This is a genomic window from Shewanella sp. MF05913, from assembly GCF_059758095.1.
In genome coordinates this window covers 1-57,671 of the sequence record NZ_JCAYNT010000021.1, presented here as the reverse complement: position 1 = coordinate 57,671, position 57,671 = coordinate 1, and the positions used below count along the sequence as shown (strand labels likewise).

Below are 57,671 nucleotides of genomic sequence, written 5' to 3'. Positions count from 1 at the left end.
GCTGACTTTCGGTTTCGACGCCTTCTGCGACAATATGCAACCCCAAACGTTGAGCCATGGCAATAACAGCGCTACATAAAGTGAAGTCATCGTTATTATCTGCAATTCCATTGACAAAGCTTCGGTCTATTTTAAGGCCATCGATATTAAATTTTCGCAACAAACTGAGTGAGGCAAAGCCTGTACCAAAATCATCAAGCCATATTTGTACATCTTCTTGTTTAAAGGCATTAAACACTTTACAAATGGTTTGAGGATCGTGAATTAGCGCAGTTTCTGTGAGTTCCAATTTAATGGCTGAGGGTGGGATGTTGAGTTCGATAATGAGTGACATAAGCTGTTCGTAGACATTGGTATGTAATAACTGCACTGGTGATACATTTAATGATAAACAAATATTCTCCATGCCTTGATTGCGCATGCGTTTTAAATCCAATAATGCTTGTTGAAATATCCAGCTACCCAATTCTAAGATTTGACCACTTTGTTCTGCACAAGGAATAAAATCACAGGGAGAAATAACCCCAAAGGTGGGCGACTCACAACGGACTAGCGATTCAAACCCTACCACTTTACCACTTTGTACTGATATGAGAGGTTGATATACCATACTAAAACAATGCTGCTTGAGTGCCTCCTCAATTACATCTGTGAGCTCATTCCAATTTGAGTTACTTGCATCTTCGTTGACTACTGTGTGTTTTTTGGCATACATACCTTGCTCCAAAACAATGATTCTAAGTGTATTAGAGAAATTGCAAGACCTGAGCCAAAAACGCCAGCAACAAACAAAAACTAAGCTATTGATTTTAATTAATTTAAAGGTATATTATTTCACGTTGGTGATGTGGGAAAATCATGTTTCGCAAGTTGCCATTCTGTTTGCATTTTGCCAATCAAAATACAAAGCAAACAGAGGGCAACTATACAAATTTAGACAGGATGTTAAGCAGAGTGATTTTATTGACAGGCTTAGAGATGTAGTCGTCCATGCCAGCTTCTAAAAATCGCTGTTTATCGCCTTCCATCGCATTGGCCGTAAACGCAATAATGGGTGTCGCAGATGATAACGAATTAGCTCGAATGTGCTTTGATGCACTCATTCCGTCCATGTTTGGCATGTAAATATCCATTAAAATGATGTCATATTGCTTTTGTTGCGCCGCACTTACGGCTTCTACGCCATCATTGACGATATCAATAGTGTAATTTAGGTGGGCAAACAGAGCCTTCATTACCAACTGGTTGGTCTTGTCATCATCGGCCAGTAAAATGCTTAAATCTTTCGCTTTTACATGTAAATTGTCGATTAATGCCTGTGAGCTCAATTTGATGGGCTTAGCCAACGGAAATGGCAAAGTGATGCATATTTGAGTACCCAATTGTTCTTCACTGTCGATATTAAGTGTTCCATGCATTAATTTAACTAGATTGTTACTGATGGCGAGACCGAGTCCTGTACCTGCATGCTGCTTTCTTGCCGAAGTATCGACTTGAGTAAAAGGCTCTAAAACATGATTTAGCATCGATTTAGGAATACCTATTCCAGTGTCGGTAATGCGGATAATCACGTTAACTTCAAGATCTGAAATCATTTCATAGCTCGCGGTTAAGCTCACTTTGCCTTGATTGGTGAACTTAATCGCATTAGAGAGTATATTCAGCACCAATTGACGAAGTCGTCCCTTATCACCAAGTAAACTTAACTCTGAGTTTGGTAATGCGATATCAAGTGTTAAGCCACTTGATTTGGCATTGGTCGACATAAGACGACCAGCGGACTCTAAAGTAGCGTTTAATTCAAAAGGTTCTGAGATAAGAATTAATTTACCCGCTTCAATTTTACTGACATCGAGTATGTCATTTAAAATCTTCAACAAACTGTTAGACGATTCGAGCATCGTTGAAAGGTAGAATTGTTGCTCAGAGCTAAGAGATTCATCATCTAACATCACATCGAGCAACCCCATAATGCCATTAAGTGGAGTGCGCACTTCGTGACTGACATTGGCCAGAAATTTAGACTTGACCAAATTGGCGGTTTCCGCTTTTTGACGCGCTTCGATTAATGCAATTTCATTGCGTTTTATGTCGGTGATGTCAATATGGAATCCAACGATTCCACCATCACGCATGGGACGTTCGACTATTTTAATCCAGCGGCCATCGGTCAGCTCAATAATCCGCTCAGGTTCGTTATGGCGAATATCGTCAACATCTAAAAACTGTGGGTCTTTAACCAGTCCTCTTACCGTATCATTGAGCCTTAATTCTTTATAACTGCTACCCTCACGCAAAATATTACTCAGCTTGGGATACATAGACATAAACTTTTCATTGTATACCGCGACGTTTTGTTGCTTATCAAAAATAATAAAACCATCGCCGAGTGCTTCAATAGCATCCCTAAATCGTCTCTCATTACGAATTTGATTAACTGATAAAATATGCAGCATTTTGCTGAGATTGGCAGGTAACCGAAGTAAGAAATACATCAATAGTGCTAAGCCCCCACCAGCCAATACAAATACGGCATAATGCCAACGAGAGTCGATTGTCGCTTCACGTTGGCTAAGCTCAGCAATTACATCAGCTTGTGCAACAATTTGCTGATTGTCTGTGTAGTACGCTAATAGCAAACTGATGACAAACACGGCACAACTGAGTGTTAACGCAACGGTTTTACGTCCCCAACGGGGTGCTTTATTAGTGATTAAACTAATCAGTCCTTGCATCAATGAGTTTTGTTTGTCGATTTCAATCTCAGCACTTTGTTGCGCAATTAATCCTTCTACAATTTTGCCAAAGTCTTGTAAATGTTGTTTATCTCGGTAACTGAAGGTTCTGGGCGTGGAATCGATAATACATAAGGTGCCAATACGGTGGCCCCCCGCAGTTTGTAATGGATAGCCGGCATAAAATCGAATGTTCGGTTTATCGGTCACCAACGGATTATCCGCAAAGCGAGGATCGCTTAAGGTGTCTTCCACCACAAAAACGTCGCTTGAATGAATAGCATGGCCGCAAAATGATTCATCTCGGCCCGTTTCGCACACATCTAGCCCTTGCTTAGATTTAAACCATTGGCGATCATCATCAATCAAACTCACTAAACAAATCGACACATTGAAATAGGCCTGTACAAACCGCGTCATGTGATCAAATTGTTCTTCTGGGGCGCTATCAAGCAAGTGTAACTGCTGTAGCGCTTTTAGCCTGTTGGCTTCATCAACCGTGTGCGTTGCCGGTTCCATATTTGCCCCTAGGAATACTTTGAATGGGTAAACTGTTTTAAGACAGTTGCTGTAAAGTGTGTTGAATTCGGTCTAATTTGCTGCGCTTAATTGTATGATTGGGATTCAAATAACGTTCGAGCAATTGATAAAGTTTGTCACGATTGATTGGCTTAGCGAGATAGTCGTTCATGCCGGCTTGAATAAAGCGTTTTTTGTCGCCATGAATGGCATTCGCCGTGACGGCAATAATCGGAGTTTGACTATATCGTTGACGACTAGAACGAATTGTTTCTGTTGCAGTGACACCGTCCATCACTGGCATTTGAATATCCATGAGTATTAAATCTGTGTTGTGTGTTGTTAAATACTCAATTGCCGCTTGCCCATGTGCTGCACAATGAGTTTGACAGCCCACTTCTGCAAGTAATTGGCTAAGCACCACTTGATTATTCATATTGTCTTCAACGATCAAGACATGTTTATCTCGGTATTGTTCAAACAACGTTGTCGTTAACCCACCATGACATGGGCTAATGAGCTCTTGGTTAACTAACGGATCATCGATTAATTCTAGCGCCCAATTAAGGTGCGACAGTTTAAAAGGCCCGCTCAATAAAATCTCATTTTGATTCTCATGGCTAAACCCACGTTCTTTCCCTTTTAAGTCAATTGTAAACAAACACACTTTTCTTTGAAGTTGCTGGTTCGAAACAGATAAGTATTCGCGACAATGACTTAATAGGTTTGGGTCGGTGAGTAAAATAATGTCGACGTTATTGGCAACTTGATCAGGTAAATCGGTACGATGTTCAAACCATGAATAAGTCAGATCATAATGTTGCAACATATTATAAACGGCAGGATTTAAACTCTGATGTTGCCCGACAACCCAACAGTGTGAGTGTTGACGATGTTGAATGATCCTCGCTTTTGAGTCACACACCTTGGGTTCAACACGTAAAGGAATTTCAACGGTAAATTGGCTGCCAACATCAAGCGTCGATTCAACGCTTATCTCTCCGTCCATCGCCTCACATATTTGGCGACAAATAGCTAAACCTAAACCACTGCCACCGTATTCACGGGTTGAAGAGGTGTCTGACTGCATAAAAGCTTCAAACATATTATCGATTTTATCTTCCGCGATACCAATACCGGTATCTTGCACCACTAGTTGCAAGGTCAATTGATCGTGATGTGTAAAGTAATCAACTTTAACCACCACTTCACCTTGATGCGTAAATTTAACGGCATTCGCTAATAGATTAATCAATATTTGCCTAATACGCGCCTTATCACCAATAATTGACAATGGTACTTTGGGCATAATATTTAGTATCACAGATAAGCTCTTTTCTAACGCGGTACCTGACACAATATCGATGGCTTCCTCTAAACATCGGTCTAATTTAAAGGGCTCATTGGCAATATTAATTTTACCCGCTTCGAAACGTGAATACGTTAGTACATCATCTAAAATGCTTAATAGCGCATCACTACTCGTACTGATCATTTCGGTAAAACGAGTTTGCTCACGCGTGAGACCGCTATCAAGTAGTATGTCTGCCGACCCTATCACCGCATTTAACGGCGTACGAATTTCATGACTGATGTTTGCCATAAAACGACTTTTTGCTTCTGACAATTGCTCTGCTTGATACTTCGCGTCTTTAAGTGCCGTTAATGCCGCGCGACTCTCAGTAATATCGGTTTGTACTGCAATAAAATGGCTAATATTACCCGTACTATCAACCACTGGGCTGGTATTGATGTTTACCCAGTATGGCTGTTTATCGCAGGTGTAATTCACAATATCAATTTGAAAGCTTTTACCCTGTTTTAGTGCTTCAGACATAGCATCGATTGATGTTTGATCGCTTTGTTCACCTTGTAATAGCAGTCCAGGTTTTTGACCCATAATATTTTTAAGTAAATATCCGGTTCGCTCCTCAAAGCTTTTATTCACCCATTCTATACAACCCGTTCTGTCGGTAATCACCACTAAGTTACGCGTGTGACTGGCAACAAGGGATAACCTTTTGACATAGTTTTGCTGATGAAGTAACTGAGCTTGAATGTCTTTATGTTGTTGAATTTCGAATAACGAGCCTATGTATCCGCTGTCACCATCTTGAACAATCCTTAACTCAAACCAATGATGTTGGCCATTTTTTAACGCTAACTGAACTTCAATAATTGCCGGTTTGGCATTATTTCTGTCTGCAAGTTTGTTTAGGCACACATCAAGCAACGCTTGCTGAGTGAATGAACTAATGAGTGTTAACAAGTTCATGTTCGCTAATGCTTCACTGCTGTAGCCTAAGCGCGTTTGCCAGGCAGGATTAGTGAAGGTAAATTCGAGCTGTTCATTGCATTCAAAAATACATTCATCTAATAATTCGAGTAACTTCTTTTGGCGTTTTTGTGTATGCGACAGTTTCTCTACAAGCGCATATTGTATTTGTACTTGCAGTTCATCATTGGATTCGTCGGCCATGGGAGTTCTCCTGGTTGATTAACGTAAGTCAGTTGAATGGCATACGGTTGCGTACAAAGGGAAAACGTCCTGGCAATAAAATGATTGTTCAAATGGCGTTCGACTAGAAGTGCAATCGTCTAAAATAGTGGTACTAAACCCCAAATCAATGGCTGAGCGACCCGTTGAATCGATGCAAATTGAGGTAACAGTGCCAGCAAGGACAACCTCTTCAACGCCAGCTTGGCGCAAGGTTTGAGCTAATTGAGTATTAGAAAACGCATTAAGACCTCGCTTACCTGGCATGACTTTAATAAAGTCGGCAAACTCTTCCAATTCTGGGATCACCTGTGCGCCATAAGAGCCTTCTTTAAATGCCCCCACTTCACTGATGATTTTTAAAATACCAACTGGATTCTTTAATTCGCTGTAATCACGAGTAAATAAAATGGGTGTATTAACGACAATGGCAAAGTCTTTTCCGTGGTTACGCAGCAGCGTTAAGGTGTTTTGCAGTACCCCTGTAATTTTTGATGACTCTTCTATGACGCTATGTAATATACCTTCTTTAGCAAAGTAATCATTTTGGTAACCAATTAGCACTAGAGCCTTTTTTGCTAGCTGTGTCATGTTGTTATCTCCATTTATTCCAGGTTCATCCATAAAAGTAGACTTAACTCTGCCATTGAATAAGAAACTGCTCTAACGCAAGTTTTGTCACTGGTTTTTCAAGGTAATGAGTAATGCCTTTATTAAATAGCTGTTGAATTTCATCGGGTTCGGTTAAGCCTGTTAATGACACTTTTGGGGTTAATCGATTAGTCCCATCTTGCGCTATAAGTTTTTCAGCAACTTGGCTGCCATATAATCCTGGCATTCTTTCATCCAGTAAAAGCAAATCAAATGGGTGTTGCTCAGCCAGTGCTAGCGCAATATTGCCATCGCTGGCTGTCGTAACTTTACAGCCCAGTTTCTCTAACATCGCTTTAGTGGCTACCAGACTTGGCATGCTGTCATCAGCCACTAAAATGCTTAATGGCTCTGGTGCGGTTTGATTATTTATCATGTTAATTATATCCGTATCATAAAAGGGCCAAAATAATGCAACATGGTTATTGTCTTGAGTCGATGCCGTTGTCATGTTGACACAACTGAGTCGGGACGTATTAGCGTCAACCGATACATAATTCACTATTTCAGGCGTCTCATCAGTTAAATCAACTAGCTCGACCTGCATAGCTTCACTGTGCGATGGGGTTTGCTGCTTTTGTGTAAAATGAAGTGGCGAGTGGCACCTAAATGCATTGAGTAAGGTGTCCATTTTGACCGATGACGTCTCCACAACCAGCAACGCTTCAGGGATGTTGATGGCTTGTGAATAGATGGCTTTTTCAGGTGTTGTGCACTTTGAAACAATCTGGGTACTGTCGTCTGCATACAGGGCTAACTCTAGGTGTTTATTGTGCTCACTGACAATCACAACAAGCTGATGTTGAGTCACAATCAACGCTTGCTGAATCAGCTCTGTGAGTTGTTGGTTAATGAGTGCTGGTTCAGCCTGATACACCACACTATAAAACCCTGTTTTATTGATTAAACAAGGTTGGATAGGTTTGTCACATTGCCCCAGCATCTTGGCCAGTACGCACTGAATAAACTCTAGTAATTCAATTCTGACGCTCATTTACACCTCCGCGGCAAACTCTCCACCACTAAAATACCATTTGTTGCTATTTGCCTTAATCGTTTACCACTAATATAAAAGCAATTAATACGCCACCCCAAAGAATGAGTGTAATACCTTAATTTAAATGCAATTTAGTTGAGAATAGAGATTTGGATGCATACTAGCACTAGTGCTTTTGCATACTGAAACGCAATATGCTTTGCATTATGCAAATCATATTGCCAATATCGCTTAACGATTTAGAAGGCTAACGAAAGGATTGTTTATCTAGGCGACTAGAGGGCAAGAAGCGATATTGGCAACGTTGACCATTGCACCAAAAATCAAATTAATTGAGTGCAGACTCTGGAGGAATCACTTTTTTAACGACACAAATAAGGCTAAAATGGCTGGTTCAGAAATATGAGGAACGGCTACCTCTTCTTTGTTGGCTGGTAACGGTTCTTGTTGACTCGTATCAGTATTAAAACAGGTCAAGTGCGATTGGTTTTCCGTATAAGTATCCTTGTAAATCATTGCATCCCATCGCTTTTAATAATTCATACTGTTCTTCGTGCTCTACCCCTTCAGCGATTGTGCCTAACCCCAGGTTGAGTGCGAGTTGGACGATGGTGCGTGCGATGGCGGCATCTTTTTGATTATTAACGATGCCATCGACAAATGACTTATCAATTTTTAAGGTGTCGATTGGAAAGTTCTTTAAATAGTTGAGTGACGAGTAACCCGTGCCAAAGTCATCAATAGCCAAAAGAACGCCGAGTTCTTTGAGTTTAAACAATAATGCAATGGCATCGTCTACGTTACTGATAATGGCGGATTCAGTAATTTCAAGTTCAAGTAAATGAGCCGGTAGCGATGTTAACAACAATGCATTGTTAACGTGGTCAACAATGTTGGCGTGATTAAATTGTAGCGCAGATAAATTAACGGCCATTCGAGTAAAATTACTGTCGGCAGCGTGGATTTTTTGGGCTTTTTTACAGGCTTCAATTAACGCCCACTCACCTATCGGAATGATTAATCCACTGCTCTCTGCCATGGCCATAAAATCAACAGGCGACAACATGCCTTTGGTGGGATGATTCCAGCGCAGTAATGCTTCGTAACCGATAACTTTACCGTTTAATGAGCTCACTTGAGGTTGGTAATGTAATTCGAGTTGATCGCCGAAGCTAATCGCTTCTCTGAGTTCGGCCTCCAGTTGCAATCTGTCCATTAATGACTTGTGCATGTCATGAGAAAAAAGCTGATAACCATTTTTACCATTATTTTTAACTTCATACATTGCTGTATCGGCGTGTTGTAGCAGTATATCGCCAGTGAGTCCGTCATCTGGATAAAACGAAATACCAATACTGGCAGAGATAAAAGTCTTTTTACCCATAATAAAATAGGGTTTAGACAACTCGTCGATAATGCGTTGAGCAATAATGGCAACACTGTCAAATGTGGTTAGTTCGGTTAATAACAGGGTAAACTCATCGCCACCTAAGCGTGCAATATGTTCATTGTCAAAGTCGACATGATTATTACCAATGCTCAGTTCATCACTGTTACGTATTGACATTTTAATGCGTTTAGCCGCTTCACAGAGTAATTCATCACCCGCTTTGTGCCCTAATGTGTCATTAATGCGTTTAAAATGATCTAAATCGATAAAGAGTAAGGCTAATTTTGTTCCATGGCGCTTTGCTAATGCGATAGCTGATTCTAATTGAACCAAAAACTTCCGTCGATTAGGCAGGTCAGTTAATGTGTCGAAATAAGCATAATAGGCAATTTCTTGTTCCGATTTTTTACGGTTAGAAATATCGTGTAACGTGCCGTTTAAACGCTGCCCGGTAAAATCATCGGTGATATCGGTTCTGTCATGTAACGTTATCACTTCACCACTACCATTTAATATTCGATATTCAATATCGTAGGACACTTTGTTTTTTAAAGCATTTTTAAGTGTTTTAGTCAAAAACTCACGATCGTCTGGATGAATAATTTCAATTAAATTAGCAAAGTCGAGTTCGCGTTCTTGCGGCTGCATTCCAATCATGCGATACACTTCGTCAGAACAATCCAATGTTTGATGCTTAAAATCCCATTCCCAAGAGCCTAAGTGGGCGATGCTTTGTGCCCTTGCCAATCGATTTTTACTTTTAGTCAGTTCTTTAATGGTTTTGTTGGCTTTTAGGACATAGTGGATCCGATGATTCAACAAAGGCCATTTTACCGGTTTAGTCATAAAATCAGTGGCACCGACATCGAAAGCTTTTTTAATGTCTTCTGGCTGGTCTAAAGCTGTCACCATAATAATGGCAACATTATCACCTTCTGGCATAGCCCGAATAGCAGAACAGCATTCAAAACCATCCATTTTATCCATAGAGACATCAAGTAAAATAAGGTCGGGCAAGTGCAAACAGAATAATTCTATAGCCTCTTCACCACTGCTGGCTTCAAGAATATGTGTCATCGACGGATTCAATGCACGGCGCATTAGCATGCGAATGACGGGATCATCATCCACAATTAAAATGACATCATGTATTACATTGTGCGTCATTGACTCAACTCCTCAATCTTTTGCATTAGCGCCTGTTGAGTTTGTTCAAATACAGTGTGAAGCGATGCTGCTAGCGGGTTAGCCTCATCTAATTGGGTATTGCGAGCCAATAACTCAATTTGACTGGCTAAACATTGTATTTTACTCGCGCCTAAATTAGCAGAACTAGACTTTAACGAATGCGCCGCTTTAAACACCTTATCGGCATTTTGCTCTGCGAGCCCCAGTGTAATATCGCTGATCAATGTCGGGGTACTGTTAATATAAATATCAATAATGGTTTTCAACAGTTCCACTGAATCATCTGGCGATATTTGCATAATGTCATTGAGAGGACCTTCGACAAAAATCTGTGGCTCATCATCGGTTGGTTTATCGTTTTGGACTAATGTCTCGACAGAGTCAAATACCCATTTTTTTAAGCAGTCACTGAGGGTTTGTCTGGTAAACGGTTTAAGTAAGGTATCTTTTGCCCCTGCAGCTCGAAACTGACGTTTTACATTAGGCTGTATATCAGCGGTTAGCGCAATAATGGGCGTGGTAAAGTTTACACCCTCAGGGCCTTGATTGGTGATGGCTTCTGTTGCCGCTATCCCATCAGCTACGGGCATATGATAATCCATAAAAATCACATCAAACTTTTTCTCACTAGCCCGCTTAATCGCCTCTTCGCCGTTATCTACGATTTCACATTCATGGCCTAAAGAGGCTAACAAGCTCTTGACCACTAATTGATTGACGACGTTATCTTCAGCGACTAGGACATGCGTTTTACGGTAAATAGCTTCGCTAATCGCATTGTTAAACAGTTCGCTCACGGGCTCAGATGAACTATCAACAGCGACAAGCGGAAGGCTAAACCAAAATACACTGCCTTTGTTAACGGTGCTTTCAACGCCATAGCGACCATTCATTAATACAATCAGTTGCTGGCAAATGGCTAAGCCTAGACCTGTGCCCCCAAACTCGCGGGTAATGGAGTTATCGGCTTGAGTAAACGGAGTAAAAATTGATTCTAGTTTAGTGTCAGAAATCCCAATACCCGTGTCATTAACAGTGAATTTGATTACGGTATCTGAGCCCTCAATATGTTCACTAACCTTAATCGTTATTCCCCCCTGGCGAGTAAACTTAATCGCATTAGAAATGAAGTTATTAATAATCTGACGGATCCGAACAGAGTCACCTAAATAGCTCAATTGCGTTAATGGTTCGATATCAACTGTAAATGTGAGGTTTTTATTGTGTGCGACAACTTGATGCGATTGACAGGTTGAATGGACTAAATCAGGAAGATTGAATTCACGTATGTCTAAATCCATTTTATTGGCATCGATTTTAGAAAAGTCTAATACCTCATTCAACAATACCAATAACGTTTGCGCTGAATCGTTAATCATATCTACAGTCTTAGTGACATCTTTATTCAAATCATAGGATTTAAGTAAATCTGAAAAACCAATAATGCCATTAAGTGGTGTTCTTATTTCATGACTCATTACTGCCAAAAATTCAGATTTAGCCAGATTGGCATTTTTGGCGATTTCTAACATTTGTTGTAACTCAAAGGTACGTTCGCTTACACGATGTTCTAATTCACGGTTAATGGTTTCTAATTGTTGGCCACGCGTGTCAACCTCAGCAATCATAACGTTAAAACTATCAGCAAGTTGTGAAAATTCATCATGAGATTTTATGCTGACTCGCTGGCTATAATCTTTGTTGTTTGAAATTTGTTCAATCACAGCTAAAAGTGTGTTCATCGGCTTAGTAAATAACGACTGCAACCAAAACATCACCAATAAACTGGCAAAAAAAGCCGACACACTGGCTGAAGCCACTAACAATAAGTAATCATCAAGCTGTTTTGATAAAGTATTCATATTGTCGGTAATGCGAAGCATGCCGACAAACTCACCTTCGGAGAGTATTGGTGTATACGAATGTACAGCACCATGGCTAAACGTAATGTGTTTTTTCTTACTCGACACTACATCTAAGAATTGCTCTGTTTGTATGTTCGATTCATGTTGTGTATTGTTAGAGTACACCGCAAAAATGTGCCCCAGTGGATCATAAATTACCGCATTGATAATGTCAGGTTGAGCAACTAAAGCAGACAAGGTTTTCTCGGCCGAACTGGGGTCGTTAAATATCACCGCAGATAAACTGTTGCTCGCAACAATATCACTGAGCACGGTTAAGTTTTGCTCCGCTTTTTGTTTGGTAATGGCAAATTGCTGGCGAATTAACGCGGTAGAAATTATCACAATGACGATGACGGCAATCGCAAGCATTGAACAAATAAGCTTGGTTCGAATAGAAGAAAAATTGATTATGCTCATCGTTTTACCTCAAGCGCTAACTTTAAGACCTGTGAGCTCATATTTAAGCCAGATTGCTCTAACGCTTGCATGTTCACTTTGAAAAATAGTCGTTTATCTTGTTCTACAATTTCAATCATGCCGCCCTGTGCAGCAAAACCAGAAATATCCGACACGGTTAAAATTGCTTTACTGTCTACAGCCAAAAATAACCGTCGTGTTAGCTCTCGTGAGCCTGAGTCGATAAATACCACATCACATTGATCTATTTGGCTGGTTTCTGATAATTGAATAGCCGAAATGGCATGTGTCGCTATCTTTTTATTCTCAAGCCCCTTAAAGCTGTCTTTATATTGATTACCATAAAAACAAATTTTCCATGCAGAATCTTGTTCAAGACGTGTTTGAGGCCATTGAGTAAACTTAGCAAAGTTATAGGTAAATGCCGCTTTTAAGGCAAACGAGTCCTCGGCAATTGTTGGACCAGAAAACAGCACCAGTATCGCCATCAATGAATAAAGTAGCTGTCGATAAACGTTATCTTTTTTCATAAATAATGCTTAAAAGCTCAAGCTTGCTTTAACAAAATAACTTGGCCCTACTTGATAAGGCAGCAAAATACTTTCGGCTTCATATTCAAGGTGTGATGAATAAAATAAATCTTTACCGTATGCAGATAGCATCAGCTTAGGCGTTACCGCCCAGCTAACACCAATATCGACGCCTGTGTAGCCATCAATGGTTTTAAAGCTCGTTCCGTTACCGGTGAGTAACTGGGTATTGTCAACGAAACGCCATACCATATTAAAATCAATGTTTTCGGTTATGTTCCAATCAATCATGGTTGACACCATATTTTGCGGCGCCTGAGTATTTTGACCTAAGATGTCACCAAATTCGTTTTGAATATAGCTGTAGTTAATGCGTAATTGCAGCAAATCGGTCACAGCCCACATTGATGACAATTCGGCACCATAGTTGTAGCCATCATATTGATTTTCAAAGACAGTGTATTGTGAAAGGTAATTCGGAAAAGCACTAAAATCAGTTGTGCCATCAGAGGTGCTGCGTAATTTATCGTAAGTATTATAGAAAAATGTGGTGTCAAAAGACCATTTTTTAGCGGGTACAAAGCGGTAACCAACTTCATAAGAGACTATCTCTTCTGATTGATAATCATCACTGCCCACAACAAACACTTTAACAGGGGGTGATACATCCGATGGCGGAATATTAAGTGCATTAACTGATAAGTTATTTTCAACACGAGACGGCGTTCTTACTGCACGGGAAATTGAAGTCCATACACTGTTTTTAGTATCGACTTGCCACATTAATCGGATATTGGGCTGAACTTCAAATCCAGTATAATCATTGTGCTCAAAGCGTGACGCTAACGTTAACCAAAGTGCATCATCCACTAAAGCAATTTCGTCGCTTACAAATGCACTCCATAAATGCGTTGTTGTTGAATCGGGTTCAGTACTAGTTAAAATAGGCATTGAACTAAAATCATCGCTTATATATCGGTAACCTAAGCCCCAAACGATATTATTATCTTCACCAACGATGAGCTGATGTTGAAAATCAACATCTACAGTATTGGTGCGTAAATGATAAAGTTCTTCGTCTCTGTCGGCAAAATCGTAATAGGTTTGCAGTGTGTATTCTGAGGTAGCCGATAACGCTTTAGTGTAACGAGATAATAAATTAAACCCTTCGCTCTCAACTTCTTCTGAATAAAATTCACGGTATACCGGCGGATCCATCGAGGCGACATTTGATGCTTGTTGCATTTTGGTTGTGTAATAATCACTGCTTAACGTCAGGCTAGTGTCGTTTTCAAGCTGAATATCAACCCGACCACCTAATTGTAAATGGCGCCAATCATTATTTTTATCGACGGTCGCAGCAGCATCAATCAGTGAACTGTCGAGATCATTTGGGTTATGGCCTAAAGAGTCACGACTATTGCCTTTTATATACATTCTCGAGGTCGTATTGTCTGATAGCTTAGTGCCGTATCGTGCACCGATAAAACCTTGTTCATAATCACCCGCACCAAGCTCAGCATATCCTCCTAACGTATCTGCACTGTGTTTAGTGATAATGTTAATAACACCATTAACCGCATTGGCACCCCACAATGCAGCACTAGGGCCGCGAATCACTTCAATACGTTCAATATCGCCCATTAAGGTATCTTGTACTTCCCAATACACCCCTGAAAACGCAGGGGAATAAAGCGTTCGACCGTCCATCATCACTAGGAGTTTGTTGTTATACCGGCCATTAAAGCCACGGCTGCTGACAGCCCACTTTTGAGCGTCAATTTGGGCAACATGTAAGCCAGGTACATCACGCAGAGCTTGAGGGATGGATGTCGCGCCAGACTGGCGGATAGCATCGTTAGTAAGAACATAAATAGCAGCGGGAGAATTGGATAAAGACTGTTTTTGTTTTGAAACCGATGTGACTTCTACGTTCATCAATTCTTGCAAACTGAGGTCTAATGAATTTGATTCTTGCGCCATAACAGTGGAACTTGCACATAAAACCGCTAACGCAGAGTAAGGAAACACATTCAATTTCAACATTTCAATAATGCCCTCGAAAAATTAACTAGTATGTGAAAGTTTATGAATAAACTTATACATTTATACAATTAATTTACACTAACAAACCATAAATGTATGTCTTAGGGTATGATTTTTATTAATTTAAAGGGAGTTTTCAGTTAAACATGCTGTAAAAATGCCAAAACTGTGAACTCAGCAATAATCAACCCAAGTCACGATAGTCATTCGCGACTTAGATTGTCACTTTAATTACAGGCGCATTTGCTGGTTGTTATGGTTTACCGGATGATAAAATTTGAGGGTTTTACCTACTGTGAGCTTGTCTCTATCTGTCATGTTATTCCAACTGATAATTTGCTCTACACTCACTTTATAAACTCTTGCAATACTCCATAAGGTATCGCCGTATTGAACCGTGTGCCCCGCTTGGAGAGCTGTACTAGATGATACTGAGGTTAACAGCGATTGTGCTGGCGTATTGTCGGTCTGTTTTTGATGTATTTTTTTTGCCGCTGATTTCGATGCGGCTAATTCAACATCTAAAATGACTTGCGATGCCGTGTGTGGCATGTATAAAAATTTTCCGGCAACAATAATATCGCCATTAATGTCATTCATGGCTTTAATTTTATCAACACTGGTTTGATGACGTTGTGCGATAACCGTAATATTGTCACCGTTTTGGATTTGATATTTGTACCATTTCACCCGTTCATTAACATCGGTATTGGCTAACGCCTGCTTAAACTTATGCGCTTTACTCACCGGCACCACCAATTGATGCGGCCCTTGTGGTGATGTTGCCCAACGGTTGAAACCGGGATTTAATTTCTGTAATCGTGTCACGGGTATTTTAGCCAACTTAGCCGCGACGGCTAAATCAATTTGACTGCCAACATCAATCACTTCTACCAAGGGTTTATTAGGAATTGAGTTGAGGCTTATGCCGTAGCTTTCAGCATTTTTAACCACATCGGCAATGGCTAAGAGTTGCGGCACATATTGTCTGGTTTCAGTGGGTAATTTTAATGACCAAAAGTCAGTATCAAGTCCCCTTGCCTCATTATATCTTATGGCTTCTCTCAACCGGCCTTCACCTGCATTATACGCCGCGAGTGCATACAACCAGTTATCGGTTTTTTTATACAAATATTCCAACATATCTAGCGCTGCAGTGGTTGCGGCAGGCACATCTTTGCGCCCGTCGTACCACCAGTTCATGTCTAAACCAAAGTGACTTGCCATCGGCGAGGTAAATTGCCACAAACCTGAAGCATCTGCACTTGAATACGCTAAAGGATTAAAAGAGCTTTCAACGATGGGTAATAATGCCAGTTCAATCGGCAAATCACGGTGTTCAAACTCTTGCACGATTAAATATAAGAAAGGCCGAGCGCGCTGCGAAATTCGCTCTAAGTGCTTTGGATTATCAATGTACCATTGGCGATATCGATTGACTAAGTACTGATCAGGTATGGGCATATCCATTGAAAAGCGAATACGTTCCCATACATCACCAGACTCTTTATATTGTCGACGAACCAAAGATTTGGGGATGTTATATTCAGTCGACTTTTTAGATTTATTATCGCTTTTTTGTGCTTCTACTTTGGTGACAGTTGCTGTTTGGCAACCGCTTAACAGCATAAATCCCGCGGAGATAAGGAAGAGAGATGTTTTCAATTAAAGGTATTCCTCAGATATTACGCGGTGTTTTTATTGATTAAAGCGTAAGCAAAATTGAGCAAAAGTCGGGCATTATAATTCAGATTTAAAAACCTTGCTATTGAAATCACAGCGTCCTATTTTACCTGCTTAACTCCAACGAAATTGCCTATATCAGCCTTTGTGCTTGGTTATGGTCAAATTCTGTTAAGGTTTTTCTTGCCAGGTATCTAAAGGGAAAAGCTTTCACTGCTTCTTCAAATGGCATCACGGCGAAAGCCCAAAAAATGGATGCGTCAAAATACAAAATTAATAGCGCACACAGCGGAATTGAGATTAACCATTGACCGGTAAAATTGATTTTAAATACCGCCGTCGTCTTACCCAACGCACGCAATATATGACCATGCACCGTATTGTATCCACGGATAAACGGCAACAGTATGTATAAAGGGGCTATAGATGCTAACGCTAAGTAGGTATCAGGGTTTAACCCTGGATAAATATCACCAATTACAAAACTTAATCCAAAAAATAAGCCGCAAGACAATACCGACAAGACGACCGCCATCTTGATACTTATATCAACATCTGCGGTTAAGTTTTCTAGTTTTGCTGACCCAATCGCTTGGCTAATTGTAATAGCGGATGCGTGCGCCCATGAGGTGATAAATTGAGTACCCCCTCTTATCCAGGGCATTAATACGGTAATGGCGGCATAAGCATTGATAGAGAGCTGCGAATACAATAGTTGGTAAATTGTAGCCCCAATAGACAACATGGTGACATTGGCAGCTACAGGAAAAATCTCAACGAAATGCAATTTAATATTGTTTAAAAATAATGCCTTCTTGCTGCTAAAAGACAAATCCAACTCTTGCTGGTACTTTAAACAGACGGTTAAAAATATCATTCTTAAGCTTATTGCGATGACACTGCCTATTGCTGCGCCAACAACCCCCAAGCCCTGCCAATCACTCACGCCATGGATTAAAAAATATGATGCGAAGGCATTAATGGGTAACTCAATCAAATAGCTCTTAAACGGAATTTTACTGTGGCCTAGCGCGTTAAACATTGCCGTTATAACTTGCGTAATGGCAGTAAATAAGACTAAGTATTTTGCATAATCAAGGTACGCACCAATTTCAACATATAAGGTGTTATTGTCAGTTAGCCAATGAATCAAATCTTGATCTAACCATGAAAGTAATAGCCAAAAAATGATAGCCACAAATAAGTTAATCAACATCCCAGACCAATATGCATTAGCCAGTTTGGTCTGGCTTCCCGAGCCTACAGCCCGGCTCATCACCAGTTGAGTCCCATTGGCCAGCGCCATTTGAATACCCAAAATAAATGACACAATAGTCGTGGCAATCCCCATTGCCGCTAATGATACTTCGCCTAAAGGACTGACTAATAAGGTATCAATCATCAACATTGACTGCATTAACAGCGCATTTAATGCTAATGGCCAGCCTAAAGAGATATTACGTTTGATGTAGGCATGAGATGCCGTTGATAAAAACACAGTACGTCCTCTAACAAAATATGTTAAATAAATCATGTTGTTTATCAATCACATTGACCACCCTAAAACATTATTCCAGTATTGATGAACTGACTATAATCTGCCACTGTGATTGACACTTAAGTTAGTCAACAACAGATGGCTAACAATGCTAAGCATTAAGTAATACAATTACATTAAGCTAATCAACATAAATTAACAGATCTTTTTTTATTTTATGATCAAATTTAGATGAAATTAAAACAGTAGTCACTAAGAAACACATCAATAAACGTGAGCCTTAATGATTTACTCATCAATTTGGTGTTTGCTTAAACCTCTACCCAGCCTTGACTTTTGGCTATAAAGGCTTGTAATAGCGATAACTCAGATCCGTACTGCATCACTATTTCATATGGTTAAATTAAACAAAAGCATATATGTCACATTTAAAAAGATTGCTCGTTTGTATAGTGATTTTTTAGGTGTATAGTTGTACTTAAATAGTATATTTCAATAAGTAGAGATGAATATGATCGGTGATTTTGATTCAATTGCTGGCTCAAAGCGCAGTTTGCATGTACAAGTCGCTCGCGAAATAGCGAGAAAGATATTGTCTGGAGAACTCGCGCAAAATTCAATTATTCCAAGCGAATTAGATCTCTGCGAACAATTTGGTGTTAGTCGAACCGCACTGCGAGAAGCAATTAAACTACTAACGTCAAAAGGCTTATTAAAGTCGAGACCGAAAGTAGGTACCAAAGTGGTTGAACGAGCATATTGGAACTTTCTTGATTCTCAATTACTTGAATGGATGGATGGTATTTCTGATAATGACGAATTCTGTTCGCAATTCTTGGGTTTACGCAGTGCAATAGAGCCAGAAGCGTGCGCCCTTGCAGCTCGCCATGCCACCATTGAACAACGTATGAAGCTGTCAGAAATATTCGACAAAATGTGCGATATCGCTAAAGCTGATGTATTTGACCAAGCACAATGGACCAACGTTGACACACAATTTCACAGCTTAATCTTTAATGCTACGGGTAACGTATTTTACCTGCCATTTGGCAATATTTTAACGACCATGTTTGCAAACTTTATCCACCATACCTCTGAAGATGGCAGCACCTGTATTGAAGAGCACAGAAAAATATACAGTGCCATTATGGCGGGTAACAGTGACAAAGCTCGCGCTGCATCAGCGGCTCATTTATTAACGGTTAAAGACAAATACCCTGTTTAATTCATTTCGTATTGAACGGCTGTATCACTGAATCAACAATGCATACTGAATCAAGAATGCACATCGATCATCAATCAATCGATGTGTGTTATTGAGTGGAATACCAAATCACATAGCCTAATGAAAAACTAGACCTCATCACGATTTAGGTCATACACAGCGAGCCAATACTCTTTCAAAAAACACTAAAACGGTGATATTTACTGATGCTTGTATCAGCTTTTATCATGGCAGTTGTATCTATATTAAAATAATAAAGCGCTAGAGGTCTTTATCATGCCACAATCTTTACTGCCGAATATCATGACTTTTATCAGTCAGATCGATCCTTTCGACAAAATTGATAAAGCCGAATTAAGAGAATTATGCGCTCATGTTAAAATAAGCTACTTGGGCAAAGGCGAAAAAGTCGACCTCAATGATGATGACAAAGAAAAATCACTCTATATCGTTCGCACGGGTTCAATGGAACAACGCAAAACTGATGGTGTACTTAGAGCGAGATTAGGACCTGAAGATCTGTTCGGCTTTACTTTTCTAAATTCGAATGTCAACGATAACGAAGGTTATTACGCTACCGCAATTGAAAATACCCTGCTCTACTTAATTCCTCATTCTGCACTGCAAACCTTATTTAAACATTCTCCACATGTTGCAGAACATTTTGCCTCACAAGCACAGGTTCGATTAAAGTCAGCTTTAGATGTTGTGTGGTCTAACAAAGAGAAAGGGTTATTTTTACGTCGGGTTGGTGATATTGCCACAGGACGCATTGCTATTGTTACTGCGGACATGAGTATTAAAAAAGTGGCTCATGAAATGCGTAACGTACTGCGAACCTCATGTGCCGTCATTTATAAAGACAGTCAGATTGTCGGTTTAATTACTGACCGCGATATGACCAAGCGCGTAATTGCAGATGGCGTATCTGTTGAGCGCCCGATTGAAGATGTGATGACGTTATCGCCACACATCATCAAACCAGACGATTTAGTGCTGCATGCTGCATCATTAATGATGCAGTATAATATTCGTAACTTACCTGTTGTAAAAGATAATAAAGTCATCGGCTTATTAACCACTAGCCATCTGGTACAAAATCACCGTATGCAGGCAATATTCTTAATTGATAAGATCAAATATGCCGGAAGCACTACGGTATTAGCCAGCTTTACGCCTGAACGTCAGGCAATATTTGAAGCCCTGGTTGAAGGTAAAGTCGCCCCAGAAACCATTGGTAAAGTGATGACCATGATTATGGACGCTTATAATCGTCGGTTAATTCAAATTGCTATCGACAAGTTAGGCCCACCACCTTGTGAATTCTCATGGATAGTAGCCGGCTCACATGCACGAAATGAAGTGCATATGCTTTCAGACCAAGACAACGCGATAGTCTTAGCCGACAATGCTACCGACAATGACAAGATCTACTTTAAACATTTGGCCAATCTTGTCACTCATGGCTTAGCCAGTTGTCATTACTCACTGTGTTCAGGCAACTATATGGCATCGACACCCAAATGGTGCCAATCTTTATCTATCTGGAAAGCATATTATAAAAAATGGGTCGCTAATCCTGAATATGAATGCTTACTCAATATCAGTGTTTTTCTTGAAATCCGCACCATTTATGGCAATGCTGATTACGAAACAGAGTTACGCAGCGAACTCCACAGCAATATTAAAAATAACCGCGAATTTTTAAGCAGTTTAGTTAAGGATGCGGTAAACACGAATCCGCCATTAGGTATTTTTAATAAACTCGTGCTAGAAAAATCAGGTGAAAACAAGAAAACGCTCGACGTTAAAAAATACGCCATAAACTTAATTATTGACCTCGCCCGTATCTATGGTCTCGCCGTTGAATGTGACTCATCGGCAACGGATGAACGCTTTAAAGCCGCCAATGAAAAAGGTGTACTCAGCGATGATTCATTCAAAAATATATTGGGTGCGTATAAATTTATTTTATCGTTTCGGTTTAACCATCAATTAGTGGCATTAAAACAAGGTGAAGAACCTAATAACAACATCAACCCAGATCATTTCGGTAGCTTTGAACGCAAACATTTAAAAGATGCTTTTAGAATTATCGCCGACTTACAAGAAGCGGCAAAAGTCAGGTTTGGGAGCCGTTAATGAAATCACTTATTCATTATTTCCATCCCTTAATGCGAATAATGCGTGAACGCGAACAGTTTTTATCTAATAAAAATGTTCCCGACTTTATTCACGACAATTTACTTCAAACGGTCCCAGCCCTTAACGATACCGCTGAGTCGTTTGATTATTTAGTACTCGATTTTGAAACAACTGGGCTAAATGTTGATAATGACCTCATTCTATCCATTGGTTGGGTAGAGATTATTCACTCACAAATTGATCTGGCATCATGTAAACATCACTACATTAATTCAAAGTCGCAAATTAAGCCTGTTACCGCAGTCATCAATCACATTACCCCACAAATGCTCAATGAAGGTGAATCGATTCACGATGCCATTAAAGCCCTGTTTAATGCCTCGAAAGGCAAAATCCTTGTTGCCCACGGTTGCATTGTTGAAGCACAATTTCTACAAAAATACATGGAACGCAATTTTCAATTAGCAGTATTGCCATTGCTGTGGATTGATACCTTAAGTATTGAGAAACACATGGCAATGTCTGTCAATAATCCAGACATAGACCTGACACTCGCCAGTACTCGTGAACGTTACAACTTACCCGAATACAATAGCCATAATGCATTGGCCGATGCGGTATCTACTGCGGAGCTGTTTTTAGCACAGCAAAAAAAGCTGCAACCACACAATAAAATGCGTTTTGGGCAGCTGTACAAAATGAGCCAATAATGTCTGCTTTAGAAAAACTAGGACAATGGTGCAGCGTATGACTCGTACATTGTCCGGTATATTAAGGGTGCGTTACCATTATTTGACTAAAGCCGACTTCAAATACCTGGTTACTGTATGCAGTGTTAACATTGATTTGTGGATATATTCCAGCTTTAAAATAATAGGTCTCATTTAACCAATTTTTTGACAACGTATAATAATGACCGTCATTAGCTAAAACAGGTTCACCCCATTTGAGCGTTTTAATGGTCTCTACACCGTTAACAGTTGTTTGTAATTCGATGCCTTTTAAGTTGACGCTAATAGTGTACTGCCAAGGTTGGTATGCTTTTGCAAAACCTAAATCAATACTAAAAGGCTGGCAATCGGTACAAGTTTGATTGTCATCTGCAAATGAGTCATTCAATATGACTCTTACCGGTTTGTCATCACCTTCCCATAATAGCTTCACTAAAGCCTGTTTAATATCATAACCATGGACTTGGCCTAGCACCACTTTAGGACTGACTCCCGTGATAATAGGATATTGATCAATTTGCAGGGTTGATGTCAATTTGTGCTCGCCAGTGATGGGCCAATTTTGATGACTGGAATTACAACGATCTTCAGTATCAAAATGGAACAATTCACGTAACTCAGATCGAACATAACTCGAATTCGCTGTTGTCGCGCCAACTTCATCTAAATTAACTTTAAAATACAATAAATCTGGTGCGGTTTCACGCCAGTAATATGTCAATGACGTGTCATTAGTCAGGGTTTCTTTACCACTACAATCTGCAGGTATCAGTTCGGCAGCACCACTCCCCCCCGAACCATAGTAATCATCTCTGCTTATTGGCAAAGTTAACTTCCATTGATTTATATTCCAATCACAGTCGCCGCAATTATCAACAGTGTTATTGTCTCCATTAATAGGTATCCCCGTATCCAGTTCTTGTTTATCTGAACTAGATCCACCGCATGCAGACAATACCAATATCGTTGAAACGGTTAACAGCTTTCCTTTAATCCCATTCATAAAACGCCCCTTATTAGTATTACAATACCATAAGGCAAAACCATTTTTCGTCAAACCACAATCTCTGTGACAATAGTCAAAATATTGAAAAAATAGGGTTGCAGATGGAGTAAATTTATATTCATAGAGCGCCTAAAGCCATGTTTACTAGTGGGTTATGTAAATAATGTTATCTTTTAGTGTATATTTGAGATCAATTACGTAAAAGTTTGTTTCCCATCACAGAAATATATTATACAAAAAGAGAGAATGCTTTTAGAGATTATTATAATACAAATAGGGGTAAAGCATGAAAAAGACATTATTAGCAGGAGCAATCGCCTTAAGCTTGTTAGGTGGTTGTGTTTCGACTGATACGTCAAATGAGGTACCTAACAATCCAATTGTTAATACCGCAGCATTAGAAACCAACTCTAAACCACTTGTTAGCAGTAATACGCTGACGACTGCTGATGCTCAAGCATTAAAAAACCAACTGCTCAACTTAAAAGACGGTGACACATTAGACATCGCACCTGGCAAATTTGCCAATCTGGGTAAAGTAGATATTACTGCAAACAACGTTACCATTAAGGCCACTGAACCCGGAAAAACATGGTTTACCGGTTCTGTGCAAATAAACTTACGTGGCAATAACATTACACTAGATGGTGTGGTCTTTACCGAAGGCGGCCCCGCTGAGCGAATGGGCGGCATTGTATTTCGTGGTAACGACAACCTTGTGACTAACAGTACTTTCTTCTTCTTTAATGACGGTTATGAATATGAGCCTATGGGCGACCGTGACGAATACCCTAAATATCTTTGGGTTTCTTTATACGGCAAGAATAACCAACTTATTAACAACACGTTTGAAGGTAAACACAAACGTGGCACACTGATTGGTGTGCAAAAAGCCAAAGGTGATAAAACACCTGACAACCATGTCATTAAAGGCAATTTATTTTTTAATCAAAAAAGTAACCAACACTACGAATTCGATTTCAAAGCCGCAGAACGTTACAACTCAAACAGTTGGGAAGCCATTCGTGTTGGCGACTCAAAAAGTTCTATCTACCCTTCAAACACACTCGTAGAAGGCAATCTATTCCTTCAATGCGATGGTGAGACAGAATTGATCACCTTTAAATCTGGCGAAAACGTCCTCAGGGGCAACACCATTGTTGACTCAGCATCAATGATTTCATTACGCCACGGAAAAAATAATACCGTTGAAAATAATGTGATTATTGGTAATGCCAAACGTTATACCGGTGGTATTCGTTTTTATGATGAAGGTCATGTCATTCGTAACAATTACATTGAACGTGTCATGGGTACAGGAAATGTTCGTGGTGGTATTGCGGTGAACACAGGTATTACTGACGTTAAAAAGGGTGAAAAACTCGGTGGCGGTGTTAAAGGCAAAGGCCTTAATAAACAAGCCACGCCATACAAAGTATTAGTTGAAAATAATTCGATTATCGATTCTCGTCAAAATATATTGTACTCATCAAAAGTACACAGTGTAAGCCAATACGATAACTCAAAAGTATCAACAGTTTATGCAGGTACTGATATTACTTTCCGTAACAATCTTTCATTCGCTGAGCAAAAGAAAACCTTAGCCGTTAAAGGTGATGACGGTAACGCGCCTTTAGTTAATCCAACCTACGAAAATGAACTGTATTACGGCGAAGTAGCTGAAACAACCTTGCCTAAAACGCCAGGGATTATTACCGACGTAAAACCTGAACTGGTTCGTGGATCAAATGGATTACTCGAAGCCACCAATTATTCAGGTGGCGCCCGAGGCTTAACCGTTCTTACGGTTAACGACACCGGTGCACCCTACCGCATTCAGCCATAACCGATCATTTTTGATGACCATATTATAAAGTTTAGCCCCTGAAATGGGGCTATTAAAAGAGAGATGTCACTATGAAAAAAAGTACACTTGCTAGCCTAATATGCATTGCATTATCTGCTGGCGCACTCACAGGCTGCGATTTTTATGATGCACCGAAAAGTACCGAATCTACAACTGAACCAACTCCAGAGCCAACGCCAGAAGTTGCCAATACATTTGTGTCTACCACCGCAGAATTACTTGCGGCAATCGACAGCGCACAAATAGGTGATTTTATAGGCCTTAGCACAGCAGGCGACTTTTCAAATCCCGGCACTATCGTATTAAATAAAGCGATTACCCTGCTCTCTGCTGATACCCAGGGCAACATTATTGTTGCTGACGCTGACACCATTACAGATCAAGCTGAGTTTACAGGGGCAGTATGTATCGACATTCCCAGCGAAGCCGTTGAATCGTTGAATGATGGAAACCAACTGCGGATCTCAAATATTGCATTTAAAAACATCACCATGGATGCATGTGGTAGTGGCGAAAGCACGTCTAACTCTATCATCAACATTGGTAAAGTTGGCAAAGGCAAAACCGCAGTGTTGCTTGATAACTTAACCTTTGACGGCAGCTCATTTACAGAACCAACAGGTTCAAGTGACGCCTGGGTTTATTCACGTGGTTTAGTGGATCTATCTGACAGTACTTTTACAAACAAATCAGAAAATGCGCAAAGTATTTTATATTTAAACTGCGGAAGTTCTACCTCTCGTGGTGGCAGTAATGATGATCCAAGAGGCTCAACATTTACGGGGAATACATTCTCTTTGGCGGCATTAAATTCAGCAAGTGTAGTGAAAGCGGCCACCATTGGTGTACCAAGTAATTTAGGCCAAGATAATAAAAACTGTGCTACCACATTTACCGATAATACCTTCGAGAACTTTACATATTTAATCAGTGAGACTAATGATGCATCAACTGCATTATATGATGTATTTGGTGACACGGTTCAAACTGAAAATACCTTAATTAATGATATTGATGATACTACAACGCCACCTGATACCGGCGTCAGCAACCCTAAGAATATTGCAGAACTGAATGCAGCAATATTAGCGGCAACCGCAGGTAGCACGATTACATTGGGTGCTGGAGATGAATTCGATTTCTCAGCAGGCACCATCACCATCGATAAAGCGATTAAATTAGTCGGTGAAGATGGCGCATTAATCACAGGTACTTCATGTATTGATGTGTTGGATGCAGCTGTTGGTACCGAGATATCTAATATTTCATTTAAAGACATCACAGTCGATATATGTGGTGATACTTCAGGTAGTGCATCGAACTCCATTATCAACATCGGTAAAGTCGGTAAAGATAAACTGGGTGTTACCTTAGATAAGCTTAATTTTGATGGCGCTGCATTTGTTGAACCTACAGGTTCAAGCGATGCATGGGTGTATTCTCGCGGCTTGGTTGATATTTCAAACAGCACGTTTGTTAATAAATCTGCTGATGCACAAAACATTTTATACTTAAACTGTGGCAGTTCAGCAGCGCGCGGAGGGAGCAACACCGATCCACGCGGTTCAATTTTCTCAAGCAATACCTTTGCACTGGCTGAAATGAGTGCCTCAGGCATGACTAAAGCGGCCACCATTGGTGTACCAGGTAACCTGGGCCAAGAAAACAAAAACTGTGCGACCACATTTACAGGCAACACATTCACCAACTTTGGTTCATTAATCAGCGTATTAGAAGAGAACTCAACTGCACTTTATGATGTCTTTGGTGACACCACTGAATCAGACAATATCCTTGAAAGTACAGTAACAGAAGCCCCTGTATTGCCTCTAACAGTCGCAGAAGTTAATGCGGCTATTGTTGCAGCTGAAGCTGGCGCAACCATCACATTAGGTGCCGGTGATGCTTACGATTATTCATCAGGTGTTATCACTCTCGATAAAGCCATCAAGCTTGTTGGTCAAGACGGTGCAACCATTACAGGTAGCACCTGTATTGATGTATTAGATGGCGCTGCAGGTAGCGAAATAGCTAACATTACATTTGCAAACGACGCTATCGCATTATGTGGCAGCACAGAAGATGCCAAAGAAGCCGTCATAAACATTCAAAAAGTCGGCGAGGATGCTGCGCCAATAGTATTAACAAACCTGGTATTTAATACTACCAACATCACTTCTCAGGACCAAATCGCTAACAAAGGCTCTTGGATCCGCTCATATGGGTTTATGAACCTAACCAATAGCAGTTTCTTAACTCAAGACTCTGGTCTGCAAAACGATTTAGTCAAACTGACATGCAGCTCTTCAAAAGGCAGAATGGGCACGTTAATCGACGCTAACCAATTCTCAATTGCTGGTGCAGCCTCTAAAGAAACCAGTGCAATTAAGATTGGTGACTCAAGCAGTGGCGCCATTAAAAATGCTGACAATGAAAACACCTGTAATGTCACGGTCAGTAACAACACCTTTAGCGGTTATACCTTTGAAATTGTCAACAGTGTCGGAACCAGTGGCGCTAGAGATGCCGCCATCTTTGCTCGCTTAGAAAGCGAAAGCACAAACCAGTTCCCTGGTAACACTTTCAACTAAACACATTCAGTTAACTCCTCTTTGTCACTCAAAAGTATTGAGTTTGCAAAGAGGCGTTTTAGACAAAATTGGGATAAAAATATGAATAAATATATTGCTGTGGGTGCTGGTGTTTTGGGGTTACTCGCGTTTAATGCTGTAGCAGATGATTCTGATGATGTGAGACCAGGTTCAAGTACGATAGCGGTTAAATGGGAACATAAGTTATTAGACGGTCGTACCGACAAACCCAAAGTCGAATTTGCACACCGTATGCGCAATGGTTTGCAATTAGGTATTGAGCAAGTGTGGGTATATGACCGTAGCGAAAAAGAAGTAGATGAGGGTTACGCGCCAACACAATACGAAATGAACTTCAAAAGTGACTACAAATGGACCTGGGGTAATAAAAGACATCAGGCTGGTCCGGTGCTTGATTACCAATTAAAAGAAGATTCTAAAAACATTCGTGCGGGTGTTTACTATGGCTATAAAATAAGTAAAAACCTGAGTACCAAAGTGCGTGCACGCTTCTCAACCAACCTTGACCGAATTAAAATTGGTGAAGGCGATAGAGACGACATCAATAAAGAAATGCGTTATGACTTTTGGTTAACGTATCGTTGGGATGCATTTACTTTTGTGTGGGATGCCATCTTATTGCAAAAGTTGTCTTCAAATCTTAATAGCTCTGGTGTTGAACAGCATATTTATGACAACAACAAGCAAACCGCTTGGGAACATGAATTTAGTGCTGAATACCGTATGCCACAAGCTCGCGAACATGCTTTTTACGGTAAATTTAAACTTAAACAGGCACTGAGAAAAGCCAGCCACACAATAGAGAAAAATGGCGGTTACGACTGGTACGGTAAACATGATAATGCCATCGAAGTTGGTTATAAATACCGCTTCTAAACAATAACAGCAGCCTGCACCGATAAAAATCGTCAGTGTAGGCTGTTGTTTATCTTTATAAAAATATAATTAACACAACAAGACAACCTGCCTCGTTTGAATATCACCATTTAGACTCTTGGCATAAAGGAATCATTATGACTCTACAATTATCGACAACCATGTTAGTGGTGTCTGGTGTATTGCTAACCGGCTGCATGAGCACTTACGAACCTATCAAGGTAATGCCAAGTAACGGCCAGCAAGGTATGCCAGCAGATTATGCCAAATTCGATTCAATTTTAAGTGCCTCTAAGTTACAAATCTCAACGCCTAACGCCAAAGAAGGCAGCAAAAATGAAGTGGCTACCAACAGTAATTTTGCTGGCGTCATGGATGAAAACTTTTACGTTGATAAAGGTTCTGAAGCATTAGTGTTTAAAATGGAAGGCTACAAGCTGAGAAATGAGCTGCGTATTCTTGAAAATTTTAAAACTGACAATCCAGATAAAATATACAAGTTAAGTGCAGACTTGATGTTAATCGACCCTATGAACGCCATTAAAAATAGCGATCCTGAACGTGACGAGATGACCTTTTTACAGGTACACAACAAAGGCACCCATGACGACGGTAAACATGGTGCAGGTTATATCCCTCATCCACTTGTTCGTATTGTTTGGGAAGGTGAACGTCGTGGTATAACCAATCATTACTGGGCCATCGTTAAAAGCAACGCAGTAAATTGCTCAAAAGAAATGGGCAACCGTGAAAAACAAGTGTGTAAAAAAGCATATATTCGCTATGACCTCGGTGAGCACGATCCGGTCAATCCCGTACACTTTGACATTACTGTCGGCGACAGAAGACTGCAAATTGATTTTAATGGCGACAACGTTGTCGACCATAATCTCGATTATTGGACACACATGCGCAGTTATTTTAAAGCCGGTGTGTATAACCAGTTTGAAAAAGGTCAAAGTGAAGCGCATTTTTACAACTTAAAATACTCAGTTGAAGAAATAAAGTTTTAAGTGATAACTTATTAATTAACATAACGTTAAGTATTACCCCCGATAGTTGTAATAACAAAACCGCCATTAATTCGTTAATGGCGGTTTTTTATATGAGTTTAGGATGTTGGAAATTCATTAACGCTATATCCAAAAAAAGAATACAACTTAACTGACAGGTATTGAGCTTGGTCACTAAACATTTTGCTTTGATGTACTGACTTTACGCGGCAATAATAAATACCTAAGACGGCTTGTTATGTCGCCTGTCAGCACATTTTGCGACAGAAGGCTCTCTATTGGGAAGACTTTAGTAGAAGGTTAAATGATTCACTAAAGGCGCTGTTACAGCCAAGTGTTATTGCTAAATTATTGCTATACAAACTTATTTACGATGGTAATTCTGATAGTAACTAAAAGCCTAATCAGAATGTTCACTGATGTTAACGGTCAACTAGATGATGTCATCAATACCCTATTTAATTATGGATAAAATCAGTAGCACGCCAATAAAAAAGGGTTAATGTTTTAACACTGTAGTGTATGAAACATTAACCCAACCGACTCAATATGACTATGGACAGATTACCGTAAGCTACTGCTTTAAATATAATAACTCAATGTCACGTTGCGCCCACACTTCTGATAAATCGTGTTTTACATTAAACTCACTAAAATCAGTTGCACTAGCTAATGTTATCCACTCAGGTTTATCGAGCGCCATTCCAGCTTTAAGGTAAAGTGGCGTCATGCGTTCCACACGCCTACGTTTATCTTTTTGGCTATAAGGCCATTTTACGGCAGGATCATGATAACGAGACATAAATTCAATGCCTTTTATTAATGAACCACCTTTTTGATTTTGGTACTGCCATAAATCAATCCCTAGCTTGTCGCCCAACTGTGCAATACCCACTAAAGGATCTAGGCTAAAATAATGGTAATGATAAGCTCGAGTTCTTTCAATTTCATGAGGTTGTGAGCCATCCGCTTCAAATTGGCTATCAACACGCATTTTGCCTTTTTGTACCATTTGCTTAGCTAATGGCATGTTACCCAAAAAGTACGAAATACCCGCTAATTGATAGTCATACCAAGTTCCGTGGTTGTTTTCTGAATATGCTTCGCCTTTAGGGCCGCCACTGAGATCATCTGTTATCATCCAATCAAGGTACTCACTGTACCATTGATTAATGGCTAACTCGTCTGCGGCTGTCCATTGAGAAGACGTTGATAAGATTGCAATCGCATCAAGCAAGCGTTCAACGAGAGTTCTGGTATCAATAATCCCGCTACGACGGCCATCAGCAACGCCAGGCACGCCTTGGCCAAATTTTACATTGGGGTTCATTTTAGTTGATTCATTGATAAACCAAGTCCGAATGTAGTGAATACCCTGCTGTGCATATTTCTCATCTTGACTAAAGAAATACGCTAAAGAAATAGCTCTAACACTGCGAGTAAAATTGCCAATCCGTGTTGAATCTGTTTCATCTGTTTTTGAAGCCGGATTGGTTTTTCCATCATGGCGAATCCAAGGTAAAACATCAGCGTTATTGTTATCCGGCCACCAATAAGGACTGATGCTCATATAGTCATGCTTATCGCCACTTGGCGGTATCATGCCCTTCTCGGTTACGCTAAACGGGCCCGACTTTATTGCGATATCAGCTTCTTCAAGCAGTAATTGATAACTGCGCTTCATTGATGCGGTGGCATCGACTGAGTGCAACAATGTTCGATTTGACGTTAACGTTTGTGGATCTAAAAAAACAAAATCACTTGCCATTAGGGGGGAGCTAAATATTGCTAGAATACATGCTGCCAATGGGAGTCGTTTAAATACTGTCATGTTACGCACCTTATTGTTATTCATAAGCATCAAACTGCTTTAGCTTCAATGTTGTCATCAACCGCTTTAACTAATAATAAGCCGACAGCCAATACAATGACGCCGCACAATACAAATGTCATTCGGCCCCAAAATGGATTAGGTAAAGCAAACATTGCCATGATCGCGATGCCCACTGACGCAATTAATGTTCCCAACATTTTACGTTGTTTATTATCCAATTTTTTCTGCGCGTCACCTTCAGAGACTAAAGGTGTGGCGAGGTTGTCAAAAAATGCATCAACGTTACGTTGCCTCTCATCTGTCAGTGGTTTATAAAATAGTGTCGACATGACAAAAAACCCACCGGTTAACACAATGTGACTAATCAACCCAATCGCAACGATCAGATCAGCCGATTCTCGAGCCGTAAGTTTGTTATCGAGTGAAAATGCCGTTTCAATCATTTCAGGGGTCATCACGAACCCAACCATAATCGACACCATCGCACCGACAACTAAGGTGCCCCACGCTGCCCAGTCAGGGGTTTTCTTAATAAAGAAACCGCAAAACGCTGGAATAGTCATCGGGAAACTTAACAGTGCACCCACGTACATCATTGTGTCGAACAAGCTCAAACCTTCTAACGAGTTAATAAACAAGGCCACCAAGATAATGGCAATGCCAAAGGCTGTTGAAGTTAACTTAGAGACTGCGACCAACTCTTTTTCTGTCGCGTTAGGACGTAAAATGGGTTCATAGAAGTTTTTAACAAATATACCTGAGTTACGGTTTAAGCCTGAATCCATTGACGACATGGTGGCTGCAAACATAGCCGCAATCAATAAACCGACCATACCTACAGGCATGTAGTTTTCAACAAAATAGAGATAAGCAAAATCAGACGCTTTACCGTCTGCATTAGGATAGGCAGCAGCTAAGTCGATTCCTTGCCCCGCAATAAACCAGCTTGGCATAAACCAAATAATGGGGCCAATCGTCATTAAAACGCACGCTAATAGCGCGGCTTTACGGGCATTGTTGGAGTCTTTTGCCGCTAAATAACGGTATGAGTTGAGCATATTATTGGTAATGCTGAACTGTTTAATAAAGATAAATACTGCCCATAGGGTAAAGATACTGAGGTAATTTAAATCGCCACCTGTAATGAATGAATCAGTAGGGAAACTCTCGATAATTTTTACGGGTCCGCCGCCATATACCATTGCTGTTATTGCGCAGGTAAAGGTGACAGCGATGATAATGACCATTTGCATAAAGTCAGAGGCGATAACAGCCCAAGACCCGCCAGTTACCGACATGGCTAATACCACAAGACCGGTTAAAATAATGGTGGTGGTCATGTCAAAGCCAAAAATACTTGAAGCAATTATGGCTAAACCGTTTAGCCATATGCCGGCAGAAACCACACTGTTAGGCATTCCGGTCCAGGTAAAAACTTGCTCATTGGCGTTACCAAAACGCATTCTAATGGCCTCAATCACGGTAACAACCCGTAATTGACGAAACTTGGGTGCAAAATAAACATAATTCATTAAATAACCAAAGGCATTGGCTAAAAATAAAAATGCCACAGCAAAGCCATCTGTGTAGGCTTTACCAGCTGCTCCGGTAAATGTCCATGCACTAAATTGTGTCATAAAGGCAGTGGCCCCGACCATCCACCACAACATGCTGCCACCGCCGCGGAAGTAGTCACTCGTATTTGTCGTAAATGTTCTAAACATCCAACCGATTGCGATTAGGAATAGAAAATAGATCCCGACGATGATTGTATTGAGTTCCATTTTTGTACCTTCTGTAGTTTTTATTACAACCAAGTATAATTTTTTGCACCTTCAATTTGTACTACAATAGTTCAATTTAGTGACTGCGATCTAATTTAATTCCTGTGACTACATTGAGGATCAACAGTAAAAGCAAAAGACAGTACTATTCTATGAAACAAATCCATTTATTTTGCATGTCAAACCAATAAACTATTATAAATAATCACTAATTTACAAACACCTTGAATTACCCGTCTTAATAATTAATAAATTCTGTGGGTGGTTTTTAAGATTGAAATGGATATTTATCGTTATCCCAATCATTGTTTTTGTGAATTACGTGGTTAACCTCTCTTTATTTGTATTACTAATAAGTTTATTTTTAATACTTTAACCCCTTACATTAGATCCTGCATGAGAATTTCAACACTCGGTAAACTGACAACGTTCACTATTTTGGCTTAGCACAGATACCAGCCGTTATTGCCGCTGACTTAGAAAGTGAGAGCACAATATAAAGCCACGTTAAGTGCTACACTCAGCCCGCAAAAAGCACCCAGTCAAAACTTTGATTTATCGAAATGGAAAATTAATTTACCTGTTCCAGATCATCGACCGTCGCGTAAAGGTGATGTTATGGAGATAAATGCAACTCTACTGAATGATGCAACCAGACCGTTTACTGATTATTTTTGGTTCTATACCGATCCACAAACTGGCGCGATGGTAATGAAATCACCTAATACAGCACCGACAACGGCAAACAGTAAAAATGCTCGTTCAGAATTACGTGCAATGTTAGCCAATAATGACAATGTCATTCCGTCTGATCCAAGTAATAATTTTACCGTAGCGGCTAATGCTCGTAGTGCTAAATATGGTGCGATTGGTGGTCAGTTATCTGCGACGGTTGCGGTAGATTGGGTCAGTGCCAGTGGCGACAACAATAAATTTCCAGCGCATTCTGTTGTTATTGGGCAAATTCATGGTGTAAAAACAGAACCACTAATGATTTATTACCGAAAGTTACCCAATCATGACTCGGGTTCACTTTTTTGGAATTACGAAGTCACACCAAAAGATGTGTCACAACGTTATGATGTACTCCACCCAATATGGGGTGACACCCATTTAACATCTAAAGACCCAGCACCAAGAAAGGGGATAAAGTTAGGCGAGCTATTTAGTTATGATATCCATGTATCAAAAAATATCATGGCTTTGACATTCATTAAGCATCCGGGAACAAGCTTTGCGGAGACCAAAACATTTACAATTTATTTGAGTAAAGGTTTACCTGGGCACCCTAATGATGTTGGTTTTGCAAATGACACTCTGTATTTCAAAGCGGGTGCTTACAATCAAGGTAATGAACACCCTATTTGGGGCACTGCATGCAACAACAATGGCGTAGAAGCGGAAGATTATACTCAAGTCAGTTTTTACCGTTTGTTGTTAAAGCAATAACATTAAGCAATCAAAAATGGCTTAATAAATAAAAAAGGTTGAACATCATTGTTCAACCTTTTTATTGCGGCACACTATAAAACGAAAATCATCGACACATCACTAAGGCAGTATCAATTATAATATGGCAAAAGCGCCCTGCCATTGATAAGTTTGACCATTAAACTCAACAGTATGCTGACCTTCTAGCGCATCACCACTGAGATTTGAAATCGCGATGGTGTAACAATGACCGCTCGTGGTGCTAACGTTAATCACGGTTGCATTGTCGTTATGGCCAACCACTTCAACCTTGCTGACTAAACCGCGTGCACCCACAGAGGCTTCAATCGATTCATTAAAGTAACCGTGAGTTTCTAACACAGAAGCAAACACATGATTTTGACCTGATTGACGCAAAATAAAGGCTGGCTCACTGCGCAAGTTAAAATCAGGATCGTTTGCCCCTGTGCGTGCAAATATCACTTTGCTGTCTGGTGTGGCGCTCGACACTAAACTGTAATAGCTGTTGCCATGTAACCAACTAACCAAACTACTGCCAGAGACACTTCCTGATGCAACATTCCATAAATGCTGGTAACCGTTATCGAAGCCAAGCGGCTTTAACGTTGCCTCTGTTTGGTAATCAAAGTCAGTACGAATAATTTGCCCCGAATGATGCACTGGTAAATCGTATTGATGCGGTTGATCTGCCGTAATGCGATACACATCGATAACCAATGGTTTCTCAAACTCTGCGATGTCAGCAACAATAATCGTGCGCTGCATTTCAGTGCCATCGTAGTAATCAGCAATTCGACCACTCATACCTTGTAAACCAGAATCGTCTGCTTTAAAAAAGTGTTTTTGGCCAAACTTAGATTCAGCTCGGGCGGTATCAAAATTATTTTGAGTTTTTTGATCAACGGTTACCGTGTTATGTGCAACGGTCTGCTTACAATATGATTTGTTTTCAGGAATGTAACGACCACCAAATTTAGGTTCAATATTTACCCAACGACCAAAACCATAATCGTGTAATACTTCCTGGCCACGATTAAACACGCTTAAATGCAAACCATCATAATGACCATGGTCGAGCGCAGAATGGTATTGATGATCGCTACCATGTTGACCAAACCAAATCAGTGCCATGGTATCGTCATTTTTTGCATCGCGATGACGCAAAATGCCCACGCCGCCCTTTTCACCTTCTGGGCCATCGGTTACAAACAAGCTGCCCCAGCTAAAGGGTTTAATGTCTTTGGTATCATGAACCGCGTTAGACAAGGTTAATCCGGATATATGCACCCACACATCTTGTTGATGGTTTGCCATGCTAAGTAAGGTATCGTTTTGCTCATAGCGGTGATAACACACACTGGTGGCCATGATCACACCTTCATCATTAATACTGATGGTTTTAGATGAATCATTAAGCGCAGGCAATGTGCCATCAGGAAACGCGGTCGACATTACGGCATAAGACGTGGTTTTAATTACCGAATCGTTAAATTGGTAAATACCGATTTCAGGTTGGCGACGTTCAATCGCTTCAGCAAATAGATAAATAGGACGTAACGAGAAACGGTGATAGTACGGCCCTTCCATGTAGTAACCGTCTGGCGAAAACAATTGGTCTAGCTGCGCAAGAAAGCCGCCACTGACTTTGTCTAATTTAAGGCCATACAGTGCTTTGTCTACTGATGCTTGATCGTTTATCGCGTAACCACAAATACCCACAGCAGCTACAGCCCATAAACCATGGTTATGAATAATATCAAAGTCATGGGCGTAGGTGACCACAAACATATCAATCATTTGTTTAAGCAGATTGTCTTCAATATGGCGTTTTTGAGATTCATCTAAAGTGTGATAAATACAGCTATACGCGCATGAGGCATAGAGCATCCACATGTTTTCATTTAACGTTTGATGAAACAACTTACCCGGCGGATTACTGTCACGGCTGACATTGCTTTCCAATGTTGGGTACACAGTGGCATAAGCGCTCAACATATCAACAATGTAATTGCGGTATTTATCTTCTTGGGTGATTAAAAATAACCGCCCAGCTAAATCCATATGAATGTAGTTTTGTTTATGGCGATTATGCTCGTAGCCGCCACCTTCACCGTGACCAGGTACTTCAATGCCCACTGTGGCCATATAATCGTCAGTTTGAGCGATATCACGGGATAATGCTTTGCCTAATAACGTCTGGGTATTGAGCGACTGTCTTAGTTGTGTTGCTTCGTCAAAATTTAACAATAACGGTTGGTAACTCATGTTTATTTCTCCTGCTTAACGGCAGTAATTTCAACAGCGTATGGGCCAGTCCATTGATAGGTTTTCTGATTTAAATTCACGCGATGTTCGGTGTTGGCATCGGCAGAAAGTTGATTGCTAACCATTAAGATCACCACTGAAGACGCTGTGGTGATTTCAATAACAGAGGCGACGTCGTTATGTCCTATTATATGAATATCACTGACGTTACCGCGAGCGCTGACCGACTGCTCAAACTCTTCGTTAAAATAACCATGAGTTTCAAGTACCGATGCTAACAATGTTGTTTTGCCTGCTGTGCGATAAATAAAAGCGGGTTCGCTGCGTAAATTGAAACTGGGGTCATTAGCGCCAGTGCGAGTAAAGAAAACCTCACTTGAGTCATTGCTGCTCGTGCCTAGCCAGGTGTAGTAAGTGTTGTTTTGTAGCCAGCTCACAAGGGCTGTATTGGTAGGCTTACCACTGGCTAAATTCCAAAGGTGTTGGTAACCATTGTCAGCGCCTAACGTAGACACTTCTTGATGGCTTTGATAATCAAAGTTAGTACGAATAATTTGACCTTCATACTGATGTGAATAATCGTATTGATGCTCACCCTCACCTGCTAAACGGTATAAATCAATTAATAGTGATGATTCAAGTTCATCTAACGCCAGCATAAACACACTACGCTGCATCGACAAGCCGTCATAATGTTGATTAGCAAAAGCGCTCATGCCACTAATGACATCACTGCCTACACTAAAAAAGTGCGGCAAGCCGTGCACGCTGTCTGCGCGTGATACATTAAAATCATTTTGACACTTTTGATCGACGGTAACGGCATTATGAGCAATCGTTTGCCGTGCATAAGATTTGTTTTCATCAAGGTAGCGGCCACCAAATTTAGGCTCTACGTTGACCCAGCGGGCAAACCCGTATTCGCGTAACACTTCCTGACCACGGTTAAAGAAACTGATCCCTAAGGTGTCAAAGTTTCCATGCCCCATACCGTGCTGGCCGTAATTCATCACCAGTTGCGAGACATCACCTTTTTTATCCTGCATGCGGATAAAGCCTTGTGCGCCATGAGTACCATCCGGGCCTTCATTTAATTCAACACTTGGCCAAAATGGCATGCCAATAACCGCGTTTTCTTCTGCATGTTCAAGGGCACGAGACAACACTAATCCGCATGGATGCATCCAGACTCTGTCTTGAATTTTGGCCATGCCCAGTAAATTGTTATCTACACCATAGTGTTTGCTGTATACACTTACAGCCACTTGTACGCCCATGTCAGTAATCGACATAGTACGTGACGCATCATTCAACGCTGGAAACTGGCCATTCGGATAGGCAGTAGACAATAACGCGTTTACGGTATTACCAATCACTTTGCTTTTATAATTATAGATATCAACTTCAGGCATATGGCGTTGCAATACTTCGGCAAATAAACACGTCGGGCGAATGGCATAACGATGATAATAAGGCCCTTCCATATAATATCCAGATGGGGCAAATAATTGCGAAATCTGTGCAAGGAAACCACCAGTGTCATTTCGATCTATTCCATATACAGCCATGTCTAGGTATTCACGTTTACCGATAGCTAAACCACAAATACCCACCGCGGCAACAGCCCAAATGCCGTGATTATGGATACGGTCAAAATCATGAGCATACTTAACGGTAAACATCTCTAGCATAGGTTCAAAGAGTCGGCTTTCAATTCGAGTACGCTGTGCATCGGTCATCACCTCGGCCACACAAGAATAAGCCAGGCTTGTATAAAGTAACCAGCAATGTTCATTCAAGATTTGGTGAAATAGGCGCCCTGTCGGATTGGTATTTTTTTGTACATGAAAATCGAAGGTTAAATACTTGTCTGCGTATTCTTCTAATAGCGCGATGACAAAGTCTGCATACTGTTGCTGCTGAGTAATTAAGAACAACCGCCCCGCTAAATTCATAAAGGTGTAGTTTTGCTTGTGACGGTTGTGCTCATAACCACCTGCTTCACCGTGCCCAGGCACATCTATTGGCAAACGCATAAAATCTTGCAACTCATTTATATGGGAGTCGATTGTTTTTCCCATCAAACTTGTGCGTCCAAACTCTTTACGTAAATCAGCTATTTCTGGCTGCGTAAGTAAAATGGGCGTTGTAGTGGTCATAGTGTTTACCTTATGGCTAAATATCTAATCTTCAATGAATACAAAATCTGTATGACAATATTGTCATACAATTTGATATCTTAACAATGATTTTTGTCACATTTACGCTTAAAAGACGCTATTATTTTAATTCTCTTAAAGTTTTTTGAAAAAAATTATTATCATAAGCCTATGTATATAAATGGTATTATTTATATATTACCGATTTAGATCACATTGGTAAGATCTTATTGTATTACAATATGTATTTAATGTTTATTATTTGTATAATGAAGACCACATTAAAAGCAGTTGGAGAAGTAACATGAATCCTTTTTTTAAAGCTGATGACCATCCTTGGGAAGAGTTAGGCGATGGCATTAAGCGTAAAATCGTTGGTTACACTGACGAGCTAATGGCTGTGCATTTGAATTTTGATAAAGGCGCCATTGGTTATGTGCATGCACACGAAATCCACGATCAGATTGGTTATGTGATTAGTGGTAGTTTTGAAGCTGAAGTCGATGGCAAAAAACAAGTGCTTAAGGCTGGCGACGCTTATATTGCTCGTAAACATCTTATGCACGGTGCTGTCGCATTAGAACAAGACAGCATCTTACTGGACATGTTCTCTCCTGCTCGTGAAGACTTTTTAAAGTAATACCGGAATAATCATAAGGTAACAGCATGAAACCATTGAAAATAGCAATTGTTGGCGAATGTATGGTTGAGCTTCAAAAGAAATTGAGCGGCTTAAAGCAAGCTTTTGGCGGTGACACGCTAAACACCGCTTTATATTTAGCCCGTTTAACTAAAGGTCAGTCCATCAAAACAAGCTATGTAACGGCATTGGGTTACGACTCATTTAGTGAACAAATGTTAACAGCATGGCAAGCCGAAGGAATTGACACGAGTTTAGTATTGCAGTTATCGCATAAAAATCCTGGTTTATATTACATAGAAACGGATGACAGTGGCGAGCGTAGCTTTCATTATTGGCGCAACGATTCAGCAGCAAAATATCTATTCGATCAACCTGAATCAGAACATCTTGCAGAACAGCTGCTCACTTATGATTACCTTTTAATCACTGGCATTACTCTAGCGATCTTAACGGAATCAGGCCGAAGCAAATTAATTTCATTACTTAAAGAATTCAAACGTGGTGGTGGTAAGGTTATTTTCGATAACAACTATCGCCCTAGATTGTGGCTAAATAAATCACAAACAATAGCTGAATACCAAAAAGTATTGGCATTGACCGATATCGCATTATTGACCTTCGATGACGAAGTGCAATTGTATGAAGACACAGATGTTCAACAATGCATTGACCGGACGCTAGCTCTGGGCGTAAACGAACTTATTATTAAAAGAGGCGCTGAAGATTGTATCGTTATTGAAAATAATCAAACCAGTTACGTAGCAGCGACCTCAGTTTCAAACGTTATTGATACCACTGCGGCTGGTGATTCTTTTAATGCTGGCTTTTTAGCTAAGCGACTTAATCACGGTAGCGCATCGCAAGCAGCATCAGCTGGCCACATGATGGCCAGTACCGTCATTCAATATCCCGGTGCCATTATCCCTATGGTAGCCATGCCAGAAATCCAATTATAATTGACCTCGAGAATACCATGATTTTTATGAACGACTTATTAGCAAAACATAAATTAATCCCCGTGATTGCCATTAATAACACTGCAGACGCAGTGCCGTTAGCCAGAGCATTGATTGACAATGGCATGCCAAGTGCTGAAGTCACCTTTAGAACCGAATGCGCAGCCGATGCCATTAAAGCCATGCGTGAAGCCTTTCCGTTTATGTTTATTGGTGCGGGGACTATTTTAACCACAGAACAAGCAGACCAGGCTATTGCAGCCGGTGTCGACTTTATCGTGAGCCCAGGGTTTAATCCTCGTGTTGTTCAGCATTGTCTTGATAAAGGTATGCCCATTGTTCCCGGAGTTAACAACCCAAGCCTAGTTGAGCAAGCCATGGAAATGGGGCTAAGGACATTGAAGTTCTTCCCTGCTGAAGCTTCTGGTGGCGTTAACATGCTAAAAGCATTAACTGCAGTTTACCCCGTTAAGTTTATGCCTACCGGCGGGGTTAATTTAGCCAATATCGATTCGTATCTTGATATTCCTGCTGTGCTTGCCTGTGGCGGCACGTGGATGGTACCAACCAATCTAATTGACGCAGGGCAATGGGACGAAATAGGCCGTTTAGTGCGTGTTGCAGTAGCACACATCAATAAATCAGAATAAAAACCTTATGGCCATCAAATGTATGGCCATTTTTCGCGGTTAACATTGTTAACACACAAAAATAAGAGTTTATAAATTATCGAGGCTAAATCATGACTATTGATATGCTTGTCGTACTTGCCTATTTTTTCTTTCTAATCGCTATTGGGTGGATGTTTAGAAAATTTACCACCTCAACCAGTGATTACTTTAGAGGCGGCGGGAAAATGTTATGGTGGATGGTTGGGGCCACCGCCTTTATGACACAATTTAGCGCATGGACCTTTACCGGTGCTGCGGGTCGTGCTTTTTCAGACGGTTTTGTGGTGGTTATTCTGTTTTTAGCCAATGCTTTTGGCTACTTAATGAATTACCTGTATTTTGCACCAAAGTTTAGACAATTAAGAGTGGTGACTGCAATTGAAGCCATTCGCCAACGTTTTGGTAAAACCTCTGAACAGTTTTTTACCTGGGCGGGTATGCCTGATTCATTAATTTCTGCTGGCATTTGGCTTAATGGTTTAGCTATTTTTGTGTCTGCGGTGTTTGATATCCCAATGGAAACCACCATTATAGTTACGGGCGCAGTGCTTGTTGTCATGTCGGTCACGGGTGGCTCTTGGGCTGTTGTGGCCTCAGACTTTATGCAAATGATTGTGATTATGGCCGTAACCATTACCTGTGCTATTGCGGCGTATTTTTATGGCGGCGGCATCGGTAACATCATCGACAAGTTCAACGGTAACTTTATGTTGGGTAACGACTTAAATTACGTCAGCGTCTTTGTACTGTGGGTAGTGTTTATCTTTGTTAAGCAATTTGGCGTAATGAACAACAGTATTAATGCCTACCGTTATTTATGTGCTAAAGACAGTGAGAATGCTAAAAAAGCCGCTGCCCTAGCCTGTATTTTAATGGTAGTTGGCCCACTCATTTGGTTTTTACCACCTTGGTATGTCAGCGCATTTATGCCCGACTTTGCTCTGCAATATGCGTTTATGGGCGACAAAGCAGGCGATGCTGCCTACTTAGCCTTTGTGCAAGAAGTCATGCCTGCCGGTATGGTTGGTTTGTTAATGTCGGCAATGTTTGCAGCAACTATGTCATCTATGGATTCTGGCCTTAACCGTAATGCGGGTATTTTTGTCTGTAACTTCTACTCACCTATTTTACGTGAACATGCTTCACAAAAAGAGTTAGTGACAGTCAGTAAAATAACCACCGTTATAATGGGCATTATCATGATTTTGATTGGGTTATTTATTAACTCACTGAGTCACTTAAGCTTGTTCGATATTGTACTAAACGTAGGTGCATTAATCGGCTTCCCAATGTTAATACCGGTATTACTGGGTATGTGGATCCGTAAAACACCTGACTGGGCTGGTTGGACAACATTGATAATCGGAGGTTTTGTTTCTTATATCTTTGGTATTGCACTGACCGCGGGTCAATTTGAAACCATATTTGGTTTAGACATTCCATTAACGGAACGAGAATGGTCTGACTTAAAGATTGGCTTAAGCTTAGCCGCGCACGTTATCTTTACTGGCGGATTCTTCTTCTTAACCATGCTGTTCTACAAAGGATTGTCTCCAGAGCGCGAAAAAGAAGTTGATCAATTGTTTATTAACTGGAACACCCCTGTTATTGCAGACAGTGAAGATCAGCAAACCTTAGACACTAAACAGCGTTCAATGCTGGGTAACCTCATCACAGTCGCAGGTTTTGGTGTACTGATAATGGCGTTAATTCCTAACGAACCAACAGGCCGTTTAATGTTCTTACTTTGTGGATCGATTGTGTTAGTCGTGGGTGTATTACTGGTATACGCCGCAAGGTCTGGCAATGCAGCCGTTAAAAAAGTTGAGAGTCAAAATGCATAACGCATCTTGTTAATCCATTAACTCAATAGTTAATAAAGGCCTTATTTATATAAGGCCTTTATTATTTGTTACATCCTAAAAAAGTTGTGATCTACATCATCGGATTTCGATTCCCTCAACCCCGCCTTCGGCTCTTTTCACTGTTGTAAGCCCCTTTAAATCAGTACATTAGCTGGTCACATTAAATCAGCACTGTCATAAATGGATTGCATTATGTCATTACAAAATCGCATTACTCATATCATCAAAGATCCACTTCTGTCAGCAAAACAAAAGTCAAATTACTTGGCGTTAGAAGCTGAGAACAGTCTTGATTATGTTGAAGTCTCCGAGCAGGCATTAGCAGCAAAACAAGCTGGCATTATTTGCGATATGTTTGAAGGTCATGCGCCATATAAACCACGCTATGTATTGCCAGATTATGCCCGGTATCTCAGTCAGGGATCTGATTATTTAGAGATGCCACCAGCGCAAGACTTTGATGATGCCTTAAACGCACTCATGGTGCTTTATCATCATGTGCCCTCGGTCACCAATATTCCCGTGTATTTAGGCCAACTCGATACACTGCTCATGCCATTTGTATCAGATATGGACAATGATGCCATTTACCGGAAATTAACCCGCTTTTGGATTTTATTGGACCGCACCCTGCCCGATGCATTTATGCATGTGAATATTGGCCCAACGGATAATATAATTTGTCGTACGCTGTTACGCATTGATGCTGAGCTACAACAAATAGCCCCAAACCTCACCTTTATGTACGACCCAAGCACCACCCCAGATGATTTATTGCTACAAGCCACCAGCAATATTTGCTTGTGTAATAAGCCGCATATTGCCAATTACCCAATGCATGCCAACAGTTTTGATGAGCGCGGATTTGGGATTGTGAGTTGTTATAACGCCCTGCCATTAGCCGGAGGCGCCAATACCTTAGTGCGTCTTAATCTTAAGCAAGTGGCAATACAATCAACCAGCATTACAGACTTTTTTGAACGCGCCTTGCCCTATTATTGCCAACTCACCTATGAGCTGATTGAAGCACGCTCGGCATTTTTACATCAACAATCACATTTCTTTGACAGCTTTTTAGTTAAAGAGCAGCTTATTGATGAGTCGCGGTTTTCTCCGATGTTTGGCATTTATGGCATGGCAGAAGCAGTGAATACATTGCGAGGGATCTCCAATGAGTCTCATAGTACGCAACACACTTATGGCCATCACCAGGAGGCTAATGCTCTCGGGCTTAAAATATCACAGGCATTGGATCAAATTGTGACCACCACGCCAGTAACTTATGGCCTCAACGAACGTGCCTTGTTGCATTCACAAAGTGGCATTAGTCTCGACACTGATGTGACACCTGGCGTGAGGATCCCTAATGGTTTTGAACCGGATCCTATTAGCCATATTCAAGCAGTGGCGCAACATCATCAATATTACCCTGCCGGCATAAGTGATATTTTAAGCTTAGATGAAACCATAAAAGCCAATCCTCAAGCCATGATGCAATTGTGCAAAGGCGCGCTAAGTATGGGCTTTAGAGAATTTACCGCGAATGTAGCTAACACAGAATTAATTAGAGTCACAGGCTACATGGTGAAACGTTCGGACATTGAAAAGTTTAGCCAATGCGGCTCTCGCACCAACACCACAGGCTTAGCCGCTGAAGCCGCTGCCAATACTGGGATGATGCAAAGAAAAGCACGGGTGATTGCCCATGAGCAAGTGCCCATTTGTTATGAGTAGAGAAGCCATTGTAAGTCAAATACTGCCATTTTCATGTGTCGATGGACCCGGCAGTCGTTTGGTTATATTTTTGCAGGGGTGTAATTATCAATGTAAAAACTGTCATAACCCATATACGATTAATGTCTGCAATGCGTGTGGTGATTGCATCGAGCATTGTCCTCAACAAGCCCTTAAGCGAGTAAAGATTGGCACTAAAGACCATATTGCGTGGGATAAAAACCTGTGCAGCCAATGTGATACCTGTCTGAGCATTTGCCCTACACAATCGTCTCCTAAAACCACCACTTACAGCGTTGAGCAGTTGGTTGCAATAATCGAAGCGCAAAGGCATGTGATTAATGGCATTACCGTGAGTGGCGGTGAAGCCAGTTTACAATTGCCCTTTGTGATTAACTTATTTAAAGCCATCAAGTCTACGGCACATATAGCACACTTAAGTTGCATGATTGACACCAATGGCAGTTTATCGATAACAGGCTGGCATAAGTTACTGCCTTATTTAGATGGCGCAATGGTCGATTTAAAAGCCTGGCAACAAGACACACATCGCTATATTACTGCTCGTGATAATCATCCGGTGTTTCAGTCAATAACATGGTTAGCAGCGCAGCATAAATTATATGAAGTAAGGCTCTTATCTATCCCAACAATGACTGATTATGATGTCGAAATTGAAGCATTAGCCAATTACCTTCGACAATTGCCCTCCTCTACGCAGATCAAACTCAATGCATTTCATCATCACGGTGTAGAAGGAATCGCCGCACAATGGCCAGTTTGTACTCAAGATGATATCGAATTACTCGCCAGCCAACTTATACAGCGTGGCGTAAATAACATCACCTTACCCACAATATATTTGAATGAGTCCAGACGGATGCCTTAACGCTTAAGTCTTAGCCCTTAATCATAAACGCTTAAGCATATGTCTTAAGCATTAGCGCTTAATCTCAGGTCGACAATGTAATATTTGATCAAATAGCCAACGTAAGGCTGGATCGTTCATGCTTTGACGATGCCACACCACACTATAGGCAACACGGCCATATTCAATCGGTAACGTTTTTATCACCAGCCCTTGAGCCTGTTTTGCTTGCGTTGCCCAACGATGAGAGCAGGTAAACAGTAACTCACTGTGATGACACATCGTGGCGGCGCTGCCAAAATCAGCAACCGAGATAGGCACATGACGTTTCCTTGCTTGCTGAGCCAATAGAATATCAAAGAATGGCGTATTCAAATCGGTATCACTAATACCAATATGACCAAAGCGTAAATAGTCTTCCAGGCTTAGATGAGTTTGAGCGCTTAAAGGATGGTTAGGATGCATTAGGCACACCATTTCATCATTCATTAAGGTTTCCCAAACTAGGTTTTCATCAATATGAGTCGGTTGACTAAGATCATGCGGCAAAATAATAAAATCTAATGAGCCATTTGTTAGCCCGTCAAAGCCAATATTATCTTTATTGTAAATATCTAAGTGAATATTGGGCGCCACCGTTAAGATATGAGCGCACAGCTTCGCGGCTAATAATTCAAAGGTACTTTCTCGCATCGCAATGGAGTACCGACCTTGGTACTGCGCAGGGTTAAACACGTCCTGATTCATGATCTGGTTCATGTCATTGATCATTTGCTGCACGCTTGGCGCTAATCGTTTTGCTAATGGCGTCGCGATCAAAACATTGCCATGACGATAAAATAATTCGTCATTAAGATTATCCCTAAGCTGGCTTAAGGTTTTACTCACTGAAGATGGGCTCAAACATAAGCGCTCGGCACTGGCGGTAACACTTAGTGTATCGAGCATCACATGCAAGGTTATTAAGTGTTTCATACTAATACGAGAAAGTTTTGCCAAATCCATACGCTAATAAGCCTTCATCAGAACGAGAGTAAAATATAACTCGTTGCCAGCATCAGAGATACGCCAAGACTTGATAATCACGAAGCAATTCACACTCAAGCAAAATAACCTGTCAGAATTGACGCGTTATCCATCAATAAGCACAAATTAATCTCACAACTTTCTCTTTAAATTTATTCCTAACGCTCATTCCTAACACTGAGACTTCACCACTCACGCTTCAAGATTTGCACTTCAAAATTAGCGATCTACAACTGGCAAGTCATATTTTGTCATGCCATGAAAAAAGTCTTCCTCTTATTCTTAAAGAGGAAGACTTTAATGTTGTTAATTTAAATCGACCAACTTAAATCAATCAACTGATATAGCTTTGACCTGCATACATAATGAAATGACGTAGTGCCAGTACACCGGTTAAGCTGCAACACGCTACCGTCAACATCATCGCCTTGGTATGGCGAGCCTTAGAAGGTAGAAACATTGACAATATAGGGATACAAAAACCAATCCCAACCACACCATACCAAAACACACTCGCCCAAATATCTTGAGTCAACGAAGCTAATGCCTCTACCGCTGCGCCGCCTGTAAAATACAATGAGGTAAACAGCATGACTAAAAACATCATTTCAGTAATGATGACCGGTAAATCTAAACCGTGTAACTTCATCACATCGTCGTCATGTGTTGTGCTGTTAAAGCAGGTTAATGCCACAATTAAGTTTCCTGCAGCGCCAGCTGATAAACCCGATGCTAAAAACAACGCCGGTAAGATTGCCGTATTTAACATAGGGTATGCATTCATCGCCGAAAGCAGAAAACCGGTATAGGCTCCCACACCAATCGCAAGAACAAACAAGAGTATTTCAATCACTTTACGAAATGGCATTAATAGATGACTTATCGGCACTAAGAACCCCAACTTCCATTTTGGCAGTTCATCGCGCAGTACAATCATCGAATACGCGATACCCAAAGGTGAATACGCTAATAACGCAACCACACCAATGGCCATCACAGAGTCGAAATTGTAATTGATTAAAATCAACCAAAAATGAAATGGTTTGGTTAAGTCAAATACCAAACATGCAAGCCCTAAGCTAATCGCCACAGGACCAATAATCGCAGAAGCTTTTGAGATTGGGCTTTCAATCTGTTTATCTTTGCTATACCAACGCATAACAATACCAATCAGCACGCTACCTGCCGATAACCCGGCCATAAATAAGTAAATGGCAATAATCCAGTTCCACACCACAGGATCGTATTGCGCCATATCGCCCCAGATATTGTTCATGATTGAATCCCTCCACGTTTAGTCGGAACACGGTAAACCCTAGGTTTGGTGCCTAAATGGGTTTTATCTTGATAAGTTATTTTGGTATTGAGTAACTTAGCCACGTCGCTGTTACTGTCGTTAGCATCGCCAAAATACAATGCATCGGTAGGACACACCGTCACACAAGCGGGTTGCTCACCTCTTGCCAAACGCGTGTCTTTACAGAAATTGCATTTGTCAGCCGCTTTAGTGATGGGGTTAATAAATCGGACTTTATAAGGACACGCCGCCACACAATACATACAACCGATGCACTTATCGTTATGGATAGACACTAGGCCATTTTCATCGATGTAAGCTGCACCTGTAGGACACACAGTGACACAGGGCGCGTCTTCACATTGCTGACATGACACTCTATGGTATTTAAAGTGAAGATTAGGTGCTTCACCAAATGGTCCTTCTACTCGTACTTGCAGGCGGGTTACCCCTTCTGGTACATCATTTTCGCTACGGCAGGCTACATTACACGCTTGGCAGCCGATGCATTTGTTTTCGTCATGCACCATGACATATCGTTTATTCATAGGAGACTCCAAATCAATTAGTTACGGCTAAATTTTTACCAACTTAACACCAGTGGTATGTATGTTCATGCCACAAACTGGCGCACTCGCATTGGGTAATAAATTGCCGCAATGAATGCCTTTACCCGTTGCACGAACCAACTCTTTGTTTTTAGAGCCAAAGCCCATGTACGCAAATACGGTGTCTTGACGAATACCCGGCGTGACTAACGCGGTCCCTTCTTCACTGCCGACACTGCTGGTTAATTGAATGGCATCACCACTGTGAATATTTAAACGGCCTGCCGTAATAGGATGGATCCAAATAGCATTGTCAGACATCAAGTTGGCTAACATTGGAATGTTATGCGTTGCCCCGTTGGTATGAACGGCCACTTTGCCTTGAATAAAATACAATTCGTCAGCTTGCTTAAGCTGCACTGGGCGATGCTTAATCACACCTCTTCCGGGCGCCATGTCTTCAACTTGCGCTGAGGTTAACTCTATTTTTCCGCTCGGGGTTTTAAATGTCATTGCCGATGCGTAGCTGCCGTCATGATCAGCATGTCGAGCATTAGGGTATGCGTTAACAAATTCGGCAACCATACTCGGTTCACGTAACATTAACGGCTTGCCATAACTGACATAACCCATTTTTTTGATGTGTGCTAATAGGTTGTGATCGCGATTAACCTGCATAAGTTGTAAAGTTTCAATGTTTTCCCATGGGTAAAACTTCTCAAGTCCTAACGCATGGCCTAGCTCTTTAAAGATTTGCCAGCTTGGGCGAGTATTACCAATGGTTTCCACCGCACGTTGACGCACATAATAAGCCGGGTTTTTACCAGACTTATCCGCAATTTCTTCATCACGTTCAAGGTAGGTAGACTCAGGTAAAATAATGTCGGCATACGCCGCTGTTTCACTGATGTACAAATCGCAGCACACCACTAATTCTAGTGCTTTAAGCGTTTGTTCGACTTTTGCTCTGTCTGTTAGCGTTTGCAACGGGTTAGTACGACTCATTACCCAGGCTTTGAGTTGATAGGGTTTAGCCTCTAATGTTGCATCTATGATGGTTTGATACACACCACCTGACGACCACATGAGTTTGTATTGCTTTTCAACTTGATCAATGCGTATCGCAGAAATTTTAGGCATCCCTTCAACACCCGGTGTGGCTAATTCTGGCGCGACAGCTTCACCGGCAAACTTATTGTAACCCGGAGCTTTTTGGCCCATGTATATGCCACCTTTGCGCTCAATATTACCAATCAAAATATTGGCAGCATAAATAGCGCGGCGCATATCAAATTCTTCTGGAGTAAAAGTCGCACGATGGCCAAAATCAACTACCGCATGTGGTGCATGGCTAGCGTATTCATGGGCGATACGACGAATGGCAACCGCAGACACATCTGAAATCGATTCTGCCCACTCAGGAGTATATTGTTTAACTTCTGCCGCAAACTCATCAAAACCGACAACATATTGTTCAACAAATTGACTGTCATACAAATTGTCATAAATCAGTACATGGCATAAGGCTAATGCCACTGACACATCAGTGCCTGGACGTATGGCGTGCCATTCATCGGCTTTATCTGCTACCACAGAGAAACGAGGTTCAAATACAACTAACTTGGCCCCTTTATCCATCTGAGCTTGCATCATGCCTCTGGTTTCAGACATGTTAATGCCTTCATAGATATTATGACCAAAATTGATAATGTATTCAGAGTTACCAAGGTCGCGCTTCATTTTGGTGCCGAACATGGCTTTCGCGGCAATTTCATAAGCGCCAGGACATGTTGAAGCGTGTGTGAATGTATTGGGCGTACCGAATGCCGCCGCTAAGTGAAAAACATGGCCGTCTAACGAACCAGATTTAGATGAAAACGCGACAGTTTCTGCACCATATTGTTTTTTTATGGTGTTGAGTTTCTCGGCGATAAATTGATAAGCATCGTCCCAGCTAATTTCGGTCCATTTACCTTCACCACGTTCACCAGCACGTTTTAGCGGTTTAACAATTCGCTGTGGATCGTATAACAAGCTATGCCCTGCACCACCACGAGCACACACTTTACCGCCGAAGGATTTGGCTTCTTTATTGCCGCTAATAAACACATTTTTGCCATCGACAATGCGTGCCTTAATTGGACAGCGTGTCGAGCACATTTCGCAAATACTGGCCACTTCAGAAGCAATCCCTTTAAGAGGTTGTTTCTCTATTGCTGCTAGCGAGCCAGGTAAAATACTTGCCAGCGCACAAGTTGCACCACTGGCACCAGCTCCCTTTAAAAAATGACGCCGATTTAACTGAATCATAATTGCCCCCTTCACCTTGGCGAAGCTTAACGTTATTACGGTTAACTTTGATTTAACGGGCTTAAGGATTAAACATCTCACTAAGCTCCATCGCTAAATACATTGTTAACTCTTAATACTATTAGGGGTATTGTGGTAAACCACATTGCGCATCATCATTTGATAGCCATCACGGTTTAAACGCTCAAAACATAACGTTAAATGAATTTAGGGTCGCTAAGATAGGATTCTGGAGGAAGGTTTACTGGTATATCAATGAATACACGGCAACCTGTTTGCCAAGGTGCGCTATAGTCACTTTCACATTTGGCTAAACTGATTTGGCCACCAAACTTCATAATGACATCATTACAAATGGCCAAGCCGAGCCCTAAGCCATTTTCTTTAGTAGAGAAAAACGTTGTTTTAAAATCTTCGTTTGAACACGTAAGGCCAATCCCATTATCGTATATTTTTAACTGTAAATGCCCATTGACCAGTCTTAGCTCAATGAAAATCTTCTTTAAACCCTGCTGTAAATGATGTGTTTCAGCCAATGCATCAATCGCATTTTTTAATACGTTTATCACGACCTGACAAAAACCAACCTTATCGCCTTTTAACATCATTTCACCGCAATTGAATTGGCTTTCAACAATAATTTTGTGACTTAAAAACTCATGGGCTAATAACTCTAAACACAAGGTAATTTGTTCACACACATCAAAATCAATACTTTGAGTGTCTTTTCGTTGCAACAAAGTTCTTATCCGATGCACAATTTCTCCGGCACGATTCGATTGACGCAATATTTTACCGAGCAATTGGTATTGCACAGAGTCTTCACCATAATGTTTAGCCTGTTCTAGCATGCCTCCTTCACTGTATTGTGTTATTGCAGCAATGGGTTGATTAAGCTCATGGGCTAAACCTGCTCCAATTTCACCTAAAATCGCCGCGCTTTGTAATCGCTCTAATTGTAATGCTTTGGTTTTTAACTGACGCTCTGTGGCCAGTAAATTCTCACTTTTCCTTATAAACCGGTATTCAAGCCACAAATGATAAATTGTGGCAATAATAAATAAACCAATAAAACCAAAACCCCACTGTTGATTAAGCTTAATCCATTGCCAAGCCTGTATGTAAAGAGGCTCTTTACTGGCTTGTAGATCTAACGCTTTAAATAACTTAATCACTTCAAATTGGCTTATTGGCGCTGCCCAACCACGATTTTGACCAATGATTGAAATAGGATCGGACTCACTAATGGAAAATAATGCGCGGGTGATGTCAGTTCTGACGGTTAAAGGAACCGTATCAGATGAGGCAAAAGACCAATTAGGATACAAAGGAGTGCTCACCGCACAGTCGTAACCGTCTGGGGTGATATCATTAATCACACGAAAGTGTTCCGCATTGATGTAGCCTTCTGCAACCATTTGCTCAAAGGTGCAAAAAGGCGTAATCGCAATATCTGCTGTGTTATCACGTACCTGATAAATTAACGGCTCTAACGGAAACCCAAGAAAAGAAACATTATCGAAAAAATGTTCGGTAGGATAATCCATAGAATGAATCAAGCCCATCGCCGCTTGATACCCGCCTAGTGCATTAGGATCGCTTGCAACGGCAGAATGACCAGCTAAATCTGCTAGTGTAAATAAATCACTCTCTTTCCTAACGATAATGGTGGCACCAATCGCAAACGTATTACCGCCATGTTTATCGCTTTTCATGGTGGCTAGCCACGAAATAGGAAAATCATCACTCATGCTAAAATAATGACCCGGATTTGTGACCACAAATTGCACCTGACCATTCATTAACTGTTGGTTCATTTGAGTAAAATCTAGCGGTACCACTTCAAAACTGGCTGACGGTACTGTTGAAGTAAGGTAATCCATCAGCGGTTGCCAACGCGTAATACTTTTTGCCACGCCATAATTTGCCAGCACAGCCACACGATAATGCACAGCATCGTTATCTGTTAAGGTCTCTGTCTTGTTAATTGTAGATGTTGCATCTGCACTCGATAACACCATCAATGAAGTTATCAAGATAAATAGTAACGTTATAGCTCGGCGCATTTAATGCTCATCACTCTTAATAGGTCGCAGGTAGCAGGTCGCAGATAATGACATTTTAAAGCACTATTTAAGCCAATAAAGTTGCATATCGCACAAAACACAATCAACAATTTGCTCAATAGTGAGTAATGATTACACTAAGCAGTAACCATCCAAGCCTGTGATTAATATGCCTACTATTCAACGCCTTTACATGGTCGATGACGACTTAGCGATACTCGATTCAATGCAATTTATGTTGTTGCAGTACGGTTATGATTTACAGGTTTTTGATAGTGCCGAACACTTTTTAAACAGTATAGATACATCACTGCCAGCCTGTTTAATTGTCGACAGTAATATGCCTGATATTACCGGCCAGCAATTACAGCAAACACTGGTGAGTGCGCAAAGTCCCATCGGGATCATATTTCTCACTGGACATGGTGATCTCCCCATGGCCGTTAATGCATTTAGACAAGGTGCCTGTGATTTTTTTCAAAAACCAGTAAAAGGCAAAGAGCTGGTGCAAGCAATAGAAAAAGCCTTGCTAGTAAGCGGACATGAGTATGAAAAAATACAACTACAACAGCGCTACAGCACGTTAACAGAAAGAGAAGATCAAGTATTGCAGCTGCTTATTGCAGGTAAAACCAATAAACAAATGGCCGATACGCTTTTTGTGTCATTGCGAACCATTGAAGTTCATAGAGCAAAAATCATCAAAAAACTCGAAGTACATAATGCTGCTGAACTGGCTAAATTCAGTCCATTCTTGTCTGATAATACCAATATGGATTGATGCTAACACCTGAATTACCGCGATGTTATTGATTAAATTTTACCCGCTCATCTTCACTGTATTGTCATAAATACAGCATTATCCCTACATTAACTGCGCCTTTAAGCTTATTTTCATAAAGTTTTGCTTATATTTACTCACAATTTCGACATTGACATTTTTTGTCATTCTTAGATTATGGTTCAGCAAACAACATATTAAAAATATAAAAGGAAATACCATTACAATGAAAAAGTCCTTAATTTCTATCGCATTAACAGCAGCGCTATTGACAGCCTGTGGCGGCGAACAACCCACACCTCCTGCAAAAGTGAGTACACCAGCGGCACAACCTGTTGTAGCTAAAGCAGAGTTAGGTACTTTTGGTATTGATTTATCCGCACGTAATGAAGCCATTAAACCAGGTGATGATTTCTTTATGTACACCAGTGGCACATGGTACGACAACTTTGAAATGCCAGCCGATAAAACTCGCTATGGTGCATTTAGTGTATTAGCAGAGCGCAGTGAAGATCAAGTTAAAGCGATTATTGATGACATCGCCAGTCGTGAAAACTTAACCGACGAAGAACAGCTAATTGCTGATTTTTATCATGCTTACATGGACACAGACACCATTAATAAGCGTGGTATCACTGCGATTCAACCCACGTTAGATCAAATTAATGCCATCAAAAATACCGATGACTTAACTAAAGTCTTTGGCCAGGCCTGGCTCACAGGGGCCTCATCTCCGATTGGCGGCGGCATGTGGTTTAACCGTTTAGACCCAGACCAGTATGAAATGACCATAGGTGCGGGTGGCCTAGGATTACCCGATCGTTCATATTATTTAGAAGACAGCGAGCGTTTTAGTAGTATTCGTGATGCTTATGTAAAACACATTGCTACCATGCTTAACTATGCAGGTATTGAAAATGGCGAACAACATGCAAAAGCCATTTTAGCGCTCGAAACCCAAATTGCTGAAGGCCAATGGCCACGTGAAAAGCGTCGCGACCGCGACCTAACCTTAAACCAAATTAGCCGCAGCGATTTAGCCAAAACATACCCTGGCTTTAATTGGGATCTGTTTTTTGAACAAACCGGCTACCAAGTCCCGCAGTTAAACATTTCACAACCAGAACCGGTTAACGCCATGATTGGCTTAGTCAATAATAGCGATCTTGCAGTATGGAAAGACTACCTCACCTTCCATACCATCACCAATAATGCTGAATTATTGTCTGAAGACATCTTTAATCAAAACTTTGCCTTTTTTGGTAAAACATTAAATGGTCAAGAAGAGCCACGTCCACGTTGGAAACGCGCAGTTGAACAAATGTCTGGCACCCAGTCATTAGGGTTTGCGATTGGTAAAGTCTACGTAGAACGCTATTTCCCTGAATCATCTAAACATCAAATGGCAGAGCTAGTTGAAAACCTTCGCACAGCGCTAGGTCAACGTATTGATGGCTTAGATTGGATGGGCGAAGAAACCAAAGTCAACGCACACGCCAAGCTTGCCGCATTTACCCCTAAAATTGGTTACCCAGATGTATGGCAAAAATACGATGGCTTATCATTAAAGAAAGATGACTTAGTCGCGAACATTGCCCAGCTTCGTCAGTATTTCCAGGATGATAGCGTTGCAAACGAGCTTAAGAAAACTGATCGTAATCGTTGGGGCATGACCCCGCAGTTTGTGAATGCGTATTACAACAGTTCGTTTAATGAAATTGTATTCCCTGCAGCGATATTACAACCTCCGTTCTTCGATCCAAATGCTGATCCAGCAGTAAATTATGGCAGTATTGGTGCAGTTATTGGCCATGAAATGGGCCACGGATTCGATGATCAAGGCTCTAAATCAGATGCGCACGGTATTCAGCGCAATTGGTGGACAGATGCAGATCGCGCCGCCTTTGAAGCCAAAGCCGATATGTTGGCTCAACAGTACAGCCTATACGAACCGCTACCAGAAAACTTTGTTAATGGCCGTAACAGCCTAGGCGAAAACATTGGCGATGTGGGCGGATTGTCTATGGCATACCATGCTTACAAGTTAAGCCTAAACGGTAAAGAAGCACCTATTATCGACGGCACCACAGGCGATCAACGCTTCTTTATGGCGTGGGCACAAGTGTGGAAAGAAAAACGCACTGAGCAAAGTATGCTAAGTCAATTACGTGCAGGCACCCATGCCCCAGGTCGTTACCGTGCACTAGCACCACGTAACCACGATGCATGGTACAAAGCGTTTGATGTTAAACCAGGTGACAAGCTGTATTTACCAGAAGATCAACGCGTGCGTATTTGGTAGTTTTACAGATTACAGATTACGTACTTGGAGTTAGGCTTTAGGCGTTAAGCGTTAGGAAATATCATTTAATGCTTAAAACCGTACGATAATCAGTTTTGATGCAATAAGCATCCGACACAAAAAATGCCAGTCAGTTAACTGACTGGCATTTTTATCGCTATATCTGCGAAGACCTAAAATAATACCAATGGCCTTTTGGTTAATTAATAACCGAGGAGATTGAGACCTAGACACACATTCGGATTGATTAATCTGTTACTGGTCAAAGCGTTTAATCACTCTACAAGTCGATTAACAATTTCCTCTTGATAAGATTTAACCGTAGAGAAGCTTTGTATTTTCATAAATAAGTCCGAGGCCGTTTGCTTAGATACACCTGCTAAATTAACCCCTTTATACAGTGCGGGTAGCGTGTTTTGTTTTATGGCGTTATCTGCAAATATTAAATTTAATTTGACGACACGGGCCAATTCTTCTTGATAGAGAAAAAATTGCCTTAAATGTGTATTCTCTATTTTGGCCGTTTTAGATCTGTCTATTGTTAGGATTTCATCTATTAAGCGGTTTAATCTACTGCGAAACTCAATCGCTTCATCCATCACTTCAAGCCATTTTATGTCAGTATTTGATAACAAAGCCAAAAAGAACAATGTACGTGCTTTGTTATAATTAATGAACCCTGGCCACATAACATCTTCACTAGAAATACTAAGTGCCCTATCAAACTGGTCACATGCAGATTTTAAATACATGGTCACATCTTCTATAATTGACGGAGAAATAGAGCCAATAGCTTTGTGCACCACACTAAGACCTTCAAGTGAGAGAATATCGATATTCCCCATATTTAAAGACTCTCTGAGCAAGTGCATGCCCTTTTTGTTGTAATATAAGCCAAGGTAATTGTGATAAATTGTTTTTGTGACCGGATTTCGCAATATAGGGCCACGCACATGCAGAAGATCAGCATGGATATTAAAATTACCATAAGCAACAAAATTCTGGTATGAAACAACAGCTTTAAATAACTTTATTGATTCAGTAATTTGAATTGAATTTCCCTTGCTTACCGAATGCAGTATGTCACGTTGCCTATCTACCTCTGTTAATATCTTGTCCATCCGTTGTTTATAGCGTTTTTTGTCTGTATCAGAAGCATTAAAAACAGCAGGAAATAACACAATGAGATCAATCATATACTGCAACGTATCAGCAAACAGAACAGCAGTACCGGACTCTTTTTTTAACTTATATTCAACGGAATCGAATAGTGCTTTGTCTAGTGCTTTTTCATCTTTAGACTTGAATTGATTAATTAACTCTGGAAGTGAAATGACATAGTGCTCATTATCAAGAATGTTACCTTCCATTTTACTTATATTGTTCACACTATCGATGGATGTATATGTCCTGACAGCAATAAAAAGGGCTAATAGTGCAATGCAGAACCCAGGGTAAGAGCATGAAAATTCACTTGCCAAAAATAACCTTTTCAAGGTAATTGGTGTTGCGATTAGCTTTCATTTGTTTTGCTCTTACTCCTTTCTTAAAGCTTGTCTCTGACTGAAGACGATTCA

At 40.8% G+C, this 57,671-nt stretch carries 38 protein-coding genes (1 of these 38 running past the window's edge); 16 read left to right on the top strand and 22 right to left on the bottom strand.

Annotated features, from left to right (window positions below; all coding sequences use genetic code 11):
* From AC19MV_RS19105 to AC19MV_RS19055, 11 genes are all read right to left on the bottom strand, one after another.
* On the bottom strand, positions 1-715 hold the 5' portion of the coding sequence (locus tag AC19MV_RS19105) for a putative bifunctional diguanylate cyclase/phosphodiesterase (RefSeq protein WP_229786270.1). It extends 95 nt beyond the left edge of the window; 715 of the gene's 810 nt are visible here — the first part of the coding sequence; it begins with the start codon at positions 713-715; its stop codon lies beyond the left edge, outside the window.
* A gap of 208 nt (positions 716-923) precedes the next feature.
* Positions 924-3,254: an ATP-binding protein gene (locus AC19MV_RS19100; RefSeq protein WP_498309542.1), complete on the bottom strand. Its 2,331-nt coding sequence runs from the start codon at positions 3,252-3,254 to the stop codon at positions 924-926.
* A 37-nt stretch (positions 3,255-3,291) separates the two neighbouring features.
* The gene (locus AC19MV_RS19095; protein ID WP_498309541.1) at positions 3,292-5,733 is read right to left on the bottom strand and encodes an ATP-binding protein; all 2,442 of its coding nucleotides are present in this window, start codon (positions 5,731-5,733) and stop codon (positions 3,292-3,294) included.
* Positions 5,734-5,751: 18 nt separating this feature from the next.
* Positions 5,752-6,342 (bottom strand): cysteine hydrolase family protein, encoded by a 591-nt coding sequence (locus tag AC19MV_RS19090; protein ID WP_498309540.1) that lies wholly within the window; start codon positions 6,340-6,342, stop codon positions 5,752-5,754.
* A gap of 43 nt (positions 6,343-6,385) precedes the next feature.
* Entirely contained in the window at positions 6,386-7,396 is a 1,011-nt protein-coding gene (locus tag AC19MV_RS19085) for a response regulator (RefSeq protein WP_498309539.1), read from the bottom strand.
* Between the two features lie 466 nt (positions 7,397-7,862).
* Complete coding sequence (locus tag AC19MV_RS19080) at positions 7,863-9,956, bottom strand: two-component system response regulator (RefSeq protein WP_498309538.1); 2,094 nt, start codon at positions 9,954-9,956, stop codon at positions 7,863-7,865.
* Positions 9,953-12,301, bottom strand: coding sequence for an ATP-binding protein (locus AC19MV_RS19075; protein ID WP_498309537.1), 2,349 nt, complete (start codon positions 12,299-12,301; stop codon positions 9,953-9,955). Before AC19MV_RS19075 ends, AC19MV_RS19080 begins: the two co-directional genes overlap by 4 nt.
* Positions 12,298-12,831 (bottom strand): YfiR family protein, encoded by a 534-nt coding sequence (locus AC19MV_RS19070; protein ID WP_498309536.1) that lies wholly within the window; start codon positions 12,829-12,831, stop codon positions 12,298-12,300. Before AC19MV_RS19070 ends, AC19MV_RS19075 begins: the two co-directional genes overlap by 4 nt.
* Before the next feature lie 9 nt (positions 12,832-12,840).
* Entirely contained in the window at positions 12,841-14,877 is a 2,037-nt protein-coding gene (locus tag AC19MV_RS19065; RefSeq protein ID WP_498309535.1) for a TonB-dependent receptor plug domain-containing protein, read from the bottom strand.
* Between the two features lie 231 nt (positions 14,878-15,108).
* A complete protein-coding gene (locus AC19MV_RS19060; protein ID WP_498309533.1) occupies positions 15,109-16,542 on the bottom strand; it encodes a LysM peptidoglycan-binding domain-containing protein in 1,434 nt (477 codons plus the stop codon).
* Positions 16,543-16,693: 151 nt separating this feature from the next.
* Positions 16,694-18,058, bottom strand: a complete 1,365-nt coding sequence (locus AC19MV_RS19055) for an MATE family efflux transporter (RefSeq protein WP_498309531.1) — start codon at positions 18,056-18,058, stop codon at positions 16,694-16,696.
* Positions 18,059-18,563: 505 nt separating this feature from the next.
* On the opposite strand from AC19MV_RS19055, the gene AC19MV_RS19050 reads away from it, so the two are divergent.
* From AC19MV_RS19050 to AC19MV_RS19040, 3 genes are all read left to right on the top strand, one after another.
* Positions 18,564-19,283, top strand: coding sequence for a FadR/GntR family transcriptional regulator (locus AC19MV_RS19050; RefSeq protein WP_498309529.1), 720 nt, complete (start codon positions 18,564-18,566; stop codon positions 19,281-19,283).
* Between the two features lie 276 nt (positions 19,284-19,559).
* On the top strand, positions 19,560-21,425 hold the full coding sequence (locus AC19MV_RS19045; RefSeq protein ID WP_498309527.1) for a putative nucleotidyltransferase substrate binding domain-containing protein: 1,866 nt from the start codon (positions 19,560-19,562) through the stop codon (positions 21,423-21,425).
* The gene (locus tag AC19MV_RS19040) at positions 21,425-22,138 is read left to right on the top strand and encodes a 3'-5' exonuclease (protein WP_498309525.1); all 714 of its coding nucleotides are present in this window, start codon (positions 21,425-21,427) and stop codon (positions 22,136-22,138) included. Before AC19MV_RS19045 ends, AC19MV_RS19040 begins: the two co-directional genes overlap by 1 nt.
* Before the next feature lie 61 nt (positions 22,139-22,199).
* Here the strand turns inward: AC19MV_RS19040 and AC19MV_RS19035 are convergent, their stop codons facing one another.
* Positions 22,200-23,162, bottom strand: a complete 963-nt coding sequence (locus AC19MV_RS19035; RefSeq protein ID WP_498309523.1) for a polysaccharide lyase family 7 protein — start codon at positions 23,160-23,162, stop codon at positions 22,200-22,202.
* Positions 23,163-23,451: 289 nt separating this feature from the next.
* Here AC19MV_RS19035 and AC19MV_RS19030 point away from each other — a divergent pair, with 289 nt between their 5' ends.
* From AC19MV_RS19030 to AC19MV_RS19015, 4 genes are all read left to right on the top strand, one after another.
* Entirely contained in the window at positions 23,452-25,011 is a 1,560-nt protein-coding gene (locus AC19MV_RS19030; protein WP_498309521.1) for a polysaccharide lyase 6 family protein, read from the top strand.
* Positions 25,012-25,082: 71 nt separating this feature from the next.
* Positions 25,083-27,623, top strand: coding sequence for a polysaccharide lyase domain-containing protein (locus tag AC19MV_RS19025; RefSeq protein ID WP_498309520.1), 2,541 nt, complete (start codon positions 25,083-25,085; stop codon positions 27,621-27,623).
* Between the two features lie 81 nt (positions 27,624-27,704).
* Entirely contained in the window at positions 27,705-28,520 is an 816-nt protein-coding gene (locus AC19MV_RS19020; protein ID WP_498309518.1) for a hypothetical protein, read from the top strand.
* A 137-nt stretch (positions 28,521-28,657) separates the two neighbouring features.
* Positions 28,658-29,533, top strand: coding sequence for a polysaccharide lyase family 7 protein (locus AC19MV_RS19015; RefSeq protein ID WP_498309517.1), 876 nt, complete (start codon positions 28,658-28,660; stop codon positions 29,531-29,533).
* A gap of 574 nt (positions 29,534-30,107) precedes the next feature.
* Here AC19MV_RS19015 and AC19MV_RS19010 read toward each other — a convergent pair.
* Together AC19MV_RS19010 and AC19MV_RS19005 are read right to left on the bottom strand one after the other, a co-directional pair.
* A complete protein-coding gene (locus tag AC19MV_RS19010; RefSeq protein ID WP_498309515.1) occupies positions 30,108-31,364 on the bottom strand; it encodes an alginate lyase family protein in 1,257 nt (418 codons plus the stop codon).
* Between the two features lie 29 nt (positions 31,365-31,393).
* Complete coding sequence (locus AC19MV_RS19005; RefSeq protein ID WP_498309580.1) at positions 31,394-33,091, bottom strand: sodium:solute symporter family transporter; 1,698 nt, start codon at positions 33,089-33,091, stop codon at positions 31,394-31,396.
* 543 nt (positions 33,092-33,634) lie between these two features.
* Between AC19MV_RS19005 and AC19MV_RS19000 the strand changes: the two genes are divergently transcribed.
* Positions 33,635-34,600 (top strand): polysaccharide lyase family 7 protein, encoded by a 966-nt coding sequence (locus tag AC19MV_RS19000; RefSeq protein WP_498309514.1) that lies wholly within the window; start codon positions 33,635-33,637, stop codon positions 34,598-34,600.
* A gap of 117 nt (positions 34,601-34,717) precedes the next feature.
* Here the strand turns inward: AC19MV_RS19000 and AC19MV_RS18995 are convergent, their stop codons facing one another.
* Together AC19MV_RS18995 and AC19MV_RS18990 are read right to left on the bottom strand one after the other, a co-directional pair.
* Complete coding sequence (locus AC19MV_RS18995) at positions 34,718-36,868, bottom strand: heparinase II/III domain-containing protein (RefSeq protein ID WP_498309512.1); 2,151 nt, start codon at positions 36,866-36,868, stop codon at positions 34,718-34,720.
* Between the two features lie 2 nt (positions 36,869-36,870).
* Positions 36,871-39,027, bottom strand: coding sequence for a heparinase II/III domain-containing protein (locus tag AC19MV_RS18990; RefSeq protein ID WP_498309510.1), 2,157 nt, complete (start codon positions 39,025-39,027; stop codon positions 36,871-36,873).
* A 304-nt stretch (positions 39,028-39,331) separates the two neighbouring features.
* Between AC19MV_RS18990 and AC19MV_RS18985 the strand changes: the two genes are divergently transcribed.
* The 6 genes from AC19MV_RS18985 to AC19MV_RS18960 all read left to right on the top strand — a co-directional run bounded on the left by AC19MV_RS18985 (position 39,332) and on the right by AC19MV_RS18960 (position 45,785).
* On the top strand, positions 39,332-39,667 hold the full coding sequence (locus tag AC19MV_RS18985) for a cupin domain-containing protein (protein WP_188952726.1): 336 nt from the start codon (positions 39,332-39,334) through the stop codon (positions 39,665-39,667).
* A gap of 26 nt (positions 39,668-39,693) precedes the next feature.
* Positions 39,694-40,626, top strand: coding sequence for a 2-dehydro-3-deoxygluconokinase (gene kdgK / locus AC19MV_RS18980; RefSeq protein WP_498309508.1), 933 nt, complete (start codon positions 39,694-39,696; stop codon positions 40,624-40,626).
* Positions 40,627-40,643: 17 nt separating this feature from the next.
* Complete coding sequence (locus AC19MV_RS18975; protein ID WP_498309506.1) at positions 40,644-41,276, top strand: bifunctional 4-hydroxy-2-oxoglutarate aldolase/2-dehydro-3-deoxy-phosphogluconate aldolase; 633 nt, start codon at positions 40,644-40,646, stop codon at positions 41,274-41,276.
* Positions 41,277-41,368: 92 nt separating this feature from the next.
* Positions 41,369-43,141 carry a sodium:solute symporter family transporter gene (locus tag AC19MV_RS18970; protein ID WP_498309505.1) on the top strand — a complete coding sequence of 591 codons (1,773 nt, stop codon included), beginning with the start codon at positions 41,369-41,371 and terminating at the stop codon, positions 43,139-43,141.
* 213 nt (positions 43,142-43,354) lie between these two features.
* On the top strand, positions 43,355-44,896 hold the full coding sequence (locus tag AC19MV_RS18965; RefSeq protein WP_498309503.1) for a YjjI family glycine radical enzyme: 1,542 nt from the start codon (positions 43,355-43,357) through the stop codon (positions 44,894-44,896).
* A complete protein-coding gene (locus AC19MV_RS18960) occupies positions 44,889-45,785 on the top strand; it encodes a YjjW family glycine radical enzyme activase (RefSeq protein ID WP_498309502.1) in 897 nt (298 codons plus the stop codon). The genes AC19MV_RS18965 and AC19MV_RS18960 overlap by 8 nt, the downstream gene beginning before the upstream one ends.
* 51 nt (positions 45,786-45,836) lie before the next feature.
* On the opposite strand, the gene AC19MV_RS18955 is transcribed toward AC19MV_RS18960, so the two are convergent.
* The 5 genes from AC19MV_RS18955 to AC19MV_RS18935 form a co-directional block, all read right to left on the bottom strand.
* Positions 45,837-46,769 (bottom strand): LysR family transcriptional regulator, encoded by a 933-nt coding sequence (locus AC19MV_RS18955; RefSeq protein ID WP_498309500.1) that lies wholly within the window; start codon positions 46,767-46,769, stop codon positions 45,837-45,839.
* Between the two features lie 355 nt (positions 46,770-47,124).
* On the bottom strand, positions 47,125-48,066 hold the full coding sequence (gene nrfD, locus AC19MV_RS18950; RefSeq protein ID WP_498309499.1) for an NrfD/PsrC family molybdoenzyme membrane anchor subunit: 942 nt from the start codon (positions 48,064-48,066) through the stop codon (positions 47,125-47,127).
* The gene (locus AC19MV_RS18945) at positions 48,063-48,635 is read right to left on the bottom strand and encodes a 4Fe-4S dicluster domain-containing protein (protein ID WP_124730918.1); all 573 of its coding nucleotides are present in this window, start codon (positions 48,633-48,635) and stop codon (positions 48,063-48,065) included. Before AC19MV_RS18945 ends, nrfD begins: the two co-directional genes overlap by 4 nt.
* Positions 48,636-48,662: 27 nt before the next feature.
* Positions 48,663-50,945: a thiosulfate reductase PhsA gene (gene phsA, locus AC19MV_RS18940; RefSeq protein WP_498309497.1), complete on the bottom strand. Its 2,283-nt coding sequence runs from the start codon at positions 50,943-50,945 to the stop codon at positions 48,663-48,665.
* A 197-nt stretch (positions 50,946-51,142) separates the two neighbouring features.
* Positions 51,143-53,011: a sensor histidine kinase gene (locus AC19MV_RS18935; RefSeq protein ID WP_498309496.1), complete on the bottom strand. Its 1,869-nt coding sequence runs from the start codon at positions 53,009-53,011 to the stop codon at positions 51,143-51,145.
* Positions 53,012-53,180: 169 nt separating this feature from the next.
* Between AC19MV_RS18935 and AC19MV_RS18930 the strand changes: the two genes are divergently transcribed.
* The gene (locus AC19MV_RS18930; protein WP_498309494.1) at positions 53,181-53,792 is read left to right on the top strand and encodes a response regulator transcription factor; all 612 of its coding nucleotides are present in this window, start codon (positions 53,181-53,183) and stop codon (positions 53,790-53,792) included.
* 226 nt (positions 53,793-54,018) lie between these two features.
* Positions 54,019-56,094 carry a M13 family metallopeptidase gene (locus AC19MV_RS18925; protein ID WP_498309493.1) on the top strand — a complete coding sequence of 692 codons (2,076 nt, stop codon included), beginning with the start codon at positions 54,019-54,021 and terminating at the stop codon, positions 56,092-56,094.
* Between the two features lie 275 nt (positions 56,095-56,369).
* Here the strand turns inward: AC19MV_RS18925 and AC19MV_RS18920 are convergent, their stop codons facing one another.
* Complete coding sequence (locus AC19MV_RS18920; protein ID WP_498309492.1) at positions 56,370-57,575, bottom strand: hypothetical protein; 1,206 nt, start codon at positions 57,573-57,575, stop codon at positions 56,370-56,372.
* Positions 57,576-57,671: the final 96 nt, after the last annotated feature.

What these genes read in the sequence shown, in the direction of transcription:
- AC19MV_RS19025 (WP_498309520.1), top strand. Translation starts at nt 25,083, where the DNA reads ATGAAAAAAAGTACACTTGCTAGCCTAATATGCATTGCATTATCTGCT.
- AC19MV_RS18955 (WP_498309500.1), bottom strand. Translation starts at nt 46,769, where the DNA reads ATGGATTTGGCAAAACTTTCTCGTATTAGTATGAAACACTTAATAACC.
- AC19MV_RS18985 (WP_188952726.1), top strand. Translation starts at nt 39,332, where the DNA reads ATGAATCCTTTTTTTAAAGCTGATGACCATCCTTGGGAAGAGTTAGGC.
- AC19MV_RS19095 (WP_498309541.1), bottom strand. Translation starts at nt 5,733, where the DNA reads ATGGCCGACGAATCCAATGATGAACTGCAAGTACAAATACAATATGCG.
- AC19MV_RS19075 (WP_498309537.1), bottom strand. Translation starts at nt 12,301, where the DNA reads ATGAGCATAATCAATTTTTCTTCTATTCGAACCAAGCTTATTTGTTCA.
- AC19MV_RS18925 (WP_498309493.1), top strand. Translation starts at nt 54,019, where the DNA reads ATGAAAAAGTCCTTAATTTCTATCGCATTAACAGCAGCGCTATTGACA.
- AC19MV_RS18960 (WP_498309502.1), top strand. Translation starts at nt 44,889, where the DNA reads ATGAGTAGAGAAGCCATTGTAAGTCAAATACTGCCATTTTCATGTGTC.
- AC19MV_RS19040 (WP_498309525.1), top strand. Translation starts at nt 21,425, where the DNA reads ATGAAATCACTTATTCATTATTTCCATCCCTTAATGCGAATAATGCGT.
- AC19MV_RS19070 (WP_498309536.1), bottom strand. Translation starts at nt 12,831, where the DNA reads ATGAAAAAAGATAACGTTTATCGACAGCTACTTTATTCATTGATGGCG.
- kdgK (WP_498309508.1), top strand. Translation starts at nt 39,694, where the DNA reads ATGAAACCATTGAAAATAGCAATTGTTGGCGAATGTATGGTTGAGCTT.
- nrfD (WP_498309499.1), bottom strand. Translation starts at nt 48,066, where the DNA reads ATGAACAATATCTGGGGCGATATGGCGCAATACGATCCTGTGGTGTGG.
- AC19MV_RS18975 (WP_498309506.1), top strand. Translation starts at nt 40,644, where the DNA reads ATGATTTTTATGAACGACTTATTAGCAAAACATAAATTAATCCCCGTG.
- AC19MV_RS18995 (WP_498309512.1), bottom strand. Translation starts at nt 36,868, where the DNA reads ATGAGTTACCAACCGTTATTGTTAAATTTTGACGAAGCAACACAACTA.
- AC19MV_RS18990 (WP_498309510.1), bottom strand. Translation starts at nt 39,027, where the DNA reads ATGACCACTACAACGCCCATTTTACTTACGCAGCCAGAAATAGCTGAT.
- AC19MV_RS19085 (WP_498309539.1), bottom strand. Translation starts at nt 7,396, where the DNA reads ATGAGCGTCAGAATTGAATTACTAGAGTTTATTCAGTGCGTACTGGCC.
- AC19MV_RS18935 (WP_498309496.1), bottom strand. Translation starts at nt 53,011, where the DNA reads ATGCGCCGAGCTATAACGTTACTATTTATCTTGATAACTTCATTGATG.
- AC19MV_RS18930 (WP_498309494.1), top strand. Translation starts at nt 53,181, where the DNA reads ATGCCTACTATTCAACGCCTTTACATGGTCGATGACGACTTAGCGATA.
- AC19MV_RS19010 (WP_498309515.1), bottom strand. Translation starts at nt 31,364, where the DNA reads ATGACAGTATTTAAACGACTCCCATTGGCAGCATGTATTCTAGCAATA.
- AC19MV_RS19035 (WP_498309523.1), bottom strand. Translation starts at nt 23,162, where the DNA reads ATGAATGGGATTAAAGGAAAGCTGTTAACCGTTTCAACGATATTGGTA.
- AC19MV_RS19045 (WP_498309527.1), top strand. Translation starts at nt 19,560, where the DNA reads ATGCCACAATCTTTACTGCCGAATATCATGACTTTTATCAGTCAGATC.
- AC19MV_RS19090 (WP_498309540.1), bottom strand. Translation starts at nt 6,342, where the DNA reads ATGACACAGCTAGCAAAAAAGGCTCTAGTGCTAATTGGTTACCAAAAT.
- AC19MV_RS18965 (WP_498309503.1), top strand. Translation starts at nt 43,355, where the DNA reads ATGTCATTACAAAATCGCATTACTCATATCATCAAAGATCCACTTCTG.
- AC19MV_RS19065 (WP_498309535.1), bottom strand. Translation starts at nt 14,877, where the DNA reads ATGTTGAAATTGAATGTGTTTCCTTACTCTGCGTTAGCGGTTTTATGT.
- AC19MV_RS19015 (WP_498309517.1), top strand. Translation starts at nt 28,658, where the DNA reads ATGACTCTACAATTATCGACAACCATGTTAGTGGTGTCTGGTGTATTG.
- AC19MV_RS18970 (WP_498309505.1), top strand. Translation starts at nt 41,369, where the DNA reads ATGACTATTGATATGCTTGTCGTACTTGCCTATTTTTTCTTTCTAATC.
- AC19MV_RS19005 (WP_498309580.1), bottom strand. Translation starts at nt 33,091, where the DNA reads ATGTTTAGAACATTTACGACAAATACGAGTGACTACTTCCGCGGCGGT.
- AC19MV_RS19020 (WP_498309518.1), top strand. Translation starts at nt 27,705, where the DNA reads ATGAATAAATATATTGCTGTGGGTGCTGGTGTTTTGGGGTTACTCGCG.
- AC19MV_RS19050 (WP_498309529.1), top strand. Translation starts at nt 18,564, where the DNA reads ATGAATATGATCGGTGATTTTGATTCAATTGCTGGCTCAAAGCGCAGT.
- AC19MV_RS18945 (WP_124730918.1), bottom strand. Translation starts at nt 48,635, where the DNA reads ATGAATAAACGATATGTCATGGTGCATGACGAAAACAAATGCATCGGC.
- AC19MV_RS19100 (WP_498309542.1), bottom strand. Translation starts at nt 3,254, where the DNA reads ATGGAACCGGCAACGCACACGGTTGATGAAGCCAACAGGCTAAAAGCG.
- AC19MV_RS19080 (WP_498309538.1), bottom strand. Translation starts at nt 9,956, where the DNA reads ATGACGCACAATGTAATACATGATGTCATTTTAATTGTGGATGATGAT.
- phsA (WP_498309497.1), bottom strand. Translation starts at nt 50,945, where the DNA reads ATGATTCAGTTAAATCGGCGTCATTTTTTAAAGGGAGCTGGTGCCAGT.
- AC19MV_RS19030 (WP_498309521.1), top strand. Translation starts at nt 23,452, where the DNA reads ATGAAAAAGACATTATTAGCAGGAGCAATCGCCTTAAGCTTGTTAGGT.